Here is a 45060-nt window from a genome sequence, read left to right as displayed (position 1 = left end):
ACTTCACGCTCGACCTTGCCACGGGACTGGAACTCGCCGACGGCGCCCGCACGCTGGCGGCCTGGCAACCGGCGCAGGAAAAACCGCGACGATGGTGCAGGGGGCCAGGTGAGCGGGGACCAGTCGAAAAGCGTCGCGATGCATGGAATCGGGATCTGCCAGCACGATCCCGGTGCCTGCGCCGTCGCGCACGATGGTCGGGCCGCGCCTGGGCCGGCAGGGCTTGGGCGGGCAGGCAGGAGCCTCCGGCTTTTCCGGCTGGGTCCCCTTCGGGCCGGCGGCATCCGGCGCGGCCGGGGTCATCAGCGCCAGCGCGATGATCAACCGCCGTGCGGCGGCTTCGGCCGGCCGAACGAGAGCGAGCAGGGCGCGGTGGCGAAAACGCGCCAGTGTCGGGCGATCGATGGCCAATTCGGCGGCGGCGGCGACCTGATCCGGGCCGTTGTCGAACGTCATGGCGTACATGTCCACGATGCGCTTCAGCGCCGTGTACTGTCGCATGATCGCCGTCTCCCAGTTCATCACCGCCTCCTTTCCGCTGACCGAGAGTATGGAGGCGGGCGAGGGGGCGTGGATAAAAAAAATCGCGATGGTTGCAGACGCTGGATTCGAGCCGGCGACGGGAGCGCGGGTTTGCCGGCGGCCCGATCGTATCTCTGTTCCCTGTCGCGCGAACGCAGCGGTCCGCGTAGCTCGTGGATGTGAGGATCTTTTGGAGGGCGCGAAGGCAACGGCGCCACTCGCAAGGTCGGGAACTGATGGTGGGCGTGACAGGGATTGAACCTGTGACCCCTACGATGTCAACGTAGTGCTCTCCCGCTGAGCTACACGCCCATCAGCGACGCGCATACACCACACAAACCGCGAGGCCGTCAATGGCAAAAGCAACGTCTTTTTCGTTTCCGCGCGAACCGCCCGAACTGAATCCCGGGCATTGGCGAAAGGTTCGAAACGCGTGGCGACTTCTCCGGCCCGCTGCTCGGGGTTCGGGCCATTTCCGCCGCCATCCGGGGACCGGTGCGGTGGCGCGTCGGGCACGGATTAGAACAGCGTAGCGGAATTCGCGTTCGCGCCACGCGGCCGCAACAACCGCTGCTACCGCAAGAGGCTGTTGCTTCCGGCTTGCCGGTCAGGCGGCCTGCAGCATCTTCTCCACCTCGTGCACGAGGTCGCGCAGGTGGAACGGCTTGGACAGGACCTTGGCGTCCTTGGGCGCCTTGGAATCGGGATTGAGGGCGACCGCGGCGAAGCCGGTGATGAACATCACCTTGAGATCGGGGTCGATTTCGGTGGCGCGGCGCGCCAGCTCGATCCCGTCCATCTCGGGCATGACGATGTCGGTCAGCAGCAGCGAGAAGGGTTCCTCGCGCAGCCTCTCGTAGGCGCTGGCGCCATTGTCGAAATCGCTGACGTCGTAGCCCGCCCGCTCGAGCGCCTTGACGAGAAAGCGGCGCATGTCGTCGTCGTCTTCAGCAAGCAGGATTCTCGCCATGTCTCCCGTTCCGAATCATCCATTACGCCGGCGCGCGGCTCACCCCGGACCACGTCGGATATATGAGGGAGACGGGGTAAACATCAAGTGAATTCGGGCCTGTCTACCCATGCCGGGCAGGGGTGTTGCGGCACCGTCCCGCACTGGACAGGGCGCGGGCGCGGTGGCACTTTCGTGCCATGACAATCGCCCCGCAGCGGCTGGCGTGCCGCCCATGAGCGCCGACATCGATTTTGGACAGGTCGCACCCTTCGAGGTGCGGCAGCCGGTGCGACAGACCGCCCCCTTCGTGTTCAACTCCCCGCACAGCGGGCGGCATTATCCGCCGCGCTTCCTGGCCATGGCGCGGCTGGACGCCGAGGCGATCCGCCGCTCGGAGGACTGCTATGTCGACGAGCTGTTCGCGCATGCGCTGACACACGGGGCGCCGATGATGGCGGCGAACTTTCCGCGGGCCTATCTCGACGTCAACCGCGAGCCGTGGGAACTCGACCCGCGCATGTTCCTGCAGGCGACGCCGCCTTATGCCAACATCCGCTCGGCGCGGGTGGCCGGCGGGCTGGGCACGATCCCGCGCATCGTCGGCGAAGGGCAGGAGATCTATGCGACGCGGATCCCGCTGCAGGAGGCGACCGACCGCATCGAGGGCATCTACAAGCCCTATCACGAGCGGCTGCGCGGCCTGGTGCTGACCACGCAGGCCCGATTCGGCGTGGCGGCGCTGATCGACTGCCACTCGATGCCGGCCAGCATCCGCGTCGGCGATTCGGGCGTGCGACCCGACTTCATCGTCGGCGACCGGTTCGGCGCCTCGGCCTCGGCCGCGATGACGGAAACGGCGATCGGCCTTCTGACATCCTTCGGCTACACCGTGGCACACAACAAGCCTTATGCGGGCGGTTTCATCACCGAGCACTACGGGCGCCCGGCGCGAGGCCTGCACGCGCTGCAGATCGAGGTGAACCGAGGCCTCTACATGAACGAGCGAACCTATCAGAAATCGAGCGGGTTCCTGTCGCTGGCCGAGGACATCGGCCGCTTCATCGCCATGATCGTCAAGCTGGCGCCTTTCGGCGAGGAGCGGTTGCCGCTGGCCGCAGAGTGAGAGCGGGCCTGCGAGGCGGGCGCCCGGGACCGACGGCTCGCTTGCGACACGGCAAAAAAAGACCGCATCGCTTTCACGACGCGGCCCGAGTCTAGGGAGGAAACGCCCAAGGAGGGCATGAACGGAACGAACCGTTCGAGTGATAGAATATTGTGCGCTGCACAAATGTCAAGCACCTTCGCCGGTGTTTCGCTCTTTACGGGAACGTCGCAGCGCGGCTATTCGGGCCGTGTGACGGTTTTGCAACAGGACGGGTGTCAATCACATGGCAATGGCTGAGTTCATGCGGCGCCTCGCGGCCGCCGCGGCGCGCGAGACGCTGCCGCGTTTTCGCGCGGCGGGCGCGGTGGCGAACAAATATGCGGTCGGGTTCGATCCGGTGACGGAGGCCGATCGCGAAGCCGAGCGCGTGATCCGCGAGCTGATCAGGGCCGAATTCCCCGACGACGGGATCCTGGGCGAGGAGCATGGCGGCGAGAAGCAGGATTCGCACCGCATCTGGGTGATCGACCCGATCGATGGAACCCGTGCGTTCATCTCGGGCGTGCCGGTGTGGGGGACGCTGGTGGGGCTGACCGTCGATGGCCGTGCGGTTTGCGGAATGATGTCGCAGCCCTTCACCGGCGAACTCTATTTCGGGACGGAGGAGGGCGCCTTCTACGAGGGCCCGGGCGGGGCGCGGCGGCTTTCGACACGGCAGTTGCCCGGCCTTGGCGACGCGACGCTCTTCACGACCACGCCGGCCCTGTTTGCGGGCGAACTGCGGGATCGCTACGACCGGCTGGAGAAGGCGGTGCGGCTCGCGCGCTACGGCACCGACTGCTACGGCTTTGCCATGGTGGCGGCCGGCCACGCCGACCTCGCGGTCGATGCGGGGCTCCAGTCCTACGACATCGTGGGCCTGATCCCGGTGATCGAGAGGGCGGGCGGCGTGGTCACCACCTGGGACGGCGGGCCGGCGGAGAAGGGCGGCGACATCATCGCGGCGGCGACGCCCGACATGCATGCGCAGGCGCTGGCGGCGATCAGGGGCTGAGCGGGCGAGGGCGTCGCGGTCCAAGGGCCGGCGGTCAGAAATCGTCCGTGCCTGGGACGAAGGCGTCGAAAGCGGCCATGAACTGCTCGCGATAGAAATCGGCTTCCTGCAGGAGTTCGTGCCTGGCGCCGTCGATCGTCAGCACCGAACCGGACTTCAGGCTCGATCCGAAGGCCTCGATGGCGCGGTTCGACACGACCTCGTCGGCACCCGCGGCGAAGATCAGGGTCGGCACCTGGATCCGAGCCCTGTGGTCGATGTCCATCACCGTGGCTGCCGCCGCGCAGGATGCCCGGATCCAGGCCGCCGTGGGCCCCCCGAGCGCAAGTTCGGGATGGCGCAGGTAGATGGCACTGTTGCGGGTGAAGCGGGCATAGTCCGACGTCAGGGTGTTGCCGGCAAACAGCGTGGGTTTGCGCGCGCGCGGCCCGCCGCCGAGATAGGTCGAGCCGAGGCCGACGCCGCAGAGCAGGGTGGAGAGCCTGTGGAGCGCGGGCATGGAGAGGGGCTGGCGCTCGAAGGCCAGCAGCGGCGTGGAAAGCACCATCCGCCGGACCCGGTTGACGAGGCGCGGCGCGGCCAGAAGCGCGATCAGCCCGCCCATCGAATGGCCGAGCACGTAGAACGGGCCGACGCAATCGGGCAGGATGATTTCCTCGAAGAACTGGTCGAGATCGGCGACGTAGTCGTCATAGCTGCGGACGAAGCCCTTTTCGCGGTCGCGGATCAGCCGGTCGGAACCGCCCTGGCCGCGCCAGTCCATGATGGCGACGCCGAGCCCGCGGCGCGACAGGTCGCCGATCGTCTCGTAATATTTCTCGATGCACTCGTTGCGGCCCTGCAGGATGACGACGGTGCCGCGGCGCGGCCGTCCGCCGGCCGGAAACAGGGCATAGCGCAGCCGCTTGCCGCCCTTGCGCGACACCAGGTAGTCGGCGCGCGCCCGCGCCGGCACGTCATTGCCGGCCGTCGCGACGAGGATGCCGGCGCCGGGGCGCGTCGACGGCGCCATGTCCTGGAGGACGTTCATGCCGGGTTTGATAGAAAGCCGTCCGATCAAAAGCAAAGGAAAAGAACGCGAAGCATCGCCGGCAGTCGTCGTCGGCAACCGGCCTGCCACCAGAAAGTTCAAGGCCGGAAGCGATGCAATCGCCTCCGGCCTCTTGCCGACCCGGGAGGAAGGGACATTGCACCCGGGCCGATCGCGGGGCGGCGCATCTGCCGGCCGCCCGTGTCGCTGTGTTGATCGAACCCTAGCGGGGCGCAGGTGAACGGAACCGGAAGGGGCCGTTCATCGCAGGTTCATCGAGGCCGAGGAGGGGCGACGGGCCGGGTGCGGATGCCGTCGTCGAGCACCTGACGCGCGACGCGAAAGGTCTTGAAACCCCGGCCGGGGGTTCCCAAATCTCTCCTGCGATCGCCGATGCCGGGATCGCTGGACGTCCCGGAGGTGCCGAGACCGGACCTCCTTCAGGCGACCACAGCGCAAACCATGTTGCTCAATGGAGAACAGACCCATGCGTCACGTTGATTTTTCCCCGCTCTATCGTTCCACCGTCGGTTTCGACCGGCTGTTCACGATGCTCGATTCCCTGGCGCAGCCCGAGGGCGCCCAGACCTATCCGCCCTACAACATCGAACGCACCGGTGAGGATGCCTATCGCATCACCATGGCGGTGGCCGGCTTCGGCGAGGACGAGATCTCGATCGAGGCTCATCGCAACGTGCTGACGGTGAAGGGCGAAAAGACCGATGCCGAGAAGGGCGAGACCTCGGAGTTCCTCTATCGTGGCATCGCCTCGCGTGCCTTCGAGCGCCGCTTCCAGCTGGCGGATCACGTCGACGTCGTCGGCGCCGAGCTGAAGAACGGACTCCTGCACATCTCGCTGAAGCGCAACATTCCCGAGGAGATGAAGCCCCGCAAGGTGGCGATCGTCAACGGGGGCGCCAAGCAGGCGAAGCAGATCGAGGCGCAGGCCGTCAACTGACCGGTCAGGCCTCTCGCGACGTCGGACGGCCGAAAGGCCATGCGGGCGGTTCCGAAAGGGACCGCCCGCTGTCGTTTCGGGATGCTGTCGTTTCGGGATGCTGTCGGGACGCGGATCAGGCGAGGCCGTAGCCTGACGGTCGGGATATGGCACGGCGCGTCCAGAACCGTGCGGCCAGTGCGTCGAGCGAGACGGCGCCGGCGCCCTTCAGCGCCACGTAGACCAGCGGGAAGAGCCAGAGCAGCCGCTGGTCCATGATCACGGCATCCGGAAAACGGTCGAACAGCGCGCCGATCGTTTCGGGGCCGACCTGGTGGACGGTGATGTCGACCAGCGTCTGGACGCCGATGAAGGCGATCATGCCGAGCGCGGCGATGCGGGCGAACAGGCCGAGTACGACGAGAAGCGGCAGGATGAATTCGCCATAGGTGCCCATGAAGACCAGCAAGCCCCAAGGGAGGAAGGCGACCCGAGAGACGTCGCCACCGGCGGCGTCGACCGCCGGCAGGGCGATCTGGTAGTAGGCGTTGTCGGTGATCGTGAAGAAGCCGAGGATGCCGTCACCAACCTTGGTGCGGGCCGAGTTCAGGAAATAGAACCACAAGACGGCGGCGAAGACGAAGCGTGCCGCCAGCCCAAGAAACCAGCCGTCGAGCGCTCGCTCGACCGCGCCGAATACCGCGTCATGCAGCGCCTTCAGGCGCGTGGCGAGGACGATCATGTTGCAATTCCCGTGACCTGTTGCGGCGGTGTGCCGTGCCCGTCGATGGCCGTGAATGCCCCGGTCTCCAGCATGAGGGCGATGGCGGCGGCCGGATCGAACTCCGCCGTGTCGATGAAGCCTGCGCCGATCGCCGTCTCGAGCGGTTCGCCGGCCACCAGCGTCAGCAGGAAGGTGGCGGCGCCCGGGGGCAGGACGCGGGTCGTCACCGACAGGCCCGGCCGGGTGAGGATCGTTTCCTCCGGCACGTCGCCACGGATCGGCGCGGGGGGCGATCCTTCTTCACGGTTGGCGGCAAAGATCGAGAAGGCCGCAAAGCGCGAGCGCAGGATGCGCAGGGCCGGATGGGGACGGAACACGGAAGCCGCCAGGTCGTCAGGCGGGATCATGGCGAGGGCCTGCGCCGCGAGCGGTTCAGCATCGGCGGCATGGTAGGCGTCGAGCCAGGCGCGTTCGATGCGCGCGACGTCGGCGAGATAGGGCAGGTCGCGCGCGGGCTCGAAGCTTGCGATGTAGGCCGGGAAGTCCTCGCCATATTCGAACAGCAGCCGCGAGCGCGGCGGATGGGCGCGGGCAAAAGCGATTGCCATGCCGGAGAAGAATTCCTCGCCCACCAGACGGCGCACAGCGGGAAAAATGCCGGCCAGCGCGTCAGCGAGGCTGGTGGTGACGTTGTTGCGATAGACGGCGTAGCGGCGGTCCGCCGGCCCGCCGCCCCGGGCTGCGACGCTCGTCGGCGTGGCGCGATCGGGATCGAGCAGTGGCGCGGAGAAGCCGGCCACGAAGCGCTCGTGCGGATCGGCCAGGCGTTCAGGAAAGGGCGGCATGGCGCTTGCCCAGCAAATAGTGGTCGGCATGGCGATCGAGGATGTGCTGGGCGGCGCGGGCTTCATCGCGCAGGACCGACCAGTCCGGCACGTCGTTGTCCCATTCGACGAGTGTCGGGATGGGGCCGCACTGTCGGATGACGGTGTCGTAGAGCGCCCAGACCGGGTCGGCGACCGCGCGATCGTGGGTGTCGATCAGCAGCGGTCGTCCCTCGTCGTCGAACTGCTCGTCATGGCCGGCGAGATGGATCTCGCCGACATGCTCGAGCGGGAAATCCATGAGGTAATCGATCGCGCGGAAGCCGTGGTTGGTGGCGGAGACGAAGACATTGTTGACGTCGAGCAGCAGGCCGCAGCCGGTGCGACGCGCCATCTCGCGGATGAAATCCGTCTCGGCACAGGTCGATTCGGGAAAGAGCACGTAGGTGGCGGGATTTTCCATCAGGATCGGCCGGCCGATCGCCTCCTGTACCTGGCTGACATGGGCGCAGACATGGTCGAGCGTCTCGCGCGTGTAGGGCAGGGGCAGCAGGTCGCTGAGGAAGACGTCGTCATGCGTCGACCAGGCCAGATGTTCGGACACCAGTGCCGGCTCGTAGCGCTCGACGAGCGCGGCAAATCGGGCGAGATGGGCCGGGTCGAGCCGCTGTGGGCCGCCGATCGACATGGTGACGCCGTGCAGCGAGACGGGAAATCGCTGACGGATGGCGGCGAGGGCGGCATGCGGCGCGCCGCCGGCACCCATGTGGTTCTCGGCGTGGACTTCGAAGAAGCCCTCAAACGCGGTTTCCGCGGCGATAGCCGACAGGTGCTCGGGCTTGAAGCTGGCGCCGGCACGGCCGGCGACAGAATGGTTCGGGAAACGGAGCCGATGATGGCTTCTGACGGGCGTCTGATCGGACATCATCGGTCTCCGCTTCCCGTGGTCTGGCTTGCTTACGACGGCAGGTCGCGCTGCTGCGGCTCGAGCGAGCCGACGCGATTGTCGGGCAGGCTGACGGTGGTGCAGGTGCCCTTGGCGACGTAGGTCCAGGCATTGCCCTGGTAGTCGACCTTGGAGGTGCCGGCGCAGGTGGTGCCGGGGCCGGCCGCGCAATCGTTCTTGCCGGCGAGCGAAATGCCGTAGCAACGCTCCTTCTCCTGCGCCTGGGCGGCGCCGGTGGTGATGGCGCCAGCGGTCAGGGCGGTGGCGACGACGCCGGCGAGATAGGCGGCGCTGATCGCAATCTTGGTGGACATGGAAGTCTCCTCTCGATGAACTTTTCAGCCGGACGTTCGATCCGGCCAGAACAACATCGCGAAGAGACTGCTCACTTGGAAGTAAAGACGGCGCGACGATTGCATCGCGCTGCATGCACGGCCGCGTGACCAGCCGTGACCTTTCGATCCCGGGTCCGTGCGGGGCCGCGTTACAAGAGGGCGCGGAACGCGTCGACCTCTTCCGGCGTGGTGGCGAAGCTGGTGACGAACCGATAGATCGATTCGTCCGGGGCCATGGGCGCATCGAAGCCGGCCGGCGCATGCCAGGGATAGAAGACCGCGCCGCGGCGCTGAAGGCGCTCGGCGACGTCCTGGCCCATGATGGCGAAGACCTCGTTGGCTTGCGGTTCCCATGCGAGCCGCACCGAGGCGCCTGCTCGGAGGGCATCAGCGAGGCGGCTCGCCATCGCGTTGGCGTGACGGGCGGTCTCGAGCCAGAGGCCGTCCTGGAGATAGGCCTCGAACTGCGCCGAGACGAAGCGCGCCTTGGAGAAAAGCTGGGCCGCGCGCTTGTGTATGAAGGCGAACTCGGCGGCCATGGCGGGATCGAAGAGCACGACGGCTTCCGCGCACCAGCAACCGTTCTTGGTGCCGCCGAAGGAGAGCATGTCGACGCCGCGCTTCCAGGTCATCTCCGCCGGTGTGGCCTCCAGCGAAACGAGCGCGTTGGCGAAACGCGCGCCGTCCATGTGGAAGGGCAGGCCGTGGCGGCGCGCGACGCTCGCCACCGCGTCGAGTTCGTCGAGCGAATAGACGGTGCCGACCTCGGTGGCCTGTGTGACCGAGATGGCCATCGGACGGCCGGAATGGACGAATTCGGCCGGGTAGCGCTGCACGGCACGGTCGAGCTCGGCCGGGGACATCCGACCCAGCGGCCCGTCGACGCGGCAGAGACGGGCGCCGCCGGTGAAATATTCCGGCGCGCCGGCTTCGTCTTCCGTCATGTGTGCCTCGCGGTGGCAGAAAGCCACGCCGCCGGGCTTGTTGACGGCGACCAGCGACAGCGCGTTCGCCGCCGTTCCCGTCGAGACGAAAAACACGGCCACCTCGCGCTCGAAGATGGCACTGAAGGTGTCCTTCACCGACCGGTCGAGGTCGCCATTGCCATAGGCCCGGGCGTGGCCGGCGGCATGGCGGGCGAGGCCCGCGGCGATGGCCGGGTGGGCGCCGGCCCAGTTGTCTGAGGCAAAGATCATGAGCTTGGTTCCGTCTGGCGGGAGGTCGCGGACCTTGCCCCGGACGCGCGCCGGCTTCAAGAGGTGGAGAGGTCGCGACCATGACGGGCCGGCTCGCGCGAACGGGCCGGCCGATCGGAATTCCGCGTTTGCGCAACAATGTTACGTCGCCATCGGATCAGCGAGCCGATTGTTGCGCTGCATACAAGTTTTTTTTGTGGCTCGGTCTTGTGCGCGTCCGACATTTCTGTAAATGTGTATATAGGACAGTAATGCTGTCTTATTTTTAGCTCGCAGGCCCAAACCGGGACTGGCGTTTCGACGCCGGTCAGGGTTCTTGCGCACCGAAGTCTGCATGGCCCTTCGGCGAGGATGCGCAAGCGGCGCGATCGCTGGCCGCGCGTCCGACGGTCGCGGCCGGCGAGATGTGCAAGGAACCGGACGGGCTGGTATAAGGGCCGGGCCAGGATTTTTCCTCCCCCCGGGGAGCACGAAGGAGGACTGACGATGACGCATTTCACGCCATCTGCGACGACGGAGCTTCGCTCGGCCGCCCAGCTTGACGCGCGTTCCGTCAAACGCGCCGCCCATGGCCTGCCGGCGCGACAAGGCCTCTACGATCCGCGCAACGAGCATGATGCCTGCGGCGTGGGCTTCATCGCCAACATGAAGAACGTGCGCTCGCACCAGATCGTGCTGGACGGTCTGGCCATGCTGGAGAACCTGACGCATCGCGGCGCGGTGGGCGCCGACCCGCTGATGGGCGATGGCGCGGGCGTGCTGGTGCAGATTCCCGACCGCTTCTTTCGCGAGGAGATGGCCGCGCAGGGCGTCGACCTGCCGCCCGTCGGCCACTACGCGGTGGGCCACCTGTTCATGCCGAGCGATGCTGCCGAGCGGGCGCATGTGGAGGAGGTGATCGCCGAGATCGCCAGGGCCGAAGGGATGCCGCTGATCGGCTTCCGGGACGTGCCGGTGGACAACGCGTCGCTGTCCAAGGCGCCGCACATCGCGGCCTCCGAGCCCGTGCACCGGCAGGTGTTCGTCGGGCGCGATGCCTCGATCGAGAGCGACGACGAATACGAGCGGCGTCTCTACATCCTGCGCAAGGTGATTTCCGGGCGCATCTATGCCGAGACTGCCGGCGCCGACAACGGCTTCTACACGGTGTCCCTGTCGTCCCGCACCATCGTCTACAAGGGCATGTTCCTGGCCTACCAGGTGGGCGCCTACTACAAGGACCTGACCGATCCGCGCTTCGAAAGCGCGCTGATCCTCGTGCACCAGCGCTTCTCGACCAACACCTTCCCGTCGTGGAAGCTCGCTCATCCCTACCGGATGGTGGCCCATAACGGCGAGATCAACACCTTGCGCGGCAACGTCAACTGGATGGCGGCGCGGCAGGCCTCGGTCGACAGCGAGCTCTTCGGCAACGACATTTCCAAGCTGTGGCCGATCTCCTACGAGGGGCAATCGGACACGGCCTGCTTCGACAACGCGCTGGAGTTCCTGTTCCAGGGCGGCTACTCGCTCGCGCATGCCATGATGATGCTGATCCCGGAAGCCTGGGCCGGCAACAAGTCGATGGATGCCGACCGCAAGGCCTTCTACGAATATCACGCCGCGCTGATGGAGCCGTGGGACGGCCCGGCCGCCGTGGCCTTCACCGACGGGCGCCAGATCGGCGCGACGCTCGACCGCAACGGACTGCGGCCGGCGCGCTATGTCGTGACCGACGACGACCGGGTGATCATGGCGTCCGAAGCCGGCGTGCTGTCGGTGCCGGAAGAGAAGATCGTCAAGAAGTGGCGGCTGCAGCCGGGCCGCATGCTGCTGATCGACCTGGAGCAGGGGCGCATCATCTCCGACGAGGAGGTGAAGGCGCAGGTGTCCGGCAAGCACCCGTTCAAGCAGTGGCTGGAGAACACCCAGCTGATCCTGGAAGAGCTGAAGCCGGTGGAGCCGCGCGCGCTGCGCAAGGACGTGACGCTGCTCGATCGGCAGCAGGCGTTCGGCTACACGCAGGAGGACACCCGCATCCTGATGGCGCCGATGGCCACAACCGGCCAGGAGGCGATCGGCTCGATGGGCACCGACACGCCGATCTCGGCGATGTCGGACAAGTCGAAGCTGCTCTACACCTATTTCAAGCAGAACTTCGCGCAGGTGACGAACCCGCCGATCGACCCGATCCGCGAGGAACTGGTCATGAGCCTGGTGTCGTTCATCGGGCCGCGGCCCAACATCTTCGACCTCGTGGGTTCCTCGCGCCGCAAGCGGCTGGAGGTGCGCCAGCCGATCCTGACCAATGGCGACCTGGAGAAGATCCGCTCGATCGGTCACACGGAGGACCGCTTCGACACCAAGACGATCGACGTGACCTACGCTTCCGTCGAGGGAGCAGAGGGCATGCCGCGCGCGCTGGAGCGGCTGTGCGAGCGTGCCGAGGCGGCGGTCGCGGGCGGCTACAACATCATCATCCTGTCGGACCGGCAGATCGGCGCCGACCGCATCGCGATCCCGATGCTGCTGGCCACCGCTGCCGTGCATCATCACCTGATCCGCAAGGGGCTGCGGACCTCGGTCGGCCTCGTGGTGGAATCGGGCGAACCGCGCGAGGTGCATCACTTCTGCTGCCTGGCGGGCTATGGCGCGGAGGCGATCAACCCTTACCTGGCCTTCGACACGCTGACCGACATGCACAAGCGGGGCGAGTTCCCGCCGGAGGTCGACGCGCAGGAACTGGTCTACCGCTACATCAAGTCGATCGGGAAGGGCATCCTGAAGGTCATGTCCAAGATGGGCATCTCGACCTACCAGTCCTACTGCGGTGCGCAGATCTTCGACGCCGTCGGCCTGAAGTCGGACTTCGTGGAAAAGTTCTTCACCGGCACGGCGACGACCATCGAGGGCGTCGGCCTCGAAGAGGTGTCGGCCGAGACCGTCGAGCGGCATCATGCCGCCTTCAGCGACGACCCGATCCTGCGCAACGCGCTCGATATCGGCGGCGAGTATGTCTACCGCGTCCGCGGCGAGGCGCATGTCTGGTCGCCGGATTCCGTCGCGACGCTGCAGCACGCCGTCCGCAAGGGCTCGTGGGACAGCTACAAGGAGTTCTCCGGCCAGATCGACGGCGCGACGGCGCAGGCCAAGACCGTGCGCGGCCTGTTCAAGATCCGCAAGGCGGCCGAGACCGGCCGTCCGCCGGTGCCGCTCGATGAGGTGGAACCCGCCGTCGATCTGGTGAAGCGCTTCTCGACAGGCGCGATGTCCTTCGGCTCGATCAGCCGTGAGGCGCATTCGACGCTGGCGCGCGCCATGAACGCGATCGGCGGCAAGTCGAACACGGGCGAGGGCGGCGAGGAGCCTGACCGCTACCTGCCGATGCCGGACGGCTCGGCCAACCCCGAACGGTCGGCCATCAAGCAGATCGCGTCTGGCCGCTTCGGCGTGACGGCGGAGTACCTCGTCAACTCCGACATGATGCAGATCAAGGTCGCGCAGGGCGCCAAGCCCGGCGAGGGCGGGCAGTTGCCCGGCCACAAGGTCGACGCGACGATCGCCAAGACCCGGCATTCGACGCCCGGCGTCGGCCTGATCTCGCCGCCGCCGCACCACGACATCTATTCGATCGAGGATCTTGCGCAGCTGATCTTCGACCTGAAGAACGTGAATCCCGAGGCGGACGTATCGGTGAAGCTGGTCTCCGAGGTCGGGGTCGGCACGGTCGCCGCCGGCGTCGCCAAGGCGCGCGCCGATCACATCACCATCTCTGGCTATGACGGCGGCACCGGCGCCTCGCCGCTGACCTCGCTCAAGCATGCGGGCAGCCCGTGGGAGATGGGCCTTGCCGAGACGCACCAGACGCTGGTGATGAACGGGCTGCGGTCGCGCGTGGCGCTGCAGGTCGACGGCGGCCTGAAGACCGGCCGCGACGTCGTCATCGGTGCGCTGCTGGGCGCCGACGAGTTCGGATTCTCGACGGCGCCGCTGATCGCGGCCGGCTGCATCATGATGCGCAAGTGCCACCTGAACACCTGCCCGGTCGGCGTCGCCACGCAGGATCCGGTGCTGCGCAAGCGCTTCAAGGGCGCGCCCGAGCATGTGATCAACTACTTCTTCTTCGTCGCCGAGGAGGTTCGCGCGCTGCTGGCCGAGATGGGCTACCGCACGATCAACGAGATCATCGGCCAGAGCGACCTGCTCAAGAAGGATGAACTGATCGACCACTGGAAGGCGCGCGGACTGGATTTCAGCCGCATCTTCCACAAGCCGGACGCGCCGAAGTCGGAGACCTACTGGACCACGCGCCAGGCGCATCCGATCGACGACGTGCTCGACCGCAAGCTGATCGAGCTGGCCGAGCCGGCGCTGGAACGCAAGGAGAAGGTCTCCATCGAGGTTCCGATCCGCAACACGGACCGCTCGGCCGGCGCGATGCTGTCGGGCGCGGTCGCCAAGCGCTGGAAGCACAAGGGGCTGAAGGAGGACACGATCTCGGTCAAGCTGACCGGCACGGCGGGTCAGTCCTTCGGCGCCTTCCTGGCGCGCGGGATTTCGTTCGAGCTCATCGGCGACGGCAACGACTATGTCGGCAAGGGTCTTTCCGGCGGGCGCATCGTCATCCGTCCTGCGGAGAATTCGCGTATCGTGGCGGAAGAGTCGATCATCGTCGGCAACACCGTGCTCTACGGCGCGATCGAGGGCGAATGCTACTTCCGCGGCGTGGCGGGCGAGCGTTTCGCCGTGCGCAACTCCGGCGCGGTGGCGGTCGTCGAGGGATGCGGCGACCATGGCTGCGAATACATGACCGGCGGCGTGGTGGTGGTGATCGGCCAGACCGGCCGGAACTTCGCGGCCGGCATGTCGGGCGGCGTGGCCTATGTGCTCGACGAGGACGGCGACTTCGCCGACCGCTGCAACATGGCCATGGTGGAGCTGGAGCCGGTGCCGGAAGAGGACGACATCCTCGAGAAGCTGCACCATCATGGTGGAGACCTGATGCACAAGGGCCGCGTCAACGTCTCCGACGACATGACCCGCCACGACGAGGAGCGGCTGGTGCAGCTTATCACCAACCATGCGCACTACACGGGCTCGACCCGCGCGCGCGCGATCCTCGACGACTGGGCGACCTATCGCGGCAAGTTCCGCAAGGTGATGCCCGTCGAGTATCGCCGGGCCTTGCTGGAGATGGAGCGCATGCGGATGGGCATCGCGGCGGAGTAGGAGCAGCGTGTTGGCCTGCCGGCATTCTGACGCTATTCTGTTTCGGCATTGAAGGGCAGCGAGTGGCAACATGCCTTGGCGTGCGGAGGAACGATCTGGCGCGGTGCTGCGGAATGGCGACGACCGGCTCGTCGCCATTCCCAAGGACTTCGTGCTCGTCGGGGATGAAATCATCATCCGCCAGGAAAAGGATGGGGTGATAACAATCCATCCCGCCACGAAAGAAGGCAGACAGGCGCTGGATTGCTTCAATCCGTTTGATGATTGGGAAGTCGATGACAGATCGTGAAGGGAAGCGACGCATTGTTTCGGATCCAGAGATCCGGTTCGGAAAGCCTTCGGTTCGCGGGACTCGTATCGCGGTCGAGGATATCTTGCGAATGGCTTCGCAAGGCCAGTCGATCGCCGATGTTCTGGCCCAGTACCCGAACCTGTCGAAAGAAGACGTCCTTGCGGCCCACGAATTCGCGGCGGACCATATACGCGACGCGTTCTCCTCTCGCCCCGAGGCGGCGGAATAGAGTTGCGGTATCTCGTCGACGAGTGTCTTGGCCATTCGATCGTCAGGAACTTGCGAGAAGCCGGACACGATGTGAAATGGGTAGGCGAGAGTTCAGGGGGTATTCCAGATGAGATGGTTCTTGCCTGGTCGGTTGACGAGAATCGCATTCTGCTTACGCAGGATTTCGACTTTGGCGAACTGATCTTCGGCAGAGGCTATCACGCGATCGGGGTTGTGATCATCCAGATCGCGGACTTTTCGGGATCCTGGGAAGAGATAGCCGCCGCGACAATGAAGCGGCTGGCTGATCTTCAGCAAGGATTTGCAGGACATCTGACGGTATTCGGCCGGGACCGCGTCAAGTCGCGCAGCCTGCCCGCGCTGTAGCCGAAAGACATGAAGTTGGAGTGGACATGGGCAAGGTAACAGGTTTTCTCGAGATCGACCGGCAGGTGCAGAAGTACCAGCCCGCGTCCGACCGCATCCGGCATTTCCGCGAGTTCACGCTGCCGATGTCGGACAAGGAGGTCGAGAAGCAGGCGGCGCGCTGCATGGATTGCGGCATTCCCTACTGCCATGGTCCGACCGGCTGCCCCGTCCACAACCAGATCCCCGACTGGAACGACCTCGTCTACAATGGCGACTGGGAGAACGCGATCCGCAACCTCCATTCGACCAACAATTTCCCCGAATGGACCGGCCGCATCTGCCCCGCGCCCTGCGAGGAGGCGTGTACGCTGAACCTCGAGGACATTCCGGTCGCCATCAAGACCGTCGAGCAGGCGATCGCCGACAAGGCCTATGAGCTGGGTTTCGTTCGGCCGTTTCCGCCGGAGAAGAAGACAGGCAAGACGGTGGCGATCATCGGCTCGGGTCCGTCGGGCATGGCGGCTGCGCAGCAGCTCGGCCGCGCCGGCCACGAGGTGCATGTCTATGAGCGCGAATCGAAGCCGGGCGGCCTGATGCGCTATGGCATTCCCGACTTCAAGATGGAAAAGCACACGATCGACCGCCGCGTCGAGCAGATGCAGGGCGAGGGCGTCACCTTCTTCTGCGGCGTCCATGTCGGCGTGGACAAGACCGTCGAGGAGCTGTTGTCGAGCTACGACGCGGTGCTCTATTGCGGCGGCTCGGAAAAGCCGCGTCCGTCGGACCTTCCCGGGCGCAACCTCGTGGGCGTGCACGACGCGATGCCTTATCTGGTGCAGCAGAACCGGCGCATCGGCGGCGAGGACATCCAGTCGGTGGCCTGGCCGTCAGAGCCGATCCTGGCCGGCGGCAAGCATGTCGTCGTCGTCGGTGGCGGCGACACCGCGTCGGACTGCGTCGGCACCGCCTTCCGACAGGGCGCGGTGCGCGTGACCCAGCTCGACATCCGGCCGCAGCCGCCCGAGAAGGAGGACAAGCTGACCGTCTGGCCCTACTGGGCGACCAAGATGCGCACCTCGTCCTCGCAAGCCGAGGGCGCGGAGCGCGAATTCCAGGTCGCCACGCTCGAGTTCATCGGCGAGGACGGCGTCCTGACCGGCGTGAAGTGCTGCGAGGTCGACGAGGCGCGCAAGCCGATCGCCGGGACCGAATTCGTCATTCGCGCCGATCTCGCCTTCATTGCCATCGGCTTTTCGGGGCCGGCGGAGACGGGCGTTGCGACCGAGCTCGACGGAAGGCTCGCCATCAACACCGACCGCCGCGGATCCACCAACGTCGTTGCCAATGACCGCGACTATCGTACCAATGTGGACAAGCTCTACGCGGCGGGCGACGTGCGGCGCGGCCAGTCGCTGGTCGTATGGGCGATCCGCGAGGGGCGGCAGGCGGCGCGCGCCATCGACGAGGCACTGATGGGGGCGACGCTGCTGCCGCGCTGAGGGAACGCTTCGCTCGCCCGGAATTGCGGCACGGCTTCCACCATCCTTTTCGGCGGTGAGGCCCGCCGAACATGGCTGCAGTTGAGCCAGATCAAGTCGCGGCTGGTCCGCTTCGGCCATTCTCCACGCGCCGGCCGAGGGGGCCGGGATGGAGAGCATCATGACCAGGCTTCCGCTCGTCGCCTATATTCTCGTCGCGCCCGTTCTGATGGGCGTGTTCCTGACGGCGCTGCTTGCGATGGACATGCGCGGGTTCGATCGGACGATGATGGCCGGCGCGGCGATTGCCGGCGCCATCGCGGCGATACCGATCGCCTGGCTTTTGGCCCGCAAGCTCGAAAAGCTGCGCTGAGGTCGTCGCCCGTCGCCTATTCGACGGTCGCGGCCTGCAGGGCAGCGTCGTCGACGGCTGACGTCGTTTCCGCCGTCGCGACCGAGGCCGCCTCGGGTTCGCGCGTGGCGCCGAAATCGTCGACACGACCGGGGCGCGGATCAGGCGCCAGCCCTTGGACGATCAGCTTGCGCGCGGGCGTGAGCGCGGACGCGCGCCTGGTCTCGACCACCAGTCCCAAGAGTTCGTCGCCGCCGTCGAGCGCCGGATCGAACAGCGAGACCGGCGGCGTGTGCTGGATCAGGGGTGCCTCGCCGGGGATCGGCGGACCGAACATCTCGCCGATGCCGGCTTCCGGCGCGAGGGCGGCCGGGCCACTCTGGAGCAGGCGGGCCAGCGGCTTTTCCACGTAGAAGGCGATCTTGCGCTTGCCGGCGGCGGTGAAGTTGATGCCGTCGTCGGCGCGCAGGCGGACAGGCTGGCCGTTGATGTCGGGACCGTTGGTGACGAAGGCGCCGTTCTCGTCGATGAAGCCGTCCCAAACGTCGACGAAGACCCCGCCGGCGGCTTCCGCAACACCGCGCTGGATGTCGTTGAAGGCGATCATGTCCGACGACATCTTGGGGAAACGGAAGGACGGCAGTCCGACCCAGACGATCGGGACATTGCGGCCGGCGATCTCGCTGGCCATCCGGGCGGAGCGGGCGGTGTACTCCGCGTCCCACCTCTCCGACCGCACGTTTTCCGAGGCGCCATCGATGCGCATCGCCTGGCGATCGTTGGAGCCGATCATGACCACCACGACGGCTGGCCTTTCCTCGTCGACGATCGAGCCGATGCGGCCGGGCCAGTCGTAATAATCATCACGCACGAAACCGGACGACCCGTTGGCGCGGTCGACGACCCGGACCGTCGGGTCTTCGGCGTAAACCGCCGACAGTCCCTCGGCGAGACCGCCGGCCAGAAAATCGCCCACGACCAGAATGGCGCGCGCGTCCTCCTGCTTGTCGACGGCAGCGACGGCGCGCTGCGCTGGCGCCGAGGCGGCGCGGGTAGTGCGCGGCGCGCGCTGGACATTGCGCGGCTGCGTTCGTTGCGGGGCCGCCTGAGGCGGCGGCTCGTCCCGACGAAACAGATACTGGAAGAGGGTGCGGGGGCGCTCCTGCGCATGGGCCGGTGTGCCGGAAACCATGACCACCGCAGCACCGGCCGCCATGACGATGGCGGCCAGCACGAGAGTCAGCCCGAGCCAGGGAGCGATGCGAACGCCTGTGGATCGGGCCATGCGCGTCATCTCCTCTGAAGCCGCGACAGGACTTCCTTGCTCGGATGACCGTCGGGCTGCATGCCCATGGCCTGCTGCACGGCCATGATCGCCGAGCGCGAACCCTGGCCGATCTTGCCGTCGATCTTGCCGTCATAATAGCCGAGCGCCAGCAGGTGCTTCTGAAGCTCCTGCTTCTCGTTGAAGGACAGCTTGGTGAACGGCCGGTTCCAGTCGCGGACAAGCCCGCCATGGCCGGCGATCTCGTCGGCGAGCAGGCCGACGGCCAGGGCGTAGCGGTCGGCGTTGTTGTAGCGCTTGAGCACGAAGAAGTTCTTCGTCATCAGGAAGGCCGGTCCCTCGCGCCCGTCGAGGACCTTCAGTTCCGCGTTGTCGGAGGGCGACGGGAAGCCCTTGTTGCGGGCGCGCACGACGCCGATGTCCTGCCACTTCGACAGCGACATGGAACCGGAGGGGAACTTGCGGCCGGCGGGCAGCGTCACCTCGTAGCCCCAGGTCTTGCCGGTCTGCCAGCCGTTCTGGCGCAGGAGATTGGCTGCCGTGGCCAGCGCATCGGGCACGGAGTTCCAGATGTCGCGCCGGCCATTGCCGTCCATGTCGACGGCATAGGCCTTGTAGCTCGTCGGGATGAACTGGGTGTGGCCCATGGCGCCGGCCCAGGAGCCGGTGAGATGGCTTTCATCGATGTCGCCACGCTGCAGGATCTCGAGCGCGGCGATCAGCTGCTGGCGGGCGAACTTCTCGCGCCGCTTGTCGGCATAGGCCAGCGTCGACAGGGACCGCACCACGTTGCGCATGACCTTGTCGTTCTTCAGGATCTCGCCGTAGTTCGATTCCATCGACCAGATCGCGAGCAGGATGTGCCGGTCGACGCCGAACTGCCGTTCGATGCGGTCGAGCCAAGGCTTCCACTGGCGCGCCATCTGGCGGCCGACGGCGATGGAATCCTCGTGCACGCGATTGTCGAAATAGTCCCAGACCGGGGCCGTGAACTCCGGTTGGAATCGTGCCTTTTCGAGCACTTCGGGATCGGGCGCGTTCACGCCGCGAAAGGCCCGATCGTAGGTGTTGCCGGAAATGCCGCTCTGCGCGGCCACCGACCGGAAACCCGCCACCCATTTCTGGAAGCCTGCATCCGCGAGGGCAGGCTGACTGAACACGGATACGGTCAGCGCCGCGACGGCGGCGAAGACTCCCGTGCGAATCCGCTTTGTCATCTGGAACATTGCAACCTCCAAGTCGTTCCGCAAAGATCGGAATCCTGGCTTGCTCCGGTTAGCGAAAGGTTTACCATAGACGAGTTTCTCAAAACAGATTCGAAAATGGCCGGTCGTTTTTCGGCGTGCGCTTCTCCGCACCGGTGCTAACCACCGATTCCGGCACCAAAATGTCCTCCAGAAATCCAGAACGAGCTTCGATGGTCGGCCGAATGAAAAAAGTGCGCAAGGCGGTGTTTCCGGTCGCGGGTCTGGGCACCCGCTTTCTCCCGGCGACGAAGGCCATCCCCAAGGAAATGCTGACCGTCGTCGACAAGCCGGTGATCCAGTACGTGGTCGACGAGGCCCGCGACGCCGGCATCGAGCACTTCATCTTCGTCACCGGCCGCAACAAGGCGGTGATCGAGGATCATTTCGACGTCCAGTTCGAACTCTATGACACGCTGGCGCAGCGCGGAAAGGACGAGCAGCTTGCCATGCTCCAGCATATGCAGCCGGAGCCCGGACAGACCTCCTTCACCCGCCAGCAGGTGCCGCTCGGGCTCGGGCACGCCGTGTGGTGTGCACGTCAGCTGGTCGGCGACGAGCCTTTCGCGGTGCTGTTGCCGGACATGATCATGCAGGCCGAACAGGGGTGCATGCGGGCGATGGTGGAGTTGCACGAGAAGGCCGGCGGCAACGTGGTGGCGGTGCAGGAATGCGATCCCGACGAAGCGCATAAATACGGCATCGTGGGGCGGGGGCGCGACGTCGCCAGCGGCTTCGAAGTCACCTCAATGGTGGAAAAGCCGGCGCGCGGCACGGCGCAGTCGAACCTCTATCTCAACGGTCGCTACATCCTGCAGCCCGAGATCTTCGACATCCTGTCGGCGCAGGAGCGCGGCGCGGGCAACGAGATCCAGCTGACCGACGCGATGCTGAAACTGCAGGCGCAGCAGCCTTTCCATGGCTTCCACTTCCAGGGCCGGACCTTCGACTGCGGCTCGCCGGAAGGCTTCGTGGAGGCCAATGTCGCCTTTGCGCTTTGGCGCAAGGATCTGTCGCCGCGCATGACCGCCATGATCGCGGGTCTTCTCGACGACTACGCGCCGGGGATACGCAAGACCGGCAGCTGACAACCCTAGTGGCGGCGAACGGGGCGCCGCCGATCAGCGTTGCAGCTTCAGCCCGAGATAGATGCTGTTTTCGCGGTAGTCGCGGTTGGGCAGAGTGCTGTCGAAGCGCTCGTGACGGAGACGGCCGTTGAGGCCGGCGTAGCGGTTCATCCACCAAGTGGCGTTGACCTCGGCCGAGAGCGTCGTCTCCGTGGCGGAGGAATTGACATAGTCGCGGAAAGCCAGGCCGCCGAGCGCGCCCACGGTGAGGCTTGGCCTGACCTCGCGCAGCACTTCGAGATTGCCCGAATAGCGCACCGAGCCGCTGTCGGCGGCGGTGGTCGAACCCTCGACCGTGGTGCCGCCCGTGAGCCGCAACGTCGTTCCGCGCATCGGCGACCAGTTCAACGTCCCGTCGAGCAGAAGCGCGGAGACAGGCACGAGCCGGTCGTCGTCGAAGCTCTCGCGCAGCCAGCCGACCGATATTTCGCCGTTGAGCTTTTCGCTCAGGTCGAGTTCCAGGCCGCCCTTGAGGGCATAGCGGTCCGCGGAACGGCGGTAGCCGGCGAAGTCCTGTTCGAGGTCGTAATTGCGGCGACCGATCTCGGCCTCGACGAAGGGCGTCAGGGCAGGCGACACCTCGTATCCGGCGCGAAGGGCAAGCGTCGCCAGGGTGTAGTTGCGGTCCTCCTGCGAGACCGTGCCGCAGCATAGGCCTTCGAAGTCGGAAAAGGTTTCGCGATCCAGCGATCCGGTCAGACCGAGGACGGCACGGCCGAAGCCGTGCCTCACGCCAAGGCTCGCCGACAGCTGGTGATTGAGCGGATCGGTGTCGGTGGCGGGCAGCACGACGGGCGAGGACGCCGCCTCCGGAGCGATCCTGTAGGAGGCGGTGGCGCGGACGGTGGTGTCGCGGCTGATCTCGTAGGACAGGGCTCCGTCGATGGCGAGCTCGGTCTGCTTGTAGTCCTCGCCGGACACGGATTTCTGGTAGACGCCGAGCGCGTTGATCTCCGCGGAATGGCTGGACCAGTCCGAGACGGCCCGAAGCCGGAGCTCCGACTGGGAGACGAAGGCCTCGCCACCATTCTGGGTCGAGTTGATGTTGGACGACCACAGCATTCCCTGGTCGAGGGTGACCGTGGCGTCGAAGGTGCCGAGCCGCAGGCCGAGCGGGGCATAGGGGTTCTCCTCCGGCGTGATCGTGCCGGTCTCGATCGGATCCAGCCGCCGGTTTTCAGCCTGCGCGCGCCGGTCCACCTCCTCGTCCAGGGCATCGACACGCGGCGCACGGCCCGTGGCGGGCGCCTCGGGCTCGCTCGCTGGCGAAACAGCTGCGCCGAGACCCGTGCGCTCGGCCTGCGCGTCGGCGCGCTGCTGGCGCGTGGTGGCCGTGCGGCGCGGCATGACCGGGGCAGCGGCTTCGCCTTCATCCGCTTCGAAGGGGAACAGGCTGGCGCCGTCGACCGCATCCTCCGGCACCGCGCCGGCGCTGACGGGACGATAGGGCGGAAGCAATGCGCCCGTGGCGGACGTACCGGAGGCCTGGTTCGCCTGACTTTGGGTGCCGGCCAGGCCGGTGGCGCCACGCAGCGTCGCGTCCTGGGCCGTGGCATGGGCGCAGAGCGCAACAAAGCTCAGCGACGCCAGCAGGATGCGGCGGCCGGCGCCGACAAGCGTTTTCCCGACCGGCCTCTGCAATGGCATCGAACATTCCCTCGACCGCGCCCAACGCGCAAACTTTAGCGAAGCGTAAACGGGCTTGGTTAACGGAGGGTTGAGCCTGGGATTCGAGGGCGGCAAACAGCGTTGGACAGAACAGGGACATTGTTCTAAAGCGTGGCGCGATCCTTCAGAACCGCTCCGCGCGCTCTCGATTTCGACTTCATCGCATGTCTTCGTCCGGAAGCGGGGTCCAGTTTCGGAAGACATGCTTCTGACGGCAGCCATGCACGGACAACGACCCAAGACACAAGCCGAAGCCCGCGATGCCATCGCTTCCGCGATGCGCACGATCGCGACCGAGCAGGCGGGCCTTGCGAACCTGGCCGCTGCGCTCGACAATGGCCTGTCGCAACCGTTCGCCAAGGCCGTGGAGGTGCTGTCGCTGATCACGGGGCGGGTGATCGTCACCGGCGTCGGCAAGAGCGGCCACATCGGCTCCAAACTCGCCGCGACGCTGGCCTCGACCGGCACGCCAGCCTTCTTCGTGCATCCTGCAGAGGCCAATCACGGCGACCTCGGCATGATCGCGGCCAATGATGCGATCATCGCCATGTCGTGGTCGGGCGAGAGCGCCGAACTCAAGGGCATCGTGGTCTATTCGCGGCGCTTCAAGATTCCGCTGATCGCCATGACCTCGGGAGAGACCTCGACGCTCGGCACCGCCGCCGACGTGGTGCTGTGCCTGCCGAAAGCGCCGGAAGCCTGCCCGCATGGTCTGGCTCCGACGACGTCGACGCTGCTGCAGCTTGCCGTCGGCGATGCACTGGCGATCGCGCTGCTGGAGGCACGCGGCTTCACGCCCGACCATTTCCGTACCTTCCACCCGGGCGGGCAGTTGGGCGCCAACCTGACGCAGGTGCGCGAGATCATGCATGCCGGCGAGGAACTGCCGCGGGTGCCGCTCGGCACGATGATGCCCGACGCGATTCGCGAACTGGCGCGCAAGCGGTTCGGCTGTGTGTGCGTGACGAGGGAGGATGGTCGCATCGCCGGCATCTTCACGGACGGCGACCTTGCGCGCAGCCTGCATCTCAATCTGGCCGACACCCCGATCGACGAGTTGATGACGCGCCAGCCCAAGACCATCGGGCCGCGCATGCTGGCTGCCGAAGCCATGGCCCTGCTCAACGAGCACAACATCAGCGCACTGGTGGTGGAGGAAGAGGGCTACCCGCTCGGCGTGGTGCATTTCCACGACCTGTTGAGGTTGGGCGCGGCCTGATCCTTTTCAGGCCTGCACCGGCGCGACGACCAGATCACCATCCTTGACGTCCGTGACCCGAACCTGCGTGCCTGGCGCGCAGTCGGGGCCGACGATGCTCCACCAGGTGTCGCCGAGCTTGAGGCGGCCGCGGCCGTCCCGGATCGGCTGTTCCAGCGTGCCTGTGCGACCGACGAGCTGGCGCGCGCGCTGATTGAGGAGCGGTTCGTCCGTCGGCGTCTTCTCGACCCGGTAGAAGCGGTAGCCGAGCCAGGCGGCGACGAGCGCGGCAGCGAGGAAGACCAGAACCTGCACCTGCCATGACCAGAAGGCCGTGTCCCAGAGGAGGAAGGACAGGGCACCGATCGCGAGGGCTGCCAGTCCGATCCAGACCAGGAAGACACCGGGCACGAAGATTTCGAGCCCAAGCAGCACGAAGCCCAGCACCATCCAGTTCCAGGGGCCGAGTTCGCCGACGATGCGTTCGATCATGACGGGTTCTCCGGCCCGATCCGTATCAGGCGTCGTCGCGCGGCCGCACGACCGGCGGCCGGTTGGCGCCACGCGTGTTCTGGGCCGGCGACTCGCCGCCGAACACTTCCTTGGCGATGGCGCCGATGCCGCCGAGCGAACCGATCAGCGCAGACGCCTCGATGGGCAACAGCACGACCTTGTTGTTGCTGGACGAACCGATCTTGGCCAGCGCGTCGGTGTACTTCTGGGCCACGAAGTAGTTGATGGCCTGCACGTCGCCCTTGGCGATGGCCTCGGAGACGACCTGCGTCGCCCGGGCCTCGGCCTCGGCGGACCGTTCGCGCGCCTCGGCGTCGCGGAAGGCGGCCTCCTTGCGGCCTTCGGCCTCCAGCACCTGTGCCTGCTTGAGACCTTCTGCATCGAGGATCTGTGCGCGCTTGTTGCGCTCGGCCATCATCTGGCGGGCCATCGACTCCACCAGATTGGCCGGGGGGTTGATGTCCTTGATCTCGACGCGCGTGACCTTGATGCCCCAAGGCTTGCCGGCCTCGTCGACGATCCTGAGCAGGCGCTCGTTGATGGCTTCGCGGTTGGAAAGCAGTTCGTCGAGGTCCATCGAGCCCATGACAGAGCGGATGTTGGTCATGGTGAGGTTGAGCAGGGCGTTGTTCAGGTCCGACACCTGGTAGGCGGCCTGCGCGGCGACGAGAACCTGGTAGAAGGCGACGCCGTCGACCGCCACGATGGCGTTGTCGCGGGTGATGACCTCCTGGGTCGGGACGTCGAGCACCTGCTCCATCATGTTCAGCTTGGCACCGATGCGGTCGATGAAGGGCACGATGAGGTTGAGACCAGGCGACAGCGTGCGCGTGTAGCGGCCGAAGCGCTCGACGGTCCAGTTGGAGCCCTGCGGCACCGTCTTGATGCCGGCAAAGATGACCAGCAGGACGAGGATGACCAGAACGACGACGACGATGTCAAAACCCGAAAACGGCATCGGAATTCCCCCTTGTGACGGCACCTTCGCCGCCTCGCGATTCGAGACGGCGGATGGCTGTGGGGTTCATGTAGGGCGTAATCGTGGCAGAAACAATTCGAGCGGGAGTCCGGGACACGCTCCACTGGCGGCCGGTCAGTCCCGGTCGAAGGAAAACAGGTCGGCGTCGCGGTCGACGCGGCCGGTCAGCCCGGCCGTGATCTGCTCGGCCGCGATGCGCGAGAAGGTGATGCCGTTTCCGCCATAGCCGAGAACGGCCAGAAAGCCCGGCTTGCCTGGGACCGACCCTATGAGCGGCAGGCCCGTGGGAGTCGTTCCGAAGGCGCCGGCCCAGGAATAGTCCGGCTTCGGGTCCACCTGGGGCAGCAGTTTCGCGAGCTTCGCGGCAATGCGGCGCGCCTTGTCGGCCAGGAGGGCGTCGCGCGTCGCCTCGTCGGAGAAATCCTCGTCCTCGCCGCCGCAGACGATGCGGCCGTCATGGGTGGCGCGCAAATAGAGGTAGGGATCGGAGGCCTCCCACATGAAGGCGGCTTCCGGCCAGATGGCGCGCGCCTGGGGCCTGGTCGCGATGGCGTAGGTGGAAATGATGCGGTGCCCGCCGCGCGGAACGATGTCGGCGAGTTCGTAGCCGGTCGCCAGGACGCAGGCCGAGGCCCGGATCGTCGGCCCCTGCCGCGTGGTGATGGCGACGCCGTCGCGCACGCTCTCGTAGCCTGTCGCTTCCACCGGCGCGTAGAGCCGAGCGCCACGACCGATCGCCGCCGTCAGGAGACCCGCCGACAGACGTCGCGGATCGAGCGCGAGATTGCCGTAGGACAGAAGCGCAGCCTTGCGGTCGATACCGAAGCGGTCCTTCAACTGGCCGGCGGTGAGATAGGCGCTTCGCAGACCGGCGTCGTTGCGCGCTTCCCCTTCGGCTCGCAAGGCCTCCGGCGCCAGGATGTTGCCGGCCAGATAGAGCGACGGGCGTTCGGCCAGGCGGCAGTCGATGCCGAGCTCGGCGATGCGGGCGGCAAGATTGCCGACCGCCAGCCGGGAGCGGCGCCAGGCGCGCTGGGCACGATCCTTGCCGATCCGGCGCGCCAGCATGGACAATGGCTGGTCGATCTCGTGCTGGACCAGCGCCGTCGTCGCCGGGGTCGACCCGAGGAGCGGACCGCGCCGGTCGACGAGCACGACCGACAGACCGGCTTCGGTGAGGGCATCGGCGATCATGGCGGCGCTGATGCCGATGCCCACGATCGCCACATCGGCCTTGACGTCGCGGGACAGCGCGGCGGTTTCAGGACGAGGCGCGCGGTAGGCGCTCCAGACCGGCTGGCCCGTGCGCAGGTCGAGTTTTCGGCTCATTGAGGGGAAGGCTCCGTTCGAGGCGGCACGGAAACGGTCCGGAGCCGTGGCGGTTCCCGTCGTTCAGGCCCAGCCGCCCAATTCGCGCCGGACCATGGCCTCGATGACGGCCATTCCGTCCTCGCCGTCGTTCAGGCAGGGGATATGTGTGAAGTTCTTGCCGCCGTGCTCGTGGAAGATTTCCTCGGCCTCGCCGGCAATTTCCTCCAGCGTTTCCAGGCAATCGGACACGAAGCCGGGATTGAAGACGGCGATGGATTTCACGCCATCGGCCGCGAGTTTTTCCACGGTCTTGTCGGTGTAGGGCTGGAGCCACTCCTCGGGGCCGAAGCGCGACTGGAAACAGGTGATGAGCTTTCCCTTGTCCCAGCCGAGCCGCTCGCGCAGGAGACGCGTCGTCTTCTGGCAATGGCAATGGTAGGGGTCGCCACGCTTGAAGTAGCTCTGCGGGATGCCGTGATATGAGGCAATCACCACCTCCGGCTCGAAATCGAGGGTGGCCAGGTGCTTTTCGATCGAGCGGGCGAGCGCGTCGATGTAGACAGGCTCGTCGTGATAGGCGGGCACTGTGCGCACCGCCGGCATCCAGCGCATCGCGACCAGCGCCTCGAAGAACTTGTCGTTCACGGTGGCCGTCGTGGTGGCGGAATATTGCGGATAGAGCGGGAACATGACGATGCGGTCGCAGCCGGCCTTGGTCATGCGATCGAGAACGCTGGCGATCGACGGGTTGCCGTAGCGCATGGCCCAGTCGACCATGACGTGACTCTGGTCCGACAGGGCGTCGGCGAGCTTCTCGGCCTGCGACCGGGTGAAGGTGCGCAGCGGCGATTCATTCTTCTCGCGGTTCCAGATCTTGTCGTAGAGCGCGCCGGACTTCTTGGGCCGGGTGTTGAGCACGATGCCGTAGAGGATCGGGTACCACAGCGCGCGCGGCCATTCGATGACGCGGCGATCGGACAGGAACTCGGCCAGGTAGCGCCGCATCGATGTCTTGTCGGTGCCGTCGGGCGTGCCGAGATTGACCAGAAGCACACCGACCCTGGGCCTGGCGACGGGTGGATGGTCAGCCGGCAGCGGGCCGATCGCCCTGGCGTGCAGCATGTCGGGATGGGTCGTGACGTTCATTGAATTCCCCTTCGGCCGGCGCGGACATAGCGTTATGGGCCGATGTTTCAATCCGGGCCAAGGGCCATGGATGCGCCGAAACGTAAAAAACCCGCCTCCGGAGCCGGAGGCGGGTCGATTCGTCGCGGTGTGAAAGGTCAGTCCGCGGCCGGGACGACCAGCGACGCGCCGATCGGCAGGTCGAGCGGGTTGTAATCCGGGTTGGCCTCCTGGAGCTTCCTCCACATCGCGCCCCTGCCGTAGAACTTGCGCGACAGGTTCCAGTAGTTGTCGCCACGCACGATCACATAGGGCGCCGGCGCCGCGGCTGCGGCAGCGGCTTCCGCTTCGGCAGCGGCGGCAGCGGCCTTGGCCTCTTCCTCGGCCTTCATGGCCGCGGCCTTCGCTTCCTCTTCGGCCTTGGCGGCGGCTTCGGCGGCAGCAGCCTCGGCAGCGGCCTTGGCTTCTTCCTCGGCCTTGGCAGCTGCTTCTGCTTCGGCAGCGGCGGCAGCGGCCTTGGCTTCTTCCTCGGCCTTGGCGGCTGCTTCTGCTTCGGCAGCGGCGGCAGCGGCCTTGGCTTCTTCCTCGGCCTTGGCGGCGGCTTCGGCGGCAGCAGCCTCGGCGGCGGCCTTGGCCTCTTCCTCGGCCTTGGTGGCTGCGTCATCTGCCGGTGCGGCGGTCGGCGCAGCGGCCGGTTCGGCCGGCGCTTCCTCGACCGGCGCTTCGGCGGAGGCCAGCACGGTGATGCGCCCTTCGATCACGGGCGTGTAGGGGTTGTTGGCGGCGAGATACTCCGCGACCGCGTCCTCCAGGCTCGGCCCGAAATCATAGGCGTTCTGGGCGTTGGTGGCGAAGAGCTTGTAGCCGTCGCCGCCACCGCGCATGAAGTTGTTGGTGACGACGGAATAGACCTTCTCGTCGTCGAGCGGCACCCAGGCGCCATCCTCCATGGTCTCGATCGACTGGAGACGGCCTTCATTCGGCGCCACCGACATGTCGAAGGTGTATCGCAGGCCGGCGACCTGCGGGAACTTGCCCTTGATCTCCTCCACCTCGGACAGGCCCATCTCGATCGACGCCTTGAGGTCCGCGCCCGTCATCTGGAAGGTGGCGATGGAGTTCTGGAAGGGGAGGACCGTGAGCACTTCGCCCATCGTGATCTCGCCCTCGTCGATGGAGGCACGCAGACCGCCGCCGTTCTGGATGGCGATGGTGACGCCCTGGTTGCGGGTGCGGTCGAGCATGGCGTCGGCCACGAGGTTGCCCATCGAGCATTCCTGGGTGCGGCAGATGTCGCGGTTGCCGTCGATGGCGGCCGTGGTGGTGGAGACCGGGCGCTGCTTCACCTCCTCGATCGGGGCGGCGAGTTCCTTGACGCGGGCCTCGAGCGTGGCATCGGGGGTGACGGAGCTGTCGAGCAGGATTGTGTCGCCGGTGGCCGAGGTGACGACGCCGGCATCGTCGAACACGACCTTCAACTCGCCGACATACTTCGAATAGGCATAGGCCTGAACGATCGGCACGTCCTGGCCGGACGGGTTGCTGACCATGGTCGGGTACGCCTGGGCGCCTTCGACGGTGTTCGACAGCAGCGTGTGGCTGTGGCCGCCGACGATCACGTCGATGCCATCGACTGCGGCTGCGATCTCCTGGTCGCGGGGGAAGCCGACATGCGAGAGCAGGACGATCTTGTTGATGCCGTCGGCCTCGAGGCGTGCAACGGCACCCTTCAGGTACTCGATCTCGTCCTGGAAGGTGACGTTCGGTCCGGGAGAGGCGGTCACGTCGGTGTCGGTGGCGATCACCGACAGGATGCCGACCCGCTCGCCGCCGAGGTCGAGAACCACGTTTTCCTTGATCTTGCCGGCCAGGTCGGTCTCCGCGTCGGCGACCACGGTGTTGCCTGAAATGACCGGGAACGTCGCCTCGTCGAGGAAGGCCGCCAGCATCGGCGGGCCATCGTCGAACTCGTGGTTGCCGACGGCCATCGCATCGAAGCCGATGGCGTTCATGAACTCGACCGAGTCCTTGCCCTTGTAGGTGGTGTAGAACAGCGAGCCCTGGAACTGGTCGCCGGCATCGAGCACGATGACGTTCTCGCCAGCTGCCTTGAGCGCATCGCGGCGTTCGTCGATCTTGGTCTTCACGCGGGCGATGCCGCCGAAGCACTGCGCTTCCGCCGCTTCCTTCTCGGAGCAGGTCGAGTCGTACTTATTGATCGCCTCGATGCGTGAATGCAGGTCGTTGATGTGCAGGATGTTGAGCGTGTAGTCGGCAAAGGATGCCGCCGTCGACAGCGCAAGCGTCGATGCCGAAAGCACGGCAAGGGAAATCATTCTCTTCATGGTCGGTCTCCTATGGATGTCCGGCGCGGGTCGCCCTTCCGGACGGGCAGCAGGTTCGTCACTGGTCTCCGAAGCGTGTCACGATCTGGTCGATTCGCTGTGCACGGTTCAGGTTTTCGTTTTTTTCGCATGTCTCGATCCCGAAACCGGTGCCCACTTCCGGGAAACATGTCTAGCCGAGCTGGATGTCACGCATGTTGCATCTTGCAGGCCATGTTCACACCAGCTCGACGCGGATGCAAGGCACTTCGTCCCCTGCGATCAGGCGTTGTAGTCGCGTTCGTCGGCGATCACCTTGCCGTCGTTGGGAAGGCTGCCGGGCGGCACGATCTCGATCGTCCCGCCGAGCTTGGTGACGTCGCGCAGCGACGCCCCGAGGGCGGCCGCATCGGGCAGGCTTCCGTTGGCGCTCTCGACCTTCAGCGCCATGGCGTCGCTCTCGCCGTCGCGGGTGACGACGAGGCGGGCGCGCGCGATCTCGGGGTGGCGGCGGACGAGCTCGGCGACCTGCCTCGGATCGACGAACATGCCCTTGACCTTGGTGCGCTGGTCGGCGCGGCCCATCCAGCCGCGGATGCGCTTTCCCGTGCGGCCGCAGGGCGAAATGCCTGGCATGATGGCCGACAGGTCACCGGTGCCGAGCCGCACCAGCGGATAGATCGGGTTGAACCCGGTGACGACGACTTCACCGACCTCGCCGTCCTCGACGGGATCGCCGGTTCCGGGCCGTACGATCTCGACGATCAGGTTTTCGTTCAGGACCATGCCGGGATGCGGATTGCCGTCGGGATCCGCGGTCTCGTAGGCGATGATGCCGAACTCGGCGGTGGCGTAGCACTGCAGCACCTTGACGCCGCGTCCGGCATATTCGGCGCGAAGCGATGGAAACAGCGCGCCGCCCGAGACGAGCGCGCGCGTGAACGAGGAGAGATCCTTGCCCGACTCACTGGCCCGGTCGAGCATGACCTTGAGGAAATCGGGCGTGCCGCAATAGACGCTGGGCTTCAGCGCGGCGGCGGCATCGACCTGCATGTCGGTGTTGCCGATGCCGGCCGGGAAAACGGTGCAGCCAAGCGCGCGGGCGCCGGCATCGAGCAGGAAGCCGCCGGGCGTCAGATGGTAGGAGAAGGAATTGTGGACCGTGTCGCGCGGCCGGATGCCGGCGGCGAAGAAGGCGCGGGCGGAGTGGAGCGCCTCCTCCTCGTTCGGTTCCGGCTCCCAGATCGGCCCCGGCGAGAGGAAGATCCGGCGGCCGCGCATTTCGCTCTCGTCGGCAAAGCCACCGAAGGGCGGGTTCTCGGCCTGGAACGCCATCAGCTCCGACTTGCGCAGGACGGGCAGGGCGGCCAGCGCGGCGCGGGACGTGATCGCAGCGGGGTCGATGCCGCCGAGCCAGCGCATAAGCCCGGGCGCCCTCCTGAGCGCGCCCGCCAGGAAGCCGGGCAGGCGGCCGAAGAGATCGGCCTCGCGCCGTTCGGGGTCGCGCGTCTCCAGTTCGTCGAAATAGGCTTTCATCGGCAAATTCCCCCTCGGCGCCCCTTATCGCAGGAGCCTGATCCAGCGTGCAAGATTGATCAGGGAGATGAGGGCGCCGGCGACATAGGTGAAGGCGGCGGCGCGCAGCACGCTTCGTGCGGCGGGCAGGTCGCCCTCGGAGAGATAGCCGCCCTCCCTGAGAATTGGCAGCGCCTTGGCGAAACTGGCGTCGGTTTCGACCGGCAGGGTGACGAGATTGACGACGACCCGGACCGAAAGGAGGCCGACGCCGAGCCCGATCGCGCCAGCCAGCGCAACGGGGCTCCTGATGATGACGGTGAGGATGGGCGCGGCGATGAAGAAGATGCCGGCGATGCGGTCGGTGAACATCGCCAGCCTGGCGAGACGTTGGCGAAGCGCCAGCTTGCGTTCGCCATTGCCGTGCTGGATGGCGTGGGCCACCTCGTGGGCGGCGATGGCGACAGCCGAGAGGGAGCGGCCACCGTGGTGCTGCGGCAGAAGGCGCACGGCGGCGGCATCGGGATCGTAGTGGTCACCCTTGTCGGTGACCTCGACCTTGACGTGGCCGAGGTCGAACCGGTCGAGAAGGTGACGGGCGAGCTCGCCACCGGTGCCCGGCAGATCCGGGCGATCGGCCGCGTGGCGATTGATGGTCGTGCGTACGAGAAGCTGGGGCAGGGTGACCACCGCCAGCACGAGGACCGCGACGATGATCGCGATCATCCCGTTTCAGCCCTGCCGCGACCTCAGGCGGTGCCGCGCCGAACCAGGACGAACTGGCTGCCGGTGGAACTGGTGCAGTTCATCTGGCGCGGGTTGACGAGGCCGCAGGTCACGCTGGAGGTCGTCTGACGGATCAGCGAGGTGAGGTTGATGTCGATCGTGCGGGCGTCGCGCTGGAAGTAGTTGCCTTCCGCCAGCTTGTTCCCGGTGTCGGTCGCGATCGTCTCGAAGCGCCCGCCGGTGAAGCGGGAGATCGCCACGCCGTCCGTGCCGACCCAATCGCCCTCGACGCCACTCGGCGCGCGCGTCATCGGACCGGGACCGACGCCGCCGCCGCCGTAGCGCGGTCCATCGAAGGTGCAGCCGGCCAGCGCGGCGAGTGCGGTCGCCGCCGCGACCAAACGTAGAGACTTCATCGAGACCTCCTCTCAAGGGTAGGCATTTCATGGCGCGCCGAAGGGACAAAAGCAAGGCGCGGCCTTGCGCTGCCCAATGCTCAGCGGACGAGGATGTTCCGGAACTGCCAGGGATCCTTCGTATCGAGATCCTCCTCGAAGAGGCCGGGACGGCCGTCCAGCGGGGTCCAGTCGGTATAGTAGCCGTTCACCGGACCCAGATAGGGCCTCTGGACCTCCAGGCAACGGCGGTAGTCCATCTCGTCGGTCTCGACGATGCCGGCTTCCGGGTTTTCCAGCGCCCAGACCATGCCGGCGAGCACCGCCGACGACACCTGCAGGCCGGTCGCGTTCTGATGGGGGGCGAGCTTGCGTGCCTCCTCCAGCGTCAACTGCGAGCCATACCAGTAGGCATTCTTCCTATGGCCATACAGCAGCACGCCGAGTTCGTCCTTGCCGTCGACGAGTTCATTCTCGTCGAGAACATGCTGGACCGGCTGCGGCTTGCCTTCCGCGCCGAACATCTCGTGCAGCGACAGCACCGCGTCGTTGCAGGGGTGGTAGGCATAGTGACAGGTCGGCCGGAAGGTGACCTCGCCCTTGCCGTCGCGAACGGTGAAATAGTCGGCGATGGAGATGGACTCATTGTGCGTGACGAGGAAGCCGTATTGCGGCCCCGGCGTCGGGCACCAGGTGCGCACGCGGGTGTTGGCGCCGGGCTGTTCGAGAAAGATCGCGGCCTTCGAGCCCTTCTTGTGCTTCCTGGCGTTCTTCGGCTTCCAGTTCTCGTGCGTGCCCCAGCCGAGTTCGGCCGGCTGGAGGCCCTCGGAGATGAAGCCCTCGACCGACCAGGTGTTCCAGAACACGTTCATCGGCTTGGGGTTCTTCGTCCGCTGGGTGTCGCGCTCGGCGATGTGCACGCCCTTGACGCCGAGCTTCTTCATCAGCTTCGCCCAGCCCTCGCGATCATCGACGGCCGGCTCCGTGATCTTGATCTCCATGTCGGCGGCGAGGTTGACCAGCGCCTGCTTGACGAACCACGACACCATGCCCGGATTGGCGCCGCAGCACGAGACGGCGGTGGTGCCGCCGGGGTTCTTCGCCTTTTCGGCGCGCACGGTGGACCGCAGGGCGTAATTGGTGCGCGACGCATTGTCGGCATCCTTGTCGAAGTAGAAGCCGAGCCAAGGCTCGACGACGGTGTCGATGTAGAGCACGCCGAGCTTGCGGCAGAGCTTCATCAAGTCGAGCGAGCCGGTGTCGACCGAGAGATTGACGCAGAAGCCCTGGCCTTCGCCTGCCGTGAGCAGCGGTGTCAGCAGATCCTTGTAGTTTTTCCGGGTCACGTGCTCCTTGACGAAGGCGATGCCGCGTTCGTCGAGCAAGGCCTTGTCGGCATCGGACGGATCGATGACGACCATGCGCGACTTGTCGAACCTGAAATGGCGCTCGAGCAGGGGAAGCGTGCCGCGGCCGATCGATCCGAAGCCGATCATCACGATCGGGCCGGTGATCTCGCCGTGGACGGGCCATGTCTGTTTCGCCATTTCGCAGTGCTCCTTCAAGTCGTCTTCAGCCGTCGAAAACGGCCCTTTCGGACCGCAAACGGTGGCTAAACCACAATTCGGTGTCACAATAAAGGGTTGGCGGTCCCTGTCCATCGTGCCGGCATGCCCGCCGCGACGCCCGCTCCCGGAAAAGCAGCCGCGGCAAAAACCGTACCGAACGGTACGGTACGCCCTTCACAGATGCGCGTCGGGACGCTACATTGGTGGCTACAGCAAGAACACGGATGGAAGCGCCAATCATGCCACCCTATCGCTCCAGAACCACCACCCACGGCCGCAACATGGCCGGCGCCCGCGGCCTGTGGCGCGCGACCGGCGTGAAGGACGGCGATTTCGGCAAGCCGATCATCGCGGTCGTCAATTCCTTCACGCAGTTCGTTCCCGGTCACGTGCACCTGAAGGACCTTGGCCAGCTGGTGGCGCGCGAGATCGAAGCGGCGGGCGGCATCGCCAAGGAATTCAACACGATCGCCGTCGACGACGGCATCGCGATGGGTCATGACGGCATGCTCTATTCGCTGCCGTCGCGCGAGATCATCACGGATTCGGTGGAATACATGGTCAACGCGCATTGCGCCGACGCCATGGTGTGCATCTCCAACTGCGACAAGATCACGCCCGGCATGCTGAACGCGGCCATGCGGCTCAATATTCCCTCGGTCTTCGTGTCGGGCGGGCCGATGGAGGCCGGCAAGGTGGTGCTGGAGGGCAAGACCGTGTCGATCGACCTGATCGACGCGATGGTGGCGGCGGCCGACGACAAGATCTCCGACGAGGACGTGCAGGTGATCGAGCGCTCCGCCTGTCCGACCTGCGGTTCCTGCTCGGGCATGTTCACGGCCAATTCGATGAACTGCCTGACGGAGGCGCTCGGCCTGTCGCTGCCCGGCAACGGCTCGACGCTCGCCACTCATGCCGACCGCCGCCGTCTCTTCGTGGAAGCGGGACATCTGGTCGTGGACATCGCGCGTCGCTACTACGAGCAGGACGACGACAGCGTGCTGCCCCGCAACGTCGCCAACCGCAAGGCGTTCGAGAACGCGATGTCGCTCGACATCGCCATGGGCGGCTCCACCAACACGATCCTGCACATCCTCGCCGCCGCGCACGAGGGTGGAATCGATTTCGGCATGGATGCGATCGACCAGTTGTCGCGCCGGGTGCCGTGCCTGTCGAAGGTGGCGCCGGCCAAGAGCGACGTCCACATGGAAGACGTGCACCGGGCCGGCGGGATCATGCGCATCCTGGGCGAGCTCGACCGCGCCGGGCTGATCCATCGCGATACGCCGACGGTGCATGCCGTGACGCTGGGCGACGCCATCGACCGCTGGGACATCACCCGCACGGATTCGAAGATGGTGCATGACTTCTTCAAGGCCGCACCCGGCGGTGTGCCGACCCAGGTGGCCTTCAGCCAGTCGAGCCGCTGGGACGACCTCGACATGGACCGCGAGACCGGCGTGATCCGCTCGGCCGAGCACCCGTTCTCGAAGGATGGCGGCCTGGCCGTGCTGAAGGGCAACGTGGCGATCGACGGCTGCGTGGTGAAGACGGCCGGCGTCGACGAGTCGATCCTGAAGTTCATTGGCCCGGCGGTGGTCTACGAAAGCCAGGACGCGGCGGTGAAGGGCATCCTGAGCAACGAGGTGAAGGCCGGTGACGTGGTGGTGATCCGCTACGAGGGACCGAAAGGCGGCCCCGGCATGCAGGAGATGCTCTATCCGACGAGCTACCTGAAGTCGAAAGGGCTCGGCAAGGTCTGCGCTCTCCTGACCGACGGGCGCTTTTCGGGCGGCACGTCGGGCCTGTCGATCGGCCATGTCTCGCCGGAAGCGGCGAGCGGCGGCACGATCGGTCTGGTGCGCAAGGGCGACCTGATCGACATCGACATCCCCAATCGCAAGATCGACCTGCTGGTGCCCGACGATGAACTCGCCGCGCGCCGGGCCGAGCAGGATGCGCAGGGCTGGAGGCCTGTCGAGCATCGCAAGCGCAACGTGACGACGGCGCTCAAGGCCTATGCCGCCTTCGCGGCGAGCGCCGACAAGGGCGCGGTTCGCGTCCTGCCGGAGTAGGGCAGGCCCACGTTTCCCCGGCCGCGATCTTGCGGCGGCCGGGCCGGGATCGCAAGGCCAGGGACGGACCATCGCGATGGATGTCGCGGAGCATCGCATCTATGTGACCGGCGCTGCCGGTTCGGGCGTCACCACGTTTGGCCGCGCGCTGGCGGCCGAACTCGACGTCGTGCATGTCGACTGCGACGACTTCTACTGGCTGCCGACCGATCCTCCCTACACGACGAAACGTCCGGCCGTGGAGCGCGTGCCGCTGATCCGCGCGGCGCTCGGCGATGCGGGCTGGGTGCTGACGGGCTCCTTCGACGGTTGGGGCGATCCGCTGATCGAAAGGGTCGACCTGATCGTGTTTCTGTCGACGCCGCAGGCGGTGCGGATGTCGCGGCTCGCCGCCCGCGAGCGGAAGCGCTTCGGCGACCGCATCCTGCCCAGCGGCGACATGCACGGCATCCACCGCTCGTTCCTGGCCTGGGCGGCGGAGTACGAGAACCCGGCCTTCAATGGCCGCAACCGGGCCCGCCACGAGGCATGGCTCGCGGTCCAGAGCGCGGCGGTGCTGAGACTGGACGGCGAGAAGGCGCCCGACGTGCTGGTGGCCGAAGCGCGAAAGGCGCTCGGCGCATTGCCGATCGGTGGCATCGCGCCTAGGTTTGGTCCCAAAGGGAGGACGGCCATGGACGAGACGGAAGGCTGGCGGCACATGAAATTCGCGCCGCGCGACGGGACCCGCATCCTGGTAACGGTGCGCGCGTCAGAGCAGGGGGCCGCCGACGTCGATGTCGCCCATTGGGCGCGTGCCGACCAGTTCGGCGCGGAAGGCTGGCGGTCGGCCGATTCCCATCCGGGCCAGATCATCGGCTATGCCGAGCCGGAGCTGAGATGCTGGATGCCGCTGCCGAGAGCCGGCGCGGCCGCTCGGCCGACACCCTGGGAAGAGGGGGAGGAACTGTTCGGCTCCGGCATCTGAGTGCCTGATTCAAAACGCGCCAGGCCGGGCTGCAAATCGCAATTTCTGCGCTTCCGGTGCTCACGTACCCGAATGTACGCTGCGCTCCGGTTCTCGAAATCGCGATTTTCGTCTCGGCCTGACGCTTCTTGATACAGGCACTGAAACGACGGCTCGACCGGCGCGCCGCCGCCGGGATCAGGCCCGCGCCATCGTCTCAAGCGCTTCGACCAGCCTGTCGCGGTCGGCGGACAATCCCTTGTAGTCGAGCTGCTCGGCATCCATCGCCGACAACTGAGCTGCGAACGAGCTGGAAAGCGCGGCGCGCTCCGGGTGGCGCGCCAAAGCGGCCATCGGGTCGACGAAAATTCGGATCGTGAACAGCACGTCGCCCGACACCGGCAGCTTGCGCAGCGTCTGCCGCTCGACGCGGATGAAGGCGGCCTCCATCGGCGCCGGGCCAAATCGAGCCTGTCGCGTCGCCGCGCGTTCGTCACGCTGGGACGAGGACATCGGCTTGTGCAGGGCCGGGTCGGTCTGAAGCGACCAGTTCAAGCGCTCGACCGGCCGGTCGAGGCGAAGATTGTCGAACATGCGCGCGATCAGCCCGGCAGGGCGCGTGCCGGCGCCGAAGCCAGGAACGGGTCCATGGATTTCGTCGAGAGGCCGTCCGAACTTTTCGGAGAGAGACCAGGATGAGGGGAAGCAAAGCGATGCGGCGGCAAGCCGCCAGCCATCGTCGCCACGCCGCATGAGCAACAGATCCTCCTGCACCAGCAGCGAGGCGGCCAGCAGCGGCGGGTGATCCTCCGCGCCGATCCGGTCGAGCGCGGCAAGTGCTGCCTCCCACTGGCGCGTGCCGGGGAAGATCGACGGAAAGCCGCCGATCAGATGGTCACGGACGAGGGTCAAGACCTCCGCCTGCGCGGCCAGCGTGTCGGGTTCGGCGCGGAAGACGGTGTCGCGGTCGCTGGCGATCAGCCCGCGCTTCTGCGCCAGATAGGCCTCGTAGTGGCGGTCGACCTCGAGCCATGCGGCCGGATCGAGCTGTTTCAGGCCGATGGTGAACGGCGTCGCGGAACCGTCATAGGGCGTGTGGGTGGGGAGGATCATGCTGAAGAGCCAAAGGCCTCGCGCCAGTTTCGATGGCCTTCGACGATCGCCTCGATCAGAACGATGCGTGCCGCCTCGTCTATCCGGTACAGGATGACGTCGTTGCCGAAAACGACGAAGCGACGGAGTCCGATTTCAGGTCCCGACACCAGGAAAGTCGAGAGCTTGTCCGTCACGAATACCTGGCGCTCGTCCGCGACTGTGCGAGCACGTCGTGGATTGTCCTCGGCGATATAGTCGGCAAAGTTCGCAAGGTCGCTCTCCGCCTCCTCGGTGAAAAGGACGGAATGGCTCACTTCCTGCCTTCGGCGGCGATCGCTTCAATCCTCCTACGGAGGCGATCGAAAACCTCGTCCGAGGAGACCACCCGCCCGGTAGCGACATCCTCCTCCGATCGGCGCAGCTTCTCGCGAAGCAGCCGGACATCCTCCTCATCCGCGATCTTCGCCGCCACGGCGTTCTCGATCGCCTCGATCTCGGAGGCATAACGGCCGATCCGCACCTGCTCGGCGATCCAGTCGGCCTGATGCTTGCTGAGCGGAATGTTCATTCCCATCTCCTTGTCACCGCAGTCTACACGGCTTGTCCGGCGTGAGCCAGTTTCACCCCTCCATCGCCTTGCACGCCTGCCGCGAACCTTTTCAGTGCAGCAATTCGATCGCGATATCGACGCTTTTTACCGGCTGAGCGCCGGTTTTCCCGGCTGTCGTTTCCAGTGCCGCGCTCTTTCTTTCTGGCGCGCGCCGTCCATGCGATGCCTTCATGGAGCCCGAGATCCGTGCTGGTTCGGTTTTGCCGAACAGGTGTCGTCTCACCTCCTCAGTCGCTCGGGTCTCGAACACGTGATCGAACGGTTCGTCGGTGAAGCCATAGACGAACGCGACGATCGGCATGGACACGGTTTCGATGGCCAGCGACATCGGGCCTCGAACCACGTCCCTTACCGCGACGCCGAGTAGGTAGTGGTCCTCGAGCACGTGTGGGTCACTGCCCTTCGCGGCTCTTAGGACATCGGACACGGCGCGCGAGAAGCGCTGCCGGCCGCTCCCGTCCTGAATGCTCTTTCGCAACTCCTCGCGGGTCCACTTGTCTAGACGCAAGTCGTGTTTGAATGCATTTTCAATCAGGTCAGTCATAGCAAAGCCGCCTTCCCGACGCTCCGTTAGAGAAAATCCGTGTCTACCCTGACGCCTTGCGCCTCCAAGGCTTCCGCTACATGCCGGAGATGATTTGGAGACCTGCCGCGCAGTCTGCCATAGCGGCCCGACCGATTGGTTAAGACCCAGAGGTTGCGCGTGAAGCGCAACTCGCCGCCGATCCGCGCGAGCTTGTCAGGGTTTTCCAACAGAGAGGGATGCCCGAGTTTCGTCCAGCCGGAAGAGCCGGCTCCGTTTCGCTTGAGGATAGGGATCGTTACGAACGACGGGACACTCCGGTATGCTTCCTCGACCGCCATTCGCAGGTGGCCGTCGTGATCCACGATCCACAAGACATTCGCGGACTCGCAGAGATATCCCGATATACGGCATCCGTCTTGCACCGCCAACATGTAGGCGATAACCGGATTGGCCGCAATGCGTTCCCCTATGCCGGGACCATTGAGACGCAGGATCGCAAGCGAGGTAGGACGATACTGGTCTTCGCCCGTTCGAATACCGTCTCCCGCTGGCGCTAGAGCGTTGCCGAATCTCTCGTCCAGATTCATGTTCATCCCCCGAAGCGAATGAAACAAATTCAACCTCGGGTCGTCAAGTCACCCCTCCATCGCCTCCAGCTCGTCGATCAGGCCCTCGATGACCGAGAGCCCCTTGGCCCAGAAGCCGGGATCGGAGGCGTCGAGGCCGAAGGGCGTCAGCAGTTCGGAATGGTGCTTGGTGCCGCCGGCCCGCAGCATGTCGAAATACTTCTCCTGGAAGCCTTTCTCGGCGTTCTGGTAGACGGCGTAGAGCGAGTTCACGAGGCAGTCGCCGAAGGCGTAGGCGTAGACGTAGAAGGGCGAATGGATGAAGTGGGGGATGTAGGCCCAGAACACTTCGTAGCCCTCGCGCAGCCGGATGGCCGGTCCGAGGCTTTCGGCCTGAACCTCGAGCCAGAATTCGCCGAGCTGGTCGGCGGTCAGTTCGCCCTGGCGGCGCTGGATGTGGACCTTGCGCTCGAATTCGTAGAAGGCGATCTGGCGCACGACCGTGTTGATCATGTCCTCGACCTTCTGGGCCAGCATGGCCTTGCGCTCCCGCCGGTCGCGGGTCTTGTCGAGAAGCGAGCGGAAGGTGAGCATCTCGCCGAACACCGACGCGGTTTCGGCCAGCGTCAGCGGCGTCGACGCCATCAGCGCGCCTTGCCGGCCGGCCAGCACCTGGTGCACGCCGTGGCCGAGTTCGTGGGCGAGGGTCATCACGTCGCGCGGCTTGCCCATGTAGTTCAGGAGCACATAGGGGTGCACCGAGGGAACCGTCGGGTGGGCGAAGGCGCCTGGCGCCTTGCCGGGGCGCACCGGGGCGTCGATCCAGTTGCGGTCGAAGAAGGCGCGCGCGATCTCGGCCATTTCGGGTGAGAAGCTCTGATAGGCCGACAGGACCGTGTTCCGCGCTTCCGCCCAGCCGATCACCGCCTGCGGCGTTTCCGGCAGCGGCGCATTGCGGTCCCAATGGTTCATCTGATCCATTCCGAGCCACCGAGCCTTCATGGCGTAGTAGCGGTGGGAGAGCCGCGGATAGGCGTCACGGACGGCGGCGGCGAGCGCGTCCACCACCTCGCGCTCGACGCGATTGGCCAGATGGCGCGAATCGGCGATGTCCTCGAAGCCGCGCCAGCGATCGGAGATCTCCTTGTCCTTGGCCAGGGTGTTGGTGATCAGCGTGAACAGGCGCAGATTGTCCTTGAAGGTCTTCGCCAGAGCCTCGGCGGCGGAGCGGCGCCTCGCCGGATCCGGATCCTGCAGGAGATTCAGCGTCGGCTCCAGCGACAGGTCGTCGCCGTCGACTGCGAAGCGCAGCGACGACATCGTCTCGTCGAACAGGCGGTTCCAGGCGCCGCGCCCGGTCACCGACTTCTCGTGGAAGACCTGCTCGACGCGGTCCTCGAGCTGATACGGCTTGTCCTTGCGCAGATCCTCGACCCAGGGGCGGTAGCGGGCAAAGGCCTCGTCGGCGGAGAGCGCAGCCTCGATGTCGGCTTCCTCGACCTGGTTGAGTTCGAGGGCGAAGAAGAGCAGATGCGCACTGGCATCGGTCATCTTCTCCTGAATGTCGCCATAGAGCTTGGCGCGCTTCGGATCGCTGGTATCGCCGGCGTAGACGAGGCTGGCATAGGACACGATGCGGCCGATGAGTTCTTCCAGCGCTTCATAGGCATGCATCATGGCGCCCAGCCGGCCATCGCCCGGCGCCTTCGCCGCTTCGGCGATCCTGCCCTTCCAAGCATCCTCGAACGAGACGGCGTCGGAATGCGCGCGGGCGAGATCAAGCCGCAGGTCGGGCGCGTCCATACCCGGATAGAGGTCGGAGAGGTTCCATTCGGGCAGGTCGCCCATGCCCGCCGCCGCGCCGTCGATTCGCGGCGCCGCCGCCGCCGCCAGGCGGCCCGACCCATGTCCAATCCTCGGAAACATCATCTCTTTTCCTCGTCCGCCAATCTGTCGCGGCCCGGTGCAACGCTCCGAAAGGGTTTGTTCACCGGCTTTCTTGAACCCCTATTTAGAACCCTGTGCCATGATGATCCAGAGATCATAGTCGACCCTACATCTTACCCTGCGAAGGCTTCATGTCGCTGCCGATTCTCATTGTCGACGACGATCCGGTGCAGCGCCGCCTGCTCGAGGCGGCGGTGAGCCGGACAGGCCGTCCCGTGGTGTCCGCCGATGGCGGTCAGGCCGCGCTGGAGAAGCTGGCGGCCGCACCGGATGGTTTTGCCCTGATGGTCCTCGACATGGTGATGCCCGAAACCGACGGCCTGGCCGTGCTGCGGATCATGCGCGAGCGGGGCGTCATGATCCCGGTGATCGTGCAGACTGCGCAGGCGGGGATCGACACGGTGGTGGCGGCCATGCGGGCCGGCGCCTTCGACTTCGTCGTGAAGCCGGTCTCGCCGGAGCGCCTGCAGGCGGCGATCGCCAACGCCATCAAGGTCGAGACCCACGAAACGGCTAGTCGCCGGTCACGCCCGGCGGCGCCCGCGACACTGACCATCAAGGACCTCGTCACCAAGAGCCCGTCGATGGACCGGGTGATCCGGCTGGCGCAGAAGGCCGCCTCGTCGAACATCCCGATCCTGATCGAAGGGGAATCCGGCGTCGGCAAGGAGGTGATCGCCCGTGCGATCCAGGGCAGCGGCCCGCGTCGTTCCAAGGCCTTCGTCACCGTCAATTGCGGCGCGATCCCGGACAATCTCGTCGAGAGCATCCTGTTCGGCCACGAGAAAGGCTCGTTCACGGGCGCGACCGAGAAGCACCAGGGCAAGTTCCTGGAGGCCAATCATGGGACGCTGTTCCTCGACGAGATCGGCGACCTGCCGCTCGACGTGCAGGTGAAGCTGCTGCGGGCGGTGCAGGAGGGTGAGATCGATCCGGTGGGCGGCCGCGGTGCGGTCAAGGTCGACATCCGCCTGATTTCCGCCACGCACCGCGACCTCTTGCAACGGGTCAAGGACGGGCTGTTCCGCGAGGACCTGTTCTATCGGCTGAACGTTTTCCCGATCTTCGTGCCGCCGCTGCGCGACCGGCGCGAGGACATCGCGGACCTGGTCGGACATTTCATCGCTACGGTCGGCGCAGCCGAAACCGGCGGCCGCATCACCGGGATTTCGGGCGAGGCGATGGCCATTCTCAAGGCCTATGACTGGCCCGGCAACATCCGCCAGCTGGAAAACGCGATCTTCCGCGCCGTCGTGCTGTGCGAAGGTTCGACACTCACCTCCGAGGATTTTCCGCAGATCCGCGCCCAGGTGGGGCAGGTCGAACCGGGCGACGAGACCGGGTTCCACCTGGCCGATACCCGTTCGCCGGAGGGCGTAGACCTGGCCGGAAGAACCCCGTCCGGCGATGGCGCGAGCATCATCCGGCCGTTTCTGGGCGTGCTCGACGCGCTCGACGAGCGCGGCAACGTGCGCTCGCTGGCCGAGGTCGAACTGGCCATGATCCAGTTCGCCATCGACCACTATGAAGGCCAGATGAGCGAGGTCGCGCGGCGGCTCGGCATCGGGCGCTCGACGCTCTACCGCAAGCTGAAGGAACACGGCATCGATCCGGACGCTGGCCGGCCCGATCGAATCGCCTCCTGATCATCCCGAAACGCGGCCTCCCTACACGCCGAATCACCCGCGTTCGGCGGGCGCCGGCAGCCCCGATTCGTGGCAAGACTTGGTTTACCATACGGGGCCGAGGCCGTTTTCTACCGCCTTGTTGCCATGGTGTAACCGCATTTCCTCTTCAATAAGCTGCGATTAACCATTAGGAATGATAGTCGGACGGAGTGGACGGCTCCGCCTGATCGTCGGGGACAAAAACAAGCCAAAAAGGCCGATTGGTTTTGAACATTCGTGCATCCTTCCTCGCAAGTCGGCCGCTGGCCTTCTTTCCGCGGCCAGCGCTCACCCTGGCGGCCCTGTTCCTGGCGCTGGCGACGGTTCTTGCCGCGGGCAGCGCCCATGCCGAGACCCGGACGCTCAAGCTCTACTACATCCACACCAAGGAACGCGCCGAGATCACGTTCAAGAAGGACGGACGCTACATCCAGTCCGGCCTGAACGAACTCAACCGGTTCCTCCGCGACTGGCGCCGCAACGAGCCGACCAAGATGGATCCACGGCTTTTCGACCTGGTCTGGGAAGCCTACCAGCGAGTTCGCGGCCGCGACTACATCCATGTCGTGTCGGCCTATCGTTCTCCCGCCACCAACACGATGCTGCGAGGCCGCAGCAAGGGCGTGGCACAGAACAGCCAGCATACGCTCGGCCGCGCCATGGATTTCTACATTCCCGGCGTCAGGCTTGCCGATCTTCGCAATGCGGGCCTGGTGATGGGCGGCGGCGGCGTCGGCTACTATCCGACATCGGGCGCGCCCTTCGTGCATCTCGACGTCGGCAACGTGCGGCACTGGCCGCGCATGAATCGCCAGGAGCTGGTCTCGGTGTTCCCGAACGGCGGAACGCTGCATGTCCCCTCCGACGGCAAGCCGCTGCCCAATTACGAGCAGGCGCTGGCCGCCTACAAGTCCAAGGGCCGCACCGGCGCGACCATCAGCGTTGCCTCCAGCAGCGGATCGAGCGGCACGCGCACGCCGGGCCGCGGGCTCCTGGCCACCCTGTTTGGCGGCGGCGCCGACGAGGAAGAAGAAAGCGGCTCGGAATTCCAGACCGTGGCGACCGCCAGCGCGCGCGACGCGGGCGCCGCACCGGCCGTCCGCCGCACGGCGCCGG

41 protein-coding genes, 1 tRNA gene and 1 pseudogene are annotated in these 45060 nt (G+C 66.1%); 16 read left to right on the top strand and 27 right to left on the bottom strand.

Translation table 11 applies throughout. The features are described from left to right. Positions 1-3: 3 nt before the first annotated feature. The 3 genes from EJC49_RS18940 to cpdR form a co-directional block, all read right to left on the bottom strand. On the bottom strand, positions 4-522 hold the full coding sequence (locus EJC49_RS18940) for a hypothetical protein (RefSeq protein ID WP_126701505.1): 519 nt from the start codon (positions 520-522) through the stop codon (positions 4-6). A 237-nt stretch (positions 523-759) separates the two neighbouring features. Next, positions 760-834, bottom strand: a tRNA-Val gene (locus EJC49_RS18935). 295 nt (positions 835-1129) lie between these two features. Continuing rightward, positions 1130-1492, bottom strand: a complete 363-nt coding sequence (gene cpdR, locus EJC49_RS18930; protein WP_126701504.1) for a cell cycle two-component system response regulator CpdR — start codon at positions 1490-1492, stop codon at positions 1130-1132. Positions 1493-1706: 214 nt separating this feature from the next. Here cpdR and EJC49_RS18925 point away from each other — a divergent pair, with 214 nt between their 5' ends. Continuing rightward, a complete protein-coding gene (locus EJC49_RS18925) occupies positions 1707-2597 on the top strand; it encodes an N-formylglutamate amidohydrolase (RefSeq protein ID WP_126701503.1) in 891 nt (296 codons plus the stop codon). Between the two features lie 265 nt (positions 2598-2862). Further along, positions 2863-3633, top strand: coding sequence for a histidinol-phosphatase (gene hisN / locus EJC49_RS18920; RefSeq protein WP_126701502.1), 771 nt, complete (start codon positions 2863-2865; stop codon positions 3631-3633). Positions 3634-3667: 34 nt separating this feature from the next. On the opposite strand, the gene EJC49_RS18915 is transcribed toward hisN, so the two are convergent. After that, a complete protein-coding gene (locus EJC49_RS18915) occupies positions 3668-4663 on the bottom strand; it encodes an alpha/beta fold hydrolase (protein ID WP_245453472.1) in 996 nt (331 codons plus the stop codon). Between the two features lie 487 nt (positions 4664-5150). Between EJC49_RS18915 and EJC49_RS18910 the strand changes: the two genes are divergently transcribed. After that, a complete protein-coding gene (locus tag EJC49_RS18910; RefSeq protein WP_126701501.1) occupies positions 5151-5621 on the top strand; it encodes an Hsp20 family protein in 471 nt (156 codons plus the stop codon). A gap of 115 nt (positions 5622-5736) precedes the next feature. Here the strand turns inward: EJC49_RS18910 and EJC49_RS18905 are convergent, their stop codons facing one another. From EJC49_RS18905 to EJC49_RS18885, 5 genes are all read right to left on the bottom strand, one after another. After that, a complete protein-coding gene (locus EJC49_RS18905) occupies positions 5737-6342 on the bottom strand; it encodes a DoxX family protein (protein ID WP_126701500.1) in 606 nt (201 codons plus the stop codon). Then, entirely contained in the window at positions 6339-7169 is an 831-nt protein-coding gene (locus EJC49_RS18900) for an HvfC/BufC N-terminal domain-containing protein (protein WP_126701499.1), read from the bottom strand. Before EJC49_RS18900 ends, EJC49_RS18905 begins: the two co-directional genes overlap by 4 nt. After that, a complete protein-coding gene (gene bufB / locus EJC49_RS18895; protein ID WP_126701498.1) occupies positions 7153-8076 on the bottom strand; it encodes an MNIO family bufferin maturase in 924 nt (307 codons plus the stop codon). Before bufB ends, EJC49_RS18900 begins: the two co-directional genes overlap by 17 nt. Before the next feature lie 29 nt (positions 8077-8105). Then, positions 8106-8408, bottom strand: a complete 303-nt coding sequence (locus EJC49_RS18890; protein ID WP_126701497.1) for a BufA1 family periplasmic bufferin-type metallophore — start codon at positions 8406-8408, stop codon at positions 8106-8108. Positions 8409-8578: 170 nt separating this feature from the next. After that, positions 8579-9625 carry a threonine aldolase family protein gene (locus EJC49_RS18885; protein ID WP_126701496.1) on the bottom strand — a complete coding sequence of 349 codons (1047 nt, stop codon included), beginning with the start codon at positions 9623-9625 and terminating at the stop codon, positions 8579-8581. A 486-nt stretch (positions 9626-10111) separates the two neighbouring features. Between EJC49_RS18885 and gltB the strand changes: the two genes are divergently transcribed. From gltB to EJC49_RS18855, 6 genes are all read left to right on the top strand, one after another. Continuing rightward, positions 10112-14833, top strand: coding sequence for a glutamate synthase large subunit (gene gltB / locus EJC49_RS18880; protein WP_126701495.1), 4722 nt, complete (start codon positions 10112-10114; stop codon positions 14831-14833). Positions 14834-14903: 70 nt separating this feature from the next. Further along, positions 14904-15122 carry an AbrB/MazE/SpoVT family DNA-binding domain-containing protein gene (locus EJC49_RS18875; RefSeq protein ID WP_126701494.1) on the top strand — a complete coding sequence of 73 codons (219 nt, stop codon included), beginning with the start codon at positions 14904-14906 and terminating at the stop codon, positions 15120-15122. Next, complete coding sequence (locus EJC49_RS18870; RefSeq protein WP_126701493.1) at positions 15109-15354, top strand: DUF433 domain-containing protein; 246 nt, start codon at positions 15109-15111, stop codon at positions 15352-15354. Before EJC49_RS18875 ends, EJC49_RS18870 begins: the two co-directional genes overlap by 14 nt. 2 nt (positions 15355-15356) lie before the next feature. Beyond that, on the top strand, positions 15357-15722 hold the full coding sequence (locus EJC49_RS18865) for a DUF5615 family PIN-like protein (protein ID WP_126701492.1): 366 nt from the start codon (positions 15357-15359) through the stop codon (positions 15720-15722). 26 nt (positions 15723-15748) lie between these two features. Further along, complete coding sequence (locus EJC49_RS18860; protein WP_126701491.1) at positions 15749-17203, top strand: glutamate synthase subunit beta; 1455 nt, start codon at positions 15749-15751, stop codon at positions 17201-17203. Positions 17204-17363: 160 nt separating this feature from the next. Next, positions 17364-17555 carry a hypothetical protein gene (locus tag EJC49_RS18855; RefSeq protein WP_126701490.1) on the top strand — a complete coding sequence of 64 codons (192 nt, stop codon included), beginning with the start codon at positions 17364-17366 and terminating at the stop codon, positions 17553-17555. 16 nt (positions 17556-17571) lie between these two features. On the opposite strand, the gene EJC49_RS18850 is transcribed toward EJC49_RS18855, so the two are convergent. Next, the gene (locus EJC49_RS18850; RefSeq protein ID WP_126701489.1) at positions 17572-18819 is read right to left on the bottom strand and encodes an SGNH/GDSL hydrolase family protein; all 1248 of its coding nucleotides are present in this window, start codon (positions 18817-18819) and stop codon (positions 17572-17574) included. 5 nt (positions 18820-18824) lie between these two features. Continuing rightward, positions 18825-20045, bottom strand: a complete 1221-nt coding sequence (locus tag EJC49_RS18845) for a lytic murein transglycosylase (protein ID WP_126701488.1) — start codon at positions 20043-20045, stop codon at positions 18825-18827. A 203-nt stretch (positions 20046-20248) separates the two neighbouring features. Here EJC49_RS18845 and galU point away from each other — a divergent pair, with 203 nt between their 5' ends. After that, positions 20249-21151, top strand: coding sequence for a UTP--glucose-1-phosphate uridylyltransferase GalU (galU, locus tag EJC49_RS18840; RefSeq protein WP_126701487.1), 903 nt, complete (start codon positions 20249-20251; stop codon positions 21149-21151). A 33-nt stretch (positions 21152-21184) separates the two neighbouring features. Here the strand turns inward: galU and EJC49_RS18835 are convergent, their stop codons facing one another. Beyond that, complete coding sequence (locus EJC49_RS18835) at positions 21185-22837, bottom strand: outer membrane beta-barrel protein (RefSeq protein WP_170314786.1); 1653 nt, start codon at positions 22835-22837, stop codon at positions 21185-21187. Positions 22838-23078: 241 nt separating this feature from the next. Between EJC49_RS18835 and EJC49_RS18830 the strand changes: the two genes are divergently transcribed. Continuing rightward, entirely contained in the window at positions 23079-24077 is a 999-nt protein-coding gene (locus EJC49_RS18830) for a KpsF/GutQ family sugar-phosphate isomerase (RefSeq protein ID WP_126701485.1), read from the top strand. Between the two features lie 6 nt (positions 24078-24083). Here the strand turns inward: EJC49_RS18830 and EJC49_RS18825 are convergent, their stop codons facing one another. The 9 genes from EJC49_RS18825 to EJC49_RS18785 all read right to left on the bottom strand — a co-directional run bounded on the left by EJC49_RS18825 (position 24084) and on the right by EJC49_RS18785 (position 34491). Continuing rightward, positions 24084-24548 (bottom strand): NfeD family protein, encoded by a 465-nt coding sequence (locus EJC49_RS18825; RefSeq protein ID WP_126701484.1) that lies wholly within the window; start codon positions 24546-24548, stop codon positions 24084-24086. Positions 24549-24573: 25 nt separating this feature from the next. Further along, positions 24574-25527 carry an SPFH domain-containing protein gene (locus EJC49_RS18820; protein WP_126701483.1) on the bottom strand — a complete coding sequence of 318 codons (954 nt, stop codon included), beginning with the start codon at positions 25525-25527 and terminating at the stop codon, positions 24574-24576. A gap of 135 nt (positions 25528-25662) precedes the next feature. Then, entirely contained in the window at positions 25663-26877 is a 1215-nt protein-coding gene (locus EJC49_RS18815) for an NAD(P)/FAD-dependent oxidoreductase (RefSeq protein WP_126701482.1), read from the bottom strand. 63 nt (positions 26878-26940) lie between these two features. Further along, complete coding sequence (gene hemH / locus EJC49_RS18810) at positions 26941-28005, bottom strand: ferrochelatase (RefSeq protein ID WP_126701481.1); 1065 nt, start codon at positions 28003-28005, stop codon at positions 26941-26943. 137 nt (positions 28006-28142) lie between these two features. After that, positions 28143-30329, bottom strand: coding sequence for a bifunctional metallophosphatase/5'-nucleotidase (locus EJC49_RS18805; protein ID WP_126701480.1), 2187 nt, complete (start codon positions 30327-30329; stop codon positions 28143-28145). A gap of 261 nt (positions 30330-30590) precedes the next feature. Continuing rightward, positions 30591-31844, bottom strand: a complete 1254-nt coding sequence (locus EJC49_RS18800) for a phenylacetate--CoA ligase family protein (RefSeq protein WP_126701479.1) — start codon at positions 31842-31844, stop codon at positions 30591-30593. Positions 31845-31868: 24 nt separating this feature from the next. Continuing rightward, entirely contained in the window at positions 31869-32549 is a 681-nt protein-coding gene (locus tag EJC49_RS18795; protein ID WP_126701478.1) for a zinc metallopeptidase, read from the bottom strand. Between the two features lie 23 nt (positions 32550-32572). Beyond that, entirely contained in the window at positions 32573-32965 is a 393-nt protein-coding gene (omp10, locus tag EJC49_RS18790) for an outer membrane lipoprotein Omp10 (RefSeq protein WP_126701477.1), read from the bottom strand. A gap of 80 nt (positions 32966-33045) precedes the next feature. After that, a complete protein-coding gene (locus EJC49_RS18785) occupies positions 33046-34491 on the bottom strand; it encodes a homospermidine synthase (RefSeq protein ID WP_126701476.1) in 1446 nt (481 codons plus the stop codon). 260 nt (positions 34492-34751) lie between these two features. Here EJC49_RS18785 and ilvD point away from each other — a divergent pair, with 260 nt between their 5' ends. The 3 genes and pseudogenes from ilvD (at position 34752) to EJC49_RS25765 (ending at position 37554) form a co-directional block, all read left to right on the top strand. Further along, a complete protein-coding gene (gene ilvD, locus EJC49_RS18780; protein WP_126701475.1) occupies positions 34752-36587 on the top strand; it encodes a dihydroxy-acid dehydratase in 1836 nt (611 codons plus the stop codon). Next, positions 36532-37185, top strand: a pseudogene (locus EJC49_RS25770) (P-loop NTPase family protein); the annotation flags it as partial. The gene ilvD and the pseudogene EJC49_RS25770, both read left to right, overlap by 56 nt. Positions 37186-37260: 75 nt before the next feature. After that, entirely contained in the window at positions 37261-37554 is a 294-nt protein-coding gene (locus EJC49_RS25765; RefSeq protein WP_170314787.1) for a hypothetical protein, read from the top strand. 177 nt (positions 37555-37731) lie between these two features. On the opposite strand, the gene EJC49_RS18770 is transcribed toward EJC49_RS25765, so the two are convergent. From EJC49_RS18770 to EJC49_RS18745, 6 genes are all read right to left on the bottom strand, one after another. Beyond that, positions 37732-38646, bottom strand: coding sequence for a heme-dependent oxidative N-demethylase family protein (locus EJC49_RS18770; RefSeq protein ID WP_126701473.1), 915 nt, complete (start codon positions 38644-38646; stop codon positions 37732-37734). Further along, positions 38643-38942, bottom strand: coding sequence for a type II toxin-antitoxin system RelE/ParE family toxin (locus EJC49_RS18765; RefSeq protein WP_126701472.1), 300 nt, complete (start codon positions 38940-38942; stop codon positions 38643-38645). The genes EJC49_RS18770 and EJC49_RS18765 overlap by 4 nt, the downstream gene beginning before the upstream one ends. After that, a complete protein-coding gene (locus tag EJC49_RS18760) occupies positions 38939-39196 on the bottom strand; it encodes a ribbon-helix-helix domain-containing protein (protein WP_126701471.1) in 258 nt (85 codons plus the stop codon). The genes EJC49_RS18765 and EJC49_RS18760 overlap by 4 nt, the downstream gene beginning before the upstream one ends. Positions 39197-39287: 91 nt before the next feature. Further along, the gene (locus EJC49_RS18755) at positions 39288-39782 is read right to left on the bottom strand and encodes a hypothetical protein (RefSeq protein ID WP_126701470.1); all 495 of its coding nucleotides are present in this window, start codon (positions 39780-39782) and stop codon (positions 39288-39290) included. A gap of 26 nt (positions 39783-39808) precedes the next feature. Then, entirely contained in the window at positions 39809-40351 is a 543-nt protein-coding gene (locus EJC49_RS18750; protein WP_126701469.1) for a hypothetical protein, read from the bottom strand. A 48-nt stretch (positions 40352-40399) separates the two neighbouring features. After that, positions 40400-42259: a M3 family oligoendopeptidase gene (locus EJC49_RS18745; RefSeq protein WP_245453471.1), complete on the bottom strand. Its 1860-nt coding sequence runs from the start codon at positions 42257-42259 to the stop codon at positions 40400-40402. Positions 42260-42408: 149 nt separating this feature from the next. Here EJC49_RS18745 and EJC49_RS18740 point away from each other — a divergent pair, with 149 nt between their 5' ends. Then, the gene (locus EJC49_RS18740) at positions 42409-43923 is read left to right on the top strand and encodes a sigma-54-dependent transcriptional regulator (protein ID WP_126701467.1); all 1515 of its coding nucleotides are present in this window, start codon (positions 42409-42411) and stop codon (positions 43921-43923) included. Between the two features lie 323 nt (positions 43924-44246). Further along, a partial coding sequence (locus EJC49_RS18735) for a peptidoglycan L,D-endopeptidase MepK (RefSeq protein WP_425358831.1) occupies positions 44247-45060 on the top strand: 814 nt, incomplete at its 3' end.

It is taken from the genome of Aquibium carbonis (assembly GCF_003970795.1).
Classification (GTDB): domain Bacteria; phylum Pseudomonadota; class Alphaproteobacteria; order Rhizobiales; family Rhizobiaceae; genus Aquibium; species Aquibium carbonis.
The sequence above is the reverse complement of the archived record's forward strand: the minus strand, read 5'-3'. Positions and strand labels throughout refer to the sequence as shown.

Bases quoted from the DNA above. Each gene is read 5' to 3' on its own strand.
- EJC49_RS18940 (WP_126701505.1), bottom strand. From the start codon at position 522: ATGAACTGGGAGACGGCGATCATGCGACAGTACACGGCGCTGAAGCGC.
- cpdR (WP_126701504.1), bottom strand. From the start codon at position 1,492: ATGGCGAGAATCCTGCTTGCTGAAGACGACGACGACATGCGCCGCTTT.
- EJC49_RS18925 (WP_126701503.1), top strand. From the start codon at position 1,707: ATGAGCGCCGACATCGATTTTGGACAGGTCGCACCCTTCGAGGTGCGG.
- hisN (WP_126701502.1), top strand. From the start codon at position 2,863: ATGGCAATGGCTGAGTTCATGCGGCGCCTCGCGGCCGCCGCGGCGCGC.
- EJC49_RS18915 (WP_245453472.1), bottom strand. From the start codon at position 4,663: ATGAACGTCCTCCAGGACATGGCGCCGTCGACGCGCCCCGGCGCCGGC.
- EJC49_RS18910 (WP_126701501.1), top strand. From the start codon at position 5,151: ATGCGTCACGTTGATTTTTCCCCGCTCTATCGTTCCACCGTCGGTTTC.
- EJC49_RS18905 (WP_126701500.1), bottom strand. From the start codon at position 6,342: ATGATCGTCCTCGCCACGCGCCTGAAGGCGCTGCATGACGCGGTATTC.
- EJC49_RS18900 (WP_126701499.1), bottom strand. From the start codon at position 7,169: ATGCCGCCCTTTCCTGAACGCCTGGCCGATCCGCACGAGCGCTTCGTG.
- bufB (WP_126701498.1), bottom strand. From the start codon at position 8,076: ATGATGTCCGATCAGACGCCCGTCAGAAGCCATCATCGGCTCCGTTTC.
- EJC49_RS18890 (WP_126701497.1), bottom strand. From the start codon at position 8,408: ATGTCCACCAAGATTGCGATCAGCGCCGCCTATCTCGCCGGCGTCGTC.
- EJC49_RS18885 (WP_126701496.1), bottom strand. From the start codon at position 9,625: ATGATCTTTGCCTCAGACAACTGGGCCGGCGCCCACCCGGCCATCGCC.
- gltB (WP_126701495.1), top strand. From the start codon at position 10,112: ATGACGCATTTCACGCCATCTGCGACGACGGAGCTTCGCTCGGCCGCC.
- EJC49_RS18875 (WP_126701494.1), top strand. From the start codon at position 14,904: ATGCCTTGGCGTGCGGAGGAACGATCTGGCGCGGTGCTGCGGAATGGC.
- EJC49_RS18870 (WP_126701493.1), top strand. From the start codon at position 15,109: ATGACAGATCGTGAAGGGAAGCGACGCATTGTTTCGGATCCAGAGATC.
- EJC49_RS18860 (WP_126701491.1), top strand. From the start codon at position 15,749: ATGGGCAAGGTAACAGGTTTTCTCGAGATCGACCGGCAGGTGCAGAAG.
- EJC49_RS18855 (WP_126701490.1), top strand. From the start codon at position 17,364: ATGACCAGGCTTCCGCTCGTCGCCTATATTCTCGTCGCGCCCGTTCTG.
- EJC49_RS18850 (WP_126701489.1), bottom strand. From the start codon at position 18,819: ATGGCCCGATCCACAGGCGTTCGCATCGCTCCCTGGCTCGGGCTGACT.
- EJC49_RS18845 (WP_126701488.1), bottom strand. From the start codon at position 20,045: ATGTTCCAGATGACAAAGCGGATTCGCACGGGAGTCTTCGCCGCCGTC.
- galU (WP_126701487.1), top strand. From the start codon at position 20,249: ATGAAAAAAGTGCGCAAGGCGGTGTTTCCGGTCGCGGGTCTGGGCACC.
- EJC49_RS18835 (WP_170314786.1), bottom strand. From the start codon at position 22,837: ATGCCATTGCAGAGGCCGGTCGGGAAAACGCTTGTCGGCGCCGGCCGC.
- EJC49_RS18830 (WP_126701485.1), top strand. From the start codon at position 23,079: ATGCACGGACAACGACCCAAGACACAAGCCGAAGCCCGCGATGCCATC.
- EJC49_RS18825 (WP_126701484.1), bottom strand. From the start codon at position 24,548: ATGATCGAACGCATCGTCGGCGAACTCGGCCCCTGGAACTGGATGGTG.
- EJC49_RS18820 (WP_126701483.1), bottom strand. From the start codon at position 25,527: ATGCCGTTTTCGGGTTTTGACATCGTCGTCGTCGTTCTGGTCATCCTC.
- EJC49_RS18815 (WP_126701482.1), bottom strand. From the start codon at position 26,877: ATGAGCCGAAAACTCGACCTGCGCACGGGCCAGCCGGTCTGGAGCGCC.
- hemH (WP_126701481.1), bottom strand. From the start codon at position 28,005: ATGAACGTCACGACCCATCCCGACATGCTGCACGCCAGGGCGATCGGC.
- EJC49_RS18805 (WP_126701480.1), bottom strand. From the start codon at position 30,329: ATGAAGAGAATGATTTCCCTTGCCGTGCTTTCGGCATCGACGCTTGCG.
- EJC49_RS18800 (WP_126701479.1), bottom strand. From the start codon at position 31,844: ATGAAAGCCTATTTCGACGAACTGGAGACGCGCGACCCCGAACGGCGC.
- EJC49_RS18795 (WP_126701478.1), bottom strand. From the start codon at position 32,549: ATGATCGCGATCATCGTCGCGGTCCTCGTGCTGGCGGTGGTCACCCTG.
- omp10 (WP_126701477.1), bottom strand. From the start codon at position 32,965: ATGAAGTCTCTACGTTTGGTCGCGGCGGCGACCGCACTCGCCGCGCTG.
- EJC49_RS18785 (WP_126701476.1), bottom strand. From the start codon at position 34,491: ATGGCGAAACAGACATGGCCCGTCCACGGCGAGATCACCGGCCCGATC.
- ilvD (WP_126701475.1), top strand. From the start codon at position 34,752: ATGCCACCCTATCGCTCCAGAACCACCACCCACGGCCGCAACATGGCC.
- EJC49_RS25765 (WP_170314787.1), top strand. From the start codon at position 37,261: ATGGACGAGACGGAAGGCTGGCGGCACATGAAATTCGCGCCGCGCGAC.
- EJC49_RS18770 (WP_126701473.1), bottom strand. From the start codon at position 38,646: ATGATCCTCCCCACCCACACGCCCTATGACGGTTCCGCGACGCCGTTC.
- EJC49_RS18760 (WP_126701471.1), bottom strand. From the start codon at position 39,196: ATGAACATTCCGCTCAGCAAGCATCAGGCCGACTGGATCGCCGAGCAG.
- EJC49_RS18755 (WP_126701470.1), bottom strand. From the start codon at position 39,782: ATGACTGACCTGATTGAAAATGCATTCAAACACGACTTGCGTCTAGAC.
- EJC49_RS18750 (WP_126701469.1), bottom strand. From the start codon at position 40,351: ATGAATCTGGACGAGAGATTCGGCAACGCTCTAGCGCCAGCGGGAGAC.
- EJC49_RS18745 (WP_245453471.1), bottom strand. From the start codon at position 42,259: ATGATGTTTCCGAGGATTGGACATGGGTCGGGCCGCCTGGCGGCGGCG.
- EJC49_RS18740 (WP_126701467.1), top strand. From the start codon at position 42,409: ATGTCGCTGCCGATTCTCATTGTCGACGACGATCCGGTGCAGCGCCGC.